58 protein-coding genes (2 of these 58 only partly in view) are annotated in these 55,620 nt (G+C 58.7%); 35 read left to right on the forward strand and 23 right to left on the reverse strand.

The window, feature by feature from the left end:
* On the reverse strand, positions 1–403 hold the 5' end (the start) of the coding sequence (locus tag ACYVI2_RS19380; RefSeq protein WP_415818475.1) for an acyl-CoA synthetase. The gene continues 1,166 nt to the left of window position 1, outside the view; only the first 403 of its 1,569 coding nucleotides appear in the window; the start codon lies at positions 401–403; its stop codon lies off the left edge, out of view.
* A 163-nt stretch (positions 404–566) separates the two neighbouring features.
* Here ACYVI2_RS19380 and ACYVI2_RS19385 point away from each other — a divergent pair, with 163 nt between their 5' ends.
* Positions 567–1,361, forward strand: a complete 795-nt coding sequence (locus tag ACYVI2_RS19385) for an IclR family transcriptional regulator (protein WP_415818473.1) — start codon at positions 567–569, stop codon at positions 1,359–1,361.
* Between the two features lie 130 nt (positions 1,362–1,491).
* Here ACYVI2_RS19385 and ACYVI2_RS19390 read toward each other — a convergent pair whose 3' ends face one another.
* The 3 genes from ACYVI2_RS19390 to ACYVI2_RS19400 are packed head-to-tail and all read right to left on the reverse strand — an operon-like array spanning position 1,492 to position 4,147.
* A complete protein-coding gene (locus ACYVI2_RS19390; protein WP_415818471.1) occupies positions 1,492–2,196 on the reverse strand; it encodes an SDR family NAD(P)-dependent oxidoreductase in 705 nt (234 codons plus the stop codon).
* A gap of 7 nt (positions 2,197–2,203) precedes the next feature.
* Complete coding sequence (locus tag ACYVI2_RS19395; protein ID WP_415818469.1) at positions 2,204–3,169, reverse strand: Bug family tripartite tricarboxylate transporter substrate binding protein; 966 nt, start codon at positions 3,167–3,169, stop codon at positions 2,204–2,206.
* Between the two features lie 39 nt (positions 3,170–3,208).
* Positions 3,209–4,147, reverse strand: coding sequence for a dihydrodipicolinate synthase family protein (locus ACYVI2_RS19400; RefSeq protein ID WP_415818467.1), 939 nt, complete (start codon positions 4,145–4,147; stop codon positions 3,209–3,211).
* Between the two features lie 115 nt (positions 4,148–4,262).
* Between ACYVI2_RS19400 and ACYVI2_RS19405 the strand changes: the two genes are divergently transcribed.
* Positions 4,263–5,201 (forward strand): LysR family transcriptional regulator, encoded by a 939-nt coding sequence (locus ACYVI2_RS19405; protein WP_415818598.1) that lies wholly within the window; start codon positions 4,263–4,265, stop codon positions 5,199–5,201.
* Between the two features lie 47 nt (positions 5,202–5,248).
* Here ACYVI2_RS19405 and ACYVI2_RS19410 read toward each other — a convergent pair whose 3' ends face one another.
* From ACYVI2_RS19410 to ACYVI2_RS19420, 3 genes are read right to left on the reverse strand one after another with little or no spacing between them, the layout of a single operon-like run.
* Positions 5,249–6,754 carry a fumarate hydratase gene (locus ACYVI2_RS19410; protein ID WP_415818465.1) on the reverse strand — a complete coding sequence of 502 codons (1,506 nt, stop codon included), beginning with the start codon at positions 6,752–6,754 and terminating at the stop codon, positions 5,249–5,251.
* Between the two features lie 12 nt (positions 6,755–6,766).
* On the reverse strand, positions 6,767–7,747 hold the full coding sequence (locus ACYVI2_RS19415; RefSeq protein ID WP_415818463.1) for a Bug family tripartite tricarboxylate transporter substrate binding protein: 981 nt from the start codon (positions 7,745–7,747) through the stop codon (positions 6,767–6,769).
* A 39-nt stretch (positions 7,748–7,786) separates the two neighbouring features.
* Entirely contained in the window at positions 7,787–9,142 is a 1,356-nt protein-coding gene (locus ACYVI2_RS19420; protein WP_415818461.1) for a class-II fumarase/aspartase family protein, read from the reverse strand.
* 106 nt (positions 9,143–9,248) lie between these two features.
* Here ACYVI2_RS19420 and ACYVI2_RS19425 point away from each other — a divergent pair, with 106 nt between their 5' ends.
* Positions 9,249–10,001, forward strand: a complete 753-nt coding sequence (locus ACYVI2_RS19425) for a GntR family transcriptional regulator (RefSeq protein ID WP_415818459.1) — start codon at positions 9,249–9,251, stop codon at positions 9,999–10,001.
* A 22-nt stretch (positions 10,002–10,023) separates the two neighbouring features.
* Here the strand turns inward: ACYVI2_RS19425 and ACYVI2_RS19430 are convergent, their stop codons facing one another.
* On the reverse strand, positions 10,024–10,743 hold the full coding sequence (locus tag ACYVI2_RS19430) for a GntR family transcriptional regulator (protein WP_415818457.1): 720 nt from the start codon (positions 10,741–10,743) through the stop codon (positions 10,024–10,026).
* Between the two features lie 150 nt (positions 10,744–10,893).
* Here ACYVI2_RS19430 and ACYVI2_RS19435 point away from each other — a divergent pair, with 150 nt between their 5' ends.
* From ACYVI2_RS19435 to ACYVI2_RS19480, 10 genes are read left to right on the forward strand one after another with little or no spacing between them, the layout of a single operon-like run.
* A complete protein-coding gene (locus tag ACYVI2_RS19435; RefSeq protein ID WP_415818455.1) occupies positions 10,894–12,627 on the forward strand; it encodes an acetolactate synthase catalytic subunit in 1,734 nt (577 codons plus the stop codon).
* Between the two features lie 40 nt (positions 12,628–12,667).
* Positions 12,668–13,552 carry a branched-chain amino acid ABC transporter permease gene (locus ACYVI2_RS19440; RefSeq protein ID WP_415804095.1) on the forward strand — a complete coding sequence of 295 codons (885 nt, stop codon included), beginning with the start codon at positions 12,668–12,670 and terminating at the stop codon, positions 13,550–13,552.
* The gene (locus tag ACYVI2_RS19445) at positions 13,549–14,550 is read left to right on the forward strand and encodes a branched-chain amino acid ABC transporter permease (RefSeq protein WP_415818453.1); all 1,002 of its coding nucleotides are present in this window, start codon (positions 13,549–13,551) and stop codon (positions 14,548–14,550) included. The genes ACYVI2_RS19440 and ACYVI2_RS19445 overlap by 4 nt, the downstream gene beginning before the upstream one ends.
* On the forward strand, positions 14,537–15,256 hold the full coding sequence (locus ACYVI2_RS19450) for an ABC transporter ATP-binding protein (RefSeq protein WP_415818451.1): 720 nt from the start codon (positions 14,537–14,539) through the stop codon (positions 15,254–15,256). The genes ACYVI2_RS19445 and ACYVI2_RS19450 overlap by 14 nt, the downstream gene beginning before the upstream one ends.
* Complete coding sequence (locus ACYVI2_RS19455) at positions 15,243–15,953, forward strand: ABC transporter ATP-binding protein (protein ID WP_415818449.1); 711 nt, start codon at positions 15,243–15,245, stop codon at positions 15,951–15,953. The genes ACYVI2_RS19450 and ACYVI2_RS19455 overlap by 14 nt, the downstream gene beginning before the upstream one ends.
* A 41-nt stretch (positions 15,954–15,994) precedes the next feature.
* On the forward strand, positions 15,995–17,251 hold the full coding sequence (locus tag ACYVI2_RS19460; RefSeq protein ID WP_415818447.1) for an ABC transporter substrate-binding protein: 1,257 nt from the start codon (positions 15,995–15,997) through the stop codon (positions 17,249–17,251).
* A 59-nt stretch (positions 17,252–17,310) separates the two neighbouring features.
* Positions 17,311–18,348, forward strand: coding sequence for a zinc-dependent alcohol dehydrogenase (locus ACYVI2_RS19465; protein ID WP_415818445.1), 1,038 nt, complete (start codon positions 17,311–17,313; stop codon positions 18,346–18,348).
* Between the two features lie 41 nt (positions 18,349–18,389).
* The gene (locus ACYVI2_RS19470; RefSeq protein WP_415818443.1) at positions 18,390–19,409 is read left to right on the forward strand and encodes a cyclase family protein; all 1,020 of its coding nucleotides are present in this window, start codon (positions 18,390–18,392) and stop codon (positions 19,407–19,409) included.
* 17 nt (positions 19,410–19,426) lie between these two features.
* Positions 19,427–20,194, forward strand: coding sequence for an SDR family oxidoreductase (locus ACYVI2_RS19475; protein ID WP_415818441.1), 768 nt, complete (start codon positions 19,427–19,429; stop codon positions 20,192–20,194).
* 51 nt (positions 20,195–20,245) lie between these two features.
* Entirely contained in the window at positions 20,246–21,208 is a 963-nt protein-coding gene (locus tag ACYVI2_RS19480) for a tripartite tricarboxylate transporter substrate binding protein (RefSeq protein WP_415818439.1), read from the forward strand.
* Here the strand turns inward: ACYVI2_RS19480 and ACYVI2_RS19485 are convergent.
* On the reverse strand, positions 21,159–22,142 hold the full coding sequence (locus ACYVI2_RS19485) for a LysR family transcriptional regulator (RefSeq protein WP_415818437.1): 984 nt from the start codon (positions 22,140–22,142) through the stop codon (positions 21,159–21,161). The genes ACYVI2_RS19480 and ACYVI2_RS19485 overlap by 50 nt on opposite strands.
* 252 nt (positions 22,143–22,394) lie before the next feature.
* On the opposite strand from ACYVI2_RS19485, the gene hydA reads away from it, so the two are divergent.
* The 10 genes from hydA (at position 22,395) to ACYVI2_RS19535 (ending at position 32,558) form a co-directional block, all read left to right on the forward strand.
* Positions 22,395–23,894, forward strand: a complete 1,500-nt coding sequence (hydA, locus tag ACYVI2_RS19490) for a dihydropyrimidinase (protein ID WP_415818435.1) — start codon at positions 22,395–22,397, stop codon at positions 23,892–23,894.
* Between the two features lie 52 nt (positions 23,895–23,946).
* Positions 23,947–24,801: a transporter substrate-binding domain-containing protein gene (locus ACYVI2_RS19495; protein ID WP_415818433.1), complete on the forward strand. Its 855-nt coding sequence runs from the start codon at positions 23,947–23,949 to the stop codon at positions 24,799–24,801.
* A gap of 28 nt (positions 24,802–24,829) precedes the next feature.
* Positions 24,830–25,582 carry an amino acid ABC transporter ATP-binding protein gene (locus ACYVI2_RS19500; RefSeq protein ID WP_415818431.1) on the forward strand — a complete coding sequence of 251 codons (753 nt, stop codon included), beginning with the start codon at positions 24,830–24,832 and terminating at the stop codon, positions 25,580–25,582.
* A complete protein-coding gene (locus ACYVI2_RS19505; protein WP_415818429.1) occupies positions 25,582–26,259 on the forward strand; it encodes an amino acid ABC transporter permease in 678 nt (225 codons plus the stop codon). The genes ACYVI2_RS19500 and ACYVI2_RS19505 overlap by 1 nt, the downstream gene beginning before the upstream one ends.
* A 15-nt stretch (positions 26,260–26,274) precedes the next feature.
* Positions 26,275–26,943: an amino acid ABC transporter permease gene (locus tag ACYVI2_RS19510; RefSeq protein ID WP_415818427.1), complete on the forward strand. Its 669-nt coding sequence runs from the start codon at positions 26,275–26,277 to the stop codon at positions 26,941–26,943.
* A gap of 105 nt (positions 26,944–27,048) precedes the next feature.
* Entirely contained in the window at positions 27,049–27,984 is a 936-nt protein-coding gene (locus ACYVI2_RS19515; RefSeq protein ID WP_415818425.1) for a dihydrodipicolinate synthase family protein, read from the forward strand.
* A 32-nt stretch (positions 27,985–28,016) separates the two neighbouring features.
* Complete coding sequence (locus ACYVI2_RS19520) at positions 28,017–28,676, forward strand: aspartate/glutamate racemase family protein (RefSeq protein ID WP_415818423.1); 660 nt, start codon at positions 28,017–28,019, stop codon at positions 28,674–28,676.
* Positions 28,677–28,680: 4 nt separating this feature from the next.
* The gene (locus ACYVI2_RS19525) at positions 28,681–30,108 is read left to right on the forward strand and encodes an FAD-binding oxidoreductase (protein WP_415818421.1); all 1,428 of its coding nucleotides are present in this window, start codon (positions 28,681–28,683) and stop codon (positions 30,106–30,108) included.
* Between the two features lie 90 nt (positions 30,109–30,198).
* The gene (locus tag ACYVI2_RS19530) at positions 30,199–31,146 is read left to right on the forward strand and encodes an N-carbamoyl-D-amino-acid hydrolase (RefSeq protein WP_415818419.1); all 948 of its coding nucleotides are present in this window, start codon (positions 30,199–30,201) and stop codon (positions 31,144–31,146) included.
* A gap of 140 nt (positions 31,147–31,286) precedes the next feature.
* Complete coding sequence (locus ACYVI2_RS19535; RefSeq protein WP_415818417.1) at positions 31,287–32,558, forward strand: MFS transporter; 1,272 nt, start codon at positions 31,287–31,289, stop codon at positions 32,556–32,558.
* Positions 32,559–32,601: 43 nt separating this feature from the next.
* Here the strand turns inward: ACYVI2_RS19535 and ACYVI2_RS19540 are convergent, their stop codons facing one another.
* Positions 32,602–33,345, reverse strand: coding sequence for an SDR family oxidoreductase (locus tag ACYVI2_RS19540; protein ID WP_415818415.1), 744 nt, complete (start codon positions 33,343–33,345; stop codon positions 32,602–32,604).
* 344 nt (positions 33,346–33,689) lie between these two features.
* Here ACYVI2_RS19540 and ACYVI2_RS19545 point away from each other — a divergent pair, with 344 nt between their 5' ends.
* The 3 genes from ACYVI2_RS19545 to ACYVI2_RS19555 all read left to right on the forward strand — a co-directional run bounded on the left by ACYVI2_RS19545 (position 33,690) and on the right by ACYVI2_RS19555 (position 35,509).
* Positions 33,690–34,169, forward strand: a complete 480-nt coding sequence (locus ACYVI2_RS19545; RefSeq protein WP_415818413.1) for a carboxymuconolactone decarboxylase family protein — start codon at positions 33,690–33,692, stop codon at positions 34,167–34,169.
* A 10-nt stretch (positions 34,170–34,179) separates the two neighbouring features.
* The gene (locus ACYVI2_RS19550; RefSeq protein WP_415818411.1) at positions 34,180–34,935 is read left to right on the forward strand and encodes an SDR family oxidoreductase; all 756 of its coding nucleotides are present in this window, start codon (positions 34,180–34,182) and stop codon (positions 34,933–34,935) included.
* Positions 34,936–35,008: 73 nt separating this feature from the next.
* Complete coding sequence (locus ACYVI2_RS19555) at positions 35,009–35,509, forward strand: Ohr family peroxiredoxin (RefSeq protein ID WP_415818409.1); 501 nt, start codon at positions 35,009–35,011, stop codon at positions 35,507–35,509.
* Here the strand turns inward: ACYVI2_RS19555 and ACYVI2_RS19560 are convergent.
* The 5 genes from ACYVI2_RS19560 to ACYVI2_RS19580 all read right to left on the reverse strand — a co-directional run bounded on the left by ACYVI2_RS19560 (position 35,506) and on the right by ACYVI2_RS19580 (position 39,585).
* Positions 35,506–36,540, reverse strand: a complete 1,035-nt coding sequence (locus ACYVI2_RS19560) for a LysR family transcriptional regulator (protein WP_415818407.1) — start codon at positions 36,538–36,540, stop codon at positions 35,506–35,508. The genes ACYVI2_RS19555 and ACYVI2_RS19560 overlap by 4 nt on opposite strands.
* Positions 36,541–36,672: 132 nt before the next feature.
* Positions 36,673–37,107, reverse strand: coding sequence for a cupin domain-containing protein (locus tag ACYVI2_RS19565; RefSeq protein WP_415818405.1), 435 nt, complete (start codon positions 37,105–37,107; stop codon positions 36,673–36,675).
* A gap of 136 nt (positions 37,108–37,243) precedes the next feature.
* Positions 37,244–38,122 carry an RNA polymerase sigma-70 factor gene (locus ACYVI2_RS19570; RefSeq protein WP_415818403.1) on the reverse strand — a complete coding sequence of 293 codons (879 nt, stop codon included), beginning with the start codon at positions 38,120–38,122 and terminating at the stop codon, positions 37,244–37,246.
* A 173-nt stretch (positions 38,123–38,295) separates the two neighbouring features.
* Positions 38,296–38,970, reverse strand: coding sequence for a DedA family protein (locus tag ACYVI2_RS19575; RefSeq protein ID WP_415818401.1), 675 nt, complete (start codon positions 38,968–38,970; stop codon positions 38,296–38,298).
* A gap of 156 nt (positions 38,971–39,126) precedes the next feature.
* Positions 39,127–39,585 (reverse strand): hypothetical protein, encoded by a 459-nt coding sequence (locus ACYVI2_RS19580; protein ID WP_415818399.1) that lies wholly within the window; start codon positions 39,583–39,585, stop codon positions 39,127–39,129.
* A 142-nt stretch (positions 39,586–39,727) separates the two neighbouring features.
* Here ACYVI2_RS19580 and ACYVI2_RS19585 point away from each other — a divergent pair, with 142 nt between their 5' ends.
* Together ACYVI2_RS19585 and ACYVI2_RS19590 are read left to right on the forward strand one after the other, a co-directional pair.
* Positions 39,728–40,639: a dihydrodipicolinate synthase family protein gene (locus tag ACYVI2_RS19585; protein ID WP_415818397.1), complete on the forward strand. Its 912-nt coding sequence runs from the start codon at positions 39,728–39,730 to the stop codon at positions 40,637–40,639.
* Positions 40,640–40,780: 141 nt separating this feature from the next.
* Positions 40,781–41,776, forward strand: coding sequence for a Bug family tripartite tricarboxylate transporter substrate binding protein (locus ACYVI2_RS19590; protein WP_415818395.1), 996 nt, complete (start codon positions 40,781–40,783; stop codon positions 41,774–41,776).
* 9 nt (positions 41,777–41,785) lie between these two features.
* Here the strand turns inward: ACYVI2_RS19590 and ACYVI2_RS19595 are convergent, their stop codons facing one another.
* Positions 41,786–42,688 (reverse strand): LysR family transcriptional regulator, encoded by a 903-nt coding sequence (locus ACYVI2_RS19595; protein ID WP_415818393.1) that lies wholly within the window; start codon positions 42,686–42,688, stop codon positions 41,786–41,788.
* A gap of 112 nt (positions 42,689–42,800) precedes the next feature.
* Between ACYVI2_RS19595 and ACYVI2_RS19600 the strand changes: the two genes are divergently transcribed.
* The 4 genes from ACYVI2_RS19600 (at position 42,801) to ACYVI2_RS19615 (ending at position 45,485) form a co-directional block, all read left to right on the forward strand.
* Positions 42,801–43,475 (forward strand): ABC transporter ATP-binding protein, encoded by a 675-nt coding sequence (locus ACYVI2_RS19600; RefSeq protein ID WP_415818391.1) that lies wholly within the window; start codon positions 42,801–42,803, stop codon positions 43,473–43,475.
* Positions 43,466–44,266, forward strand: a complete 801-nt coding sequence (locus tag ACYVI2_RS19605; RefSeq protein WP_415818389.1) for an ABC transporter permease — start codon at positions 43,466–43,468, stop codon at positions 44,264–44,266. Before ACYVI2_RS19600 ends, ACYVI2_RS19605 begins: the two co-directional genes overlap by 10 nt.
* A 108-nt stretch (positions 44,267–44,374) precedes the next feature.
* Positions 44,375–44,947: a chromate transporter gene (locus ACYVI2_RS19610; RefSeq protein ID WP_415818387.1), complete on the forward strand. Its 573-nt coding sequence runs from the start codon at positions 44,375–44,377 to the stop codon at positions 44,945–44,947.
* Between the two features lies 1 nt (position 44,948).
* The gene (locus ACYVI2_RS19615; RefSeq protein ID WP_415818385.1) at positions 44,949–45,485 is read left to right on the forward strand and encodes a chromate transporter; all 537 of its coding nucleotides are present in this window, start codon (positions 44,949–44,951) and stop codon (positions 45,483–45,485) included.
* A 92-nt stretch (positions 45,486–45,577) separates the two neighbouring features.
* On the opposite strand, the gene ACYVI2_RS19620 is transcribed toward ACYVI2_RS19615, so the two are convergent.
* From ACYVI2_RS19620 to ACYVI2_RS19650, 7 genes are all read right to left on the reverse strand, one after another.
* Positions 45,578–46,936 carry an LLM class flavin-dependent oxidoreductase gene (locus tag ACYVI2_RS19620; RefSeq protein ID WP_415818383.1) on the reverse strand — a complete coding sequence of 453 codons (1,359 nt, stop codon included), beginning with the start codon at positions 46,934–46,936 and terminating at the stop codon, positions 45,578–45,580.
* A 44-nt stretch (positions 46,937–46,980) separates the two neighbouring features.
* Positions 46,981–47,853 carry an ABC transporter ATP-binding protein gene (locus ACYVI2_RS19625; protein ID WP_415818381.1) on the reverse strand — a complete coding sequence of 291 codons (873 nt, stop codon included), beginning with the start codon at positions 47,851–47,853 and terminating at the stop codon, positions 46,981–46,983.
* A 14-nt stretch (positions 47,854–47,867) separates the two neighbouring features.
* The gene (locus tag ACYVI2_RS19630; protein ID WP_415818379.1) at positions 47,868–48,683 is read right to left on the reverse strand and encodes an ABC transporter permease; all 816 of its coding nucleotides are present in this window, start codon (positions 48,681–48,683) and stop codon (positions 47,868–47,870) included.
* On the reverse strand, positions 48,680–49,525 hold the full coding sequence (locus ACYVI2_RS19635) for an ABC transporter permease (protein ID WP_415818377.1): 846 nt from the start codon (positions 49,523–49,525) through the stop codon (positions 48,680–48,682). The genes ACYVI2_RS19630 and ACYVI2_RS19635 overlap by 4 nt, the downstream gene beginning before the upstream one ends.
* Before the next feature lie 10 nt (positions 49,526–49,535).
* Positions 49,536–50,630 carry an ABC transporter substrate-binding protein gene (locus ACYVI2_RS19640; protein ID WP_415818375.1) on the reverse strand — a complete coding sequence of 365 codons (1,095 nt, stop codon included), beginning with the start codon at positions 50,628–50,630 and terminating at the stop codon, positions 49,536–49,538.
* A gap of 51 nt (positions 50,631–50,681) precedes the next feature.
* Entirely contained in the window at positions 50,682–52,205 is a 1,524-nt protein-coding gene (locus tag ACYVI2_RS19645) for an amidohydrolase family protein (RefSeq protein ID WP_415818373.1), read from the reverse strand.
* 225 nt (positions 52,206–52,430) lie between these two features.
* Positions 52,431–53,324, reverse strand: a complete 894-nt coding sequence (locus ACYVI2_RS19650; RefSeq protein WP_415818596.1) for a MurR/RpiR family transcriptional regulator — start codon at positions 53,322–53,324, stop codon at positions 52,431–52,433.
* 252 nt (positions 53,325–53,576) lie between these two features.
* On the opposite strand from ACYVI2_RS19650, the gene ACYVI2_RS19655 reads away from it, so the two are divergent.
* From ACYVI2_RS19655 to ACYVI2_RS19665, 3 genes are all read left to right on the forward strand, one after another.
* Positions 53,577–54,905: an aspartate aminotransferase family protein gene (locus tag ACYVI2_RS19655; protein ID WP_415818371.1), complete on the forward strand. Its 1,329-nt coding sequence runs from the start codon at positions 53,577–53,579 to the stop codon at positions 54,903–54,905.
* A 112-nt stretch (positions 54,906–55,017) separates the two neighbouring features.
* Positions 55,018–55,437 (forward strand): WG repeat-containing protein, encoded by a 420-nt coding sequence (locus ACYVI2_RS19660; RefSeq protein WP_415818369.1) that lies wholly within the window; start codon positions 55,018–55,020, stop codon positions 55,435–55,437.
* A gap of 156 nt (positions 55,438–55,593) precedes the next feature.
* A protein-coding gene (locus ACYVI2_RS19665; protein WP_094823318.1) for a (2Fe-2S)-binding protein crosses the window boundary here: on the forward strand, positions 55,594–55,620 show its beginning. Its footprint extends 453 nt past the window's final position; the window shows 27 of its 480 coding nt (coding positions 1–27); it begins with the start codon at positions 55,594–55,596; its stop codon lies beyond the right edge, outside the window.

A 55,620-nucleotide genomic window follows, 5' to 3' on the forward strand; every position in this document is an offset into this window, starting at 1 on the left:
GCAAGCAGTCTTCAATGCGTAGACGAATTCCGTCCGGGCCAAAAAGGGTGAACAAGGGGACGGCGATCGCCCCCATCTTGATCGTGCCAAATAGCGATACATAGAACTCGCGCGAGGGTTCCAGCATGACGGCAACCCGGTCACCAGGTTGAACGCCGCGCGCCACCAAGGCATGTGCAAAGCGCGATGCGTCGCGAGAGAGTTCGTCGAATCCCAGGATTTCGTCTTCGCCATTGGCCTTAACCAGGATCACCGCATGGCGGCCGCTCTTGGCATGGCGATCAACGCACTCGTGCGCAATGTTCATGTATTCGCTATCGCCGTCGAACAGTTCCCATAGCTTTTCCGGCGAGCAATGCGCTTGCGCATCTGCGTACGTGAGGTACTCCGTCAACTTTGTCATGACGTCCTTATCTCCTCGTTCTTGTTGGAGTTCACTTTACGCAGCGATAAATAAATTGTCAATTACGTTTATTGATTGTATTAGTACAATTATGATCGATGCGTTAAGGAAACCAAGGCGACGAAAGCGTCGTATCCTTAGCGCCATAGACGGAGACACACGTATGAACGATGCACCTGACGTTGCGGCCAAAGCGGGGCCGCGTATCCGGGAAGTACCCGCGGTGACGCGGGCTTTTGCGATTTTGCGGTTACTCGGGCGCGGAGGCGATCCGATGACGCTCAAGACCATTTCTGAAGAGCTCGGAATGGTCACCAGCACGTGTCTGCATATCTTGCGGGCGCTGGTAAGCGAGGGACTGGTCAAGGTCGATGTGGGCAGCAAGCGATATAGCCTGGACGTAGGCATGCTGACATTGGCCCGCAGCGTGATCGAGAGCAGCCCTTTTCCCGCATTGGCTCAGCCTGTGCTGGATCGCTTATCCAACGAGGCAAATGTCACCGCGATCGGTGTCGAGATCACAGGCCAGGACCATATGGTGGTATTGGCGCTTTCCCGTTCCCATGCACCGTTTCGCTTGCATGTCGATGTAGGCAGCAGATTTCCTGCGCTGATCAGCGCAACAGGAAGATTGGTCGCGGCCTACACCAGCATGGATGAGGCTGATGTTGAACGTCGTTTTAAGGCCTTGCGCTGGGATCAGCCGCCTGATATCGACGCCTGGCGTAAAGATGTTGAGAATGTGAGAAAGAAGGGCTACAGCATCGATCGTGGAAACTATATCGACGGGGTGACTGTCGTTGCTGTCCCGGTATTCAATGGACAGGGCAGGCTCTCGCATTCCCTCGTTGCTGCAGCGTTGTCGAATCAGTTGGTAGCGGCCAAGGCACAGGCGTTGGCGAAAGACCTGCAAAACGAGGCCGAAACCTTGTCGGCATTGCTGGCTGGGAGGGCCTGAATATGTCAACGGCGGTGGTGGGCTGTGTACGACAAACAGCCTCGTGTTTGTACGAGGGGAAGTATCTGTGGGATCAGATCTGATCGCTAGCGGTCAGGCCGTGTTGAAGAAGTCTCGGCCAATGTGCCATTTAACGCTGTAGCGATGCGCCTCCACAGATGCTTATATCCTGCCCGGTAATCGCGGCGGCCGCCGGAGACAGCAGATAGCCAACCAATTGTGCAATTTCAGCAGGTTCGATCAACCTGCCAATCGGCGGCAGTTGCGCTGAGCTGGCAGATCGCGCCGGATCATTCACCATACCTGTCGCGGTGGCAGCAGGCGAAACCACGTTGACCGTGACGTCCTGTGCGGCGACCTCTGCCGCCCAACTGCGCGATAGTGCAATCAACGCGGCCTTGGTTGCGGCGTACTGACCGCGGCCCGGCATGCCTTGCGCGATGCGGCTGCCGATGAATACGACCCTGCCGTCACGACGGTCCGCCATGGCTGGCAGGATGGTATTGCACAATATGCTGGCAGCGTCGACGTGAATACGCCACATCAGCTCGCCGGCGTGGCGATCCAACACACCGATGCGTCCCACACGCAGCACGCCTGCTGCATGCACCAAGGCATCGGCATCAACCAGTTGGGCGGCTATGCTTTCGACGTCAGCGCCGATGCCTAGGTCGGCCGTGACGGCGCGGAAGTGTTCGGACTCCAGTGTCGGTGCTGTGCGGTCCATCCCCGTCACACGCCAGCCGGCCCGCAACAGAAACTCGGCGATCGCTCGTCCGATTCCCGCGCTGGCGCCGGTCACGACGGCGTGTTTTTGCGGAGCATCATCGTTCACATGTTTATCATTGCGCACGGATATTGGCCTCGGTCACAATTTTTTGTGCTTGCGCCATCTCCTCGCGTTGAAAGTTGGCGAAATCGGCGACCAAGCCCGGTTGGAACATCAGGCCTTGTTCAGTGAGCTTGGCTCGCATATCGGAGGCCAACGCAATGTTGACTTCCTTATTCAAACGCTCGGTGACCTCCGCGGGTAGATTGGCCGGGCCCCATAGCCCATACCAACTGTAGAACGCGTAACCAGGGATTGTTTCTGCGACCGTCGGTACATCAGGCAAACTGCTTGCGCGTTCTGAGGATGTGACGGCGATGACCCGGAGCATGCCTGTCCTGTGATACTGCAGTGATCCTAGAATGGGATCAATGAAGCCATTGATCTGTCCGCCGATCAGGTCGTTGAATGCCGGGGCAGTCCCTTTGTAGGGCACCGTCAAATACTCCAGATGACCGGCCCGCTTGAGCGATTCGGTGGCCAGATGGCCGGCTGATCCTATGGATCCCACGGCAAAGGTCATTTTGCCGGGGTTGGCCTGCGCATAGCTGATGAGCGACTTGATGTCAGTAATGGGCAGGTCTTTATTGATGGCCACGGAAAGCGGGGCCTTTGCGACCAACGCAATGGGAGTGAAATCCTTTTCGACCCGATAGGGAACGGACTTCATTGTCATTTGCGTCGTGGTAAAGGTCGACGCGCTGAACAACAGGGTATAGCCGTCGGGTGTCGCGCGGGCAACTGCGTCGCCGCCAATGATGCCGTTGCCGCCGGGGCGATTTTCCACAACGATGGATTGACCCATCTGCGTGCCCAGTTTTTCCGCGAGCATACGGCCAACAATATCCAGCGTGCCGCCGGGTGGAAAGGGAATGATCATACGTATCGGGCGGGTGGGATAGTCTGCTGCGCTGGCTTGAGCAGACACCGCCAGAGTCACTGCCGTGACGCACGCGCTGAGCAAGGTCTTGATGTGCATGATTGTCTTCCTCCTTGTTATCTGTTGGCCGCTACGTTGTCAGCGTGCGAGTAGTCCCGCCTGTTTGACCGCGGCACGCAATGCGTCGAGTTCGCCTGCGGAAGGCGCCTCGGTGGGCGGGCGCACAGTGGCATCGTCGATGACGCCGGCGAGATACATGCCGCCCTTCATGCGCGCATGGGCTTCGCCTGTGGGCTCGCCGCCGCCATAGACGGCGTCTTTCAGGGGGGTGATGATGGCCTGGATCTCTACCGCCTTCTTGAGATCTCCTGCCTTGACGGCATTCCACAGATCGATGATCAGTTGCGGGATAAAGGTGGCAAAGCCGACCAGTGCACCATCCACGCCCTGGACCATCGACGCGAGCAGATATTCATCGTGGCAGGTCAGAATGGCCTTGCTGGCATTGGCCTCGCGGATGGCCTGAATGTCGCGGGCATACTTGTTCATGTCACGCTGGCCGACCTTGAATGCCTGCACATAGGGCAGACGAGCCAGATCCGCCAATAACTGAGACGAGTACGAGGCGCGCGTCCAGGCCGGATAGACATGGCAGACCAGGTCGAGATCCGGTGCAGCATTGTGAATCGCCTCGAAATACTGCAGCGCATGGCCCGAGGTGAATCCAAAGCGCAGCCAATGATGCGGCGGCATGACGTCCAGCGCGGCCGCGCCCGCTTCTTTGGCGGCACGGGCATGGTCTGCGGCATCGGCGAGACCTTCGCACACGATCGACGAAATGACGGGGATTTTGCCTTTCAGTTCGTCGGCGACGATACGGGTGACATCGGCTCGTTCGTGCGGCGTCAGCGCGAAGACTTCGCCGGTATGGCCGTTGGTCATGACGGCAACGACGCCCTCATGGCCGGCGAGCCAGGAAGCGAGCTTGCGCAGGGCAGGCTCGTCGATACGATGATCGGGTGTAAAAGGGCAGGAAATAGCAGGTATGATTCCCCGATAATTATTAATGGAAGGCATAGTCGTCTCCGGGTGTAGATAGCGAGTTCCGATCCGAACTCCAATGCCGCTATGGTTTCTCATCCGCCTGCCGTCCGTCCAATACTCGAATCGCATAGAACTATTCACCGCAAAGATGGGCCCCGGAAACCGACCTCTCGATCTCGAATGGCTAGAAGACTTTCTGGCCCTGGCAGAATGCGGCAATTTCTCGCGGGCGGCCGAGGCTCGCCGCATTGCACAACCCGCGTTCAGCCGGCATATTCGGGCGCTCGAGGAATGGGTGGGGGTGGATCTGTTCGATCGCAGTGCGCATCCTGCCGCACTGACGGCGGCGGGCAAGCGTTTTCATCCGCTGCTGGAGGATATCCTCGCCAGCCTGCAGGCCGCGCGCATCAAGGCACAGATTGCGCATGACGTGGCCGCCGCCAGCCTGCGGTTTGCGGCGACGCACGTGCTGTCATTGACGTTTTTCCCGTCCTGGTTGAGCCGCCTGGAGGGACAGCTGCACCTCGGGTCGATTCAGACCATGTCTGATAGCGCGCAGACTTGCGAAGACGCCATGCTGCAGCGCCGGGTGCAATTCATGCTCTGCCATGGCCATGCCCGGATGGTCAATCGATTGGATGAGGCAAATTACCCGAAATTGATCCTGACACAAGACGTCTTGATGCCGGTATCTGCACCCGATGAGCAAGGGCAGGCCCGATATAACCTGGACGCAACGTGTGTTCCCCCTTTGCTGGCCTATAGCGAAGGTGCTGGGTTGGGACGAATATTGCGCGCGGAGATGCGCCAATGGTTCGGGGGCAGCTCAGAGGCGATTGCACATCCTGGGGCGTCTGTCGTGTTCACGGCGCATCATGCCTTGTTGCTCAAGTCCATGGTTCAAGCCGGCCGTGGTGTGGCGTGGCTGCCCGAAAGCCTCATTCGCCGGGAACTGGAGCAAGGTGAATTGGTCGCTGCTGCGCCATCCTCGGCGTATGTTCCCGTGGATATTCGCCTGTATCGACAGCCCTTTGAAATGGCGCCAGCTGCGGAGAAAGTATGGCAGTTGGCGAGCGCTGAAAATTGAGCGGGCACTGTCTCCTTTGACTGCACCGCACAGCAGATTTCAACGTCTCAGCTAACGGCCTTCAGCGGGAAAACGGTGTGAACGCGTTCGCCCCTGGCGTCGATCGCCACCGTAACGGGCATATCGCGCACCTCGAATTCATAGATCGCCTCCATGCCAAGGTCTTTGAAGGCGACGACACGCGCCGCACGGATCGCGCGCGCCACGAGATAGGCGGCGCCACCCACCGCACTCAGGTAGGCGGCACCGTTTGTCTTGATGGCATCTATCGCAACAGGGCCGCGCTCCGCCTTGCCTATGGTCACGAGCAATCCGGTTTCGGCCAATAGCCGCGGCATGAATTTGTCCATGCGGGTGGCGGTGGTGGGACCTGCCGGACCGACGGCTTCTCCGTCGATGGGATCCACGGGGCCGACATAATAGAGCGCACGGTTGCGCAGTGGCACCGGCAAGGGCAGTCCTTTAGCGAGCAGGTCCACCATGCGCTTGTGTGCCGCATCGCGTCCGGTCAGGAGTTTGCCCGACAACAAGAGTGTCTCGCCTGCTGCCCACTGCGCGACATCGCTCGGCGTCAGGGTGTTGAGATCAACGCGTTTGCCTTCTTGGCCGGGTAGTGCATCGGGGATGCCATCCCAGACATGGGAATCCGTTTGCGGCACGCGCGCAGGACCATTGTCGGGCATTTCAAAGGAAACAAAACGCGTCGCCGCGCAGTTTGGTACGAGGGCGACGGGCAGGAGTGCCGCATGCGAGGCCGAAGTAGCGACCTTGACGTCCAGGACCGTAGTGTCGCCGCCCAGGCCTTGCGCGCCGATGCCCAGTGCGTTGACGCGCTGAAAGACCTCTATCCTGAGTTGCTCCTCGGCGTCACGTGCGCCCCGCTTGAGCAGGTCTTGCATGTCGATGGGAGTGAACAATGCGCGCTTTGCCATCGATACGGCTTGTTCGGGTGTACCGCCAATACCTAAGCCCAGTACGCCGGGCGGGCACCATCCTGCGCCCATGCCGGGTAGCTGGGACACTACCCAGTCCGCCACGGAATCGCTGGGATTGAGCATGGCGTAGCGCGTTTTGACGTCACCGCCACCACCTTTGGCGACGACGGTGAGCGTCAATGCATCGCCTTCGACGAGCTCCACTTGGACAATGGCGGGAGTGTTGTCCCGCGTGTTGCGGCGTGTTCCGAGCGGGTCCTGGATCATCGACGCCCGCAATGGATTTGCCGGACAGCCATAGGCGCGAGCGACGGCGCGATTGGCAATGCTTTGCAGACTGGGCGTGGGGCCCGATTCATCGTGGTAGATGCGGACATCCATGCCCATGGTCACGTAGACATGCGCAACCCCAGTATCCTGACAGACGGGCCGGCGAGCTTGCGCACTGAGCTTGCTGTTGATCAGCAATTGCAGCAGTGCGTGGCGTGCAGGGGCCTTGCTTTCCGTCGCATGCGCTGTCTTCAGGGCTTGCACGAAATCCGCGGGATGGGTGTAGCTGATCGCTTGCAAGGCGTCAGCAATGCTGGTTTCGATATCGGTTGCGGACACGCGGCGCATGCTGTTTTCCCCTTATTGCAGGGTGATGCCGGCTTGTTTGATGACAGCGGCCCAGCGTTTGCCTTCGTCGGCGGTGAACTGCTGGAATGCCGCGGGAGCATATTGTTCGGGTGGCAGCAATTTGATGCCTTGATCGCTCATCTTGCTGGTGAAGTCTTTGTCTTGCACGGCCTTCTGCCATGCTTGATACAAGGTCTGTACGACTTGATCCGGTGTGCCCTTCGGTGCATATAGACCAAACCAGGTCGCGACCTCGAATTTGGGAATTGCCTTTTCTCCTATCGTAGGCACATCGGGAAACTGCGCCATGCGGTCCGGCGAGGTCAGGCCCAGTGCCCGCACTTTGCCGCCCTTGGTTTGCGGCAAGGCGGTATTGGTCTGATCGAACATGGCATCGACTTGGTTGCCCATCAGATCGTTCAATGCGGGGCCGGCGCCTTTGTAGGCGATAGGGGTGATCTCTATTGCGGCCTGGCTGGCGAACATCGCTGCCACCAAGTGCGAGGTGGACCCTACGCCTGCATTGCTGAAGTTCAGTTTCCCGGGGTGTTGTTTGCCATAGGCGACCAGGTCGGACACGGATTGGTAGGGCGAGGACGCGCCTACCAACAACACCAACGGGGTGTCGGGGAATCGAAACACCGCCTTGAAATCTTTGACCGGATCGTAAGGCAAGCTTGAATAGAGGGCAGGGGCTGCCGCCATATAGCCGATGTGACCGACCAGGAATGTATAGCCGTCCGGCGCTGATTTGGCGGCTTTGGTGGCGCCTATCGTGCCTCCTGCGCCGCCGACGTTCTCGACCAGAATGGTCTGCCCCAGCTCCTGGGAAACGCGATTGGCGACGTTGCGCGCCATCGCGTCCGTGGGCCCGCCCGCGGCAAAGGGCACGATCCAGGTGATGGCCCGATTGGGATAGTTGTCTTGTGCTTGGGATGACATCGGCAGGGCGAATGCCCCGGCGATGGTGAGTGCAGCTATCAAGTTTTTCATGCGTGTCTCCGTCCTGTTATGTGTGGTGGAGGCGAATGCTTACGCTCGCCCTGAGAGTGAATAGGCGCGCATGCGATCCACCATGGCGGGCGCAGCGCCCAGATAGTTGGCGGGGTCGCACAGGCGTTCAATTGCCGTACCGTCCAGCCGCTCGGTGACGCGGGCATCCTCTTTCAGGACATCAGCCAAGCGGCGGCGTGAAGTCGCGGCAAAACGGCAGGCGTCATAGACCACGTCATGCGCCGTCTGGCGGCCGATATGCGGGGCCAGGCCCATCATGACGGCTTCAGCCACAATGAGACCGCCGGAAATATCCAGGTTGCTCGCCATGCGTGCAGTGTCGACCTCCAGACCGCCCAGCATGAATTTCGCCTGATGCAGCGCGCCAGCGGTCAAGACGAACGCTTCGGGTACGGCGGACCATTCGATATGCCACGGGCCTGTCGCGCGTTCGAAATCTTGCAACATCGCGTCCAAGGCGAGTCCGGCATGTTGACGCACGGTTTTGGAGGCGCTCCACATGAGTTCGCAAGAAATCGGATTGCGTTTTTGCGGCATCGTGCTGGATGCGCCACGGCCTTTCACAAACGGTTCAAAGGCTTCGCTGAATTCGTTGGTCATCATCAACATGATGTCGACAGCAATCTTGCCCAACGATCCGGCGACCAGCGCCAGAAACTGCACGGTTTCTGCCAGGCCGTCTCGGGCGACATGCCACGTGATGGGCGTTGCCCCGAGGCCCAGTTCTTGCATGAGCGCTGCATGTACGGCCAGGCCCAGGTCTCCGAGCGAAGCCAGTGTGCCGGCGGCACCGCCAAATTGGCCGATCAACACGCGTGGGCGCAATTGCGCGAGGCGTTCGCGATGACGGCGCACCATTAACAGCCACACGGCGGCCTTGTAGCCGAAGGTGATGGGCAGAGCGTGTTGCAGATGCGTGCGGCCCGCCATCGGCGTGTCGCGATATTGCAGCGCGAGCTTGTCCAGTATGTCGTCCAGCGCGGCCAGGTCGGCGTCGATGATCTCCAGCGCATCACGCACCTGCAGCACGGTGGCCGTATCCATGATGTCTTGGGTGGTGGCGCCCCAATGCAGGTATTCGCCTTCGGCGCCACATATCCGCGACAACTGGTGTACGAGCGGCAAGATGGGATAGCCGACGATTTCGGTCTCGATGCGCAGCTCTTCCATATCGATGGCCGCCGCGTCCGCGCGCGCAGCAATCGCGTCGGCGGCCTGCGCGGGAATGACGCCTAGCCGGCCTTGCACGCGGGCCAGCGCGACTTCGGTTTCCACGTAGCGCCGTACGGTGGCGGCATCGTCGAACACCGCGCGCATCGCGTTGGTGCCGAACATGTCTTTGAACAGGGCGGATTCGAGGACGGAGACTGGCATAAATGTACGCTCATAAAAAGTTGTACGTACATTTAAGCAGGTGGGATTTTTCGCGTCAATATCGGGAATTACCCGTAGCGGGGCGGCATCCAGGGCAACAGATAGAATGGAGGTTGTCGCCGATTTCCCCTACGCCATGTCAATTACGCTGTACACCCGCATCTCAGAAGAACTCGCACGGTTGATCGCAAATGGCGTGTATCCCGTGGGTACGGTGCTGCCTGCCGAGCACACCTTGACGGAGCAGTTTGACGCCAGCCGCCATACGGTGCGTGCCGCGTTGCGCCAGTTACAGGATCTGGGCTTGATCGCGCGCCGCCGCGGCAGTGGAACGGTGGTGATTGCGGCTAGACCGAAGGCCGGCTTCAGCCAGTCGCTGAGTTCGCTGGAGGATCTTGTCCAACTGGCGGTGCGCAGTCCACGCACGATCAAGCAGGTTCAGGAAGTCGTGGTGGACGTTGAACTAGCCGCATACTTGGGCGTGGGGCCCGGGACACGGTGGTTGAAGTTTTCGTCGACTCGCGGTGTCGACGGAGCTCCGCCGGTGGCGTGGACGGATTTGTATGTCGATACTCACTACAAGGGCGTGCGCAAGCTGGCCCGTGAACATCCAGATCGACTGGTGTCGGAGTTGATCGAAGAGCATTACGGCCGCCGCATTGCTTCAGTCGAGCAAACGATTTCGGCAGTCGCGATTCCAGCGCCGGTCGCAAAGGAACTTGAAGTGCCGGTAGATTCTCCTGGCCTGTTGATCCGCCGGCAGTACAAGGATCAGGCTGGTCAATTGGTCGAAGCGTCGTGTTCCTATCATCCTGCAGGACGGTATGAGTTTTCGACGACGCTGATTCGAGAGCAGTGAAGGCAATTGCCAAGCCCGTCTGTTAACCGTCGGCGTTGGTCGTTGTGACAAGATGGTCGAGAATAGGCCGCCCGCCTTCGATAATGTCGCGCACGATGCTGGCCTCGCACGCCTGCGGGTCGCGGGCCTTCAGCGCTGAAAACAAGGCCTCGTGTTCATGCGGTTCAATTGCGTTGGGATCAACGTCTTTGTAAATCAGATTCAGGTAGGGGCCGGTGCGCACCCACAGCGATTCGATCATCGCCACGAGTTCTTCGCGTTGGCTCAGTTCGTATACGCCGAAGTGAATTTCCCGATTTAACCGCAAGGTGGTCGAGTATTGACCCTCTCGCTTGGCCGCAATCATTTTCTTGTGCAGGGCTTTGAGTGCGGTGATGTGCTGCGCCTGGACGTGCTCTGCGGCGCAGCGAGCCGCCAAGCCCTCTAGCGCGACGCGCATGTCGCGCAGTTCCACGAACTTCTCGCGTGAAAGCGTCGGCACGGTGACGGAACGATTGATGTTCATCGTCAATGCCCGCTCCGCCACCAACTGCAACATGGCTTCGCGCACGGGTGTCTGGCTGACGCCCAGCCTTTCAGAGAGCATCCGGCCGGTCAGTTTCTGGCCCGGCATCAATTCCCCGATCGCCAACGACGATCGTAATGCTTGATAGACCTTTGATGACAGGTTCGAGTGGCTGATTCGGGCCGCGGACAGACTGTCTGGCTGGTCCGAGGGGGAGGTGGGATCGACTAGTCGCATAGGGTGGGTTGTCTTGTCAGTACTGCTTCATACCACATCCACACGGGGTACTCAGGCTGCTCGACGAAAATTTGAAAGAGGTGTTGACGTAAATTATATTTTATAAAATACTTAAAAAAACATCACAACACTGACTCGGAGACAACTCTCATGGCGGCATCGGCGGCAAGCAACGCATTGGTTTCACGCGGGCTTTTGTATCAAGGCACCGTGGCGCATCGACTGGCAGAGGGGCTGAAGCGGCACGGCGTGACGTGCCTGTTTGGCCAAAGCCTGCCGTCGCTGGTGCATCTGGCTGGGCGGGAGTTCGGGATCAAGCAGATCGCCTATCGCCAGGAAAATACGGGCGGCTATATGGCCGACGCCTATGCGCGTGCCACGGGCAAAGTGGGCATCGTGACGGCGCAAAACGGCCCGGCAGCTGCGTTGCTGGTGGCACCGCTGGCCGAGGCTCTCAAGGTTTCCGTGCCCGTCATTGCCTTGGTCCAGGAGGTCTCCAGAGACCAGACGGACAAGAACGCGTTCCAGGAGCTGGACCATGAATCGATGTTCCGTCCGGTCACAAAATGGGTCAGGCGAGTGACCGACCCCAATCGGATTGATGACTATCTGGACATGGCATTCACGGCAGCCTGCGGCGGCCGTCCTGGTCCGGCGGTTTTGTTATTGCCGGCCGATTTTTTGCTGGAGCCGGCTCCGGCGAGTGCTGAGCGCAAGGCGAATTTGGGGCAGTTCCCGCTAGACCGCTCTCTCCCCAATAGTGAGGCGCTGAAAGAGGCGGCCGAGCTGTTGGCTTCAGCGCAGAGTCCGGTAGTGATTGCGGGCGGTGGAGTACATTTATCAGGCGCAGCGCAGGCCTTGGCTCGCCTGCAGGAACAGTACAGCCTGCCTGTGGCGACCACCGTGATGGGCAAGGGCGGCGTGGATGAGACACACCCGTTGTCGATCGGCGTGGCTTCGTACTTTATGGGTGAGAACGGCTCTGCCCGATACATGCGCCACCTGATTTCGGATGCTGACGTCGTGCTGTTGGTCGGGAATCGCACCAACCAGAATGGCACCGACTCCTGGAAACTCTATCCGTCGGGCGCGCGGTTTATTCACATCGATGTGGACGCCCAGGAAATCGGCCGAAACTATGAGGCATTGCGGCTGATCGGGGACGCGCGCACCACCTTGGAGGCGCTATGCGATCAGCTTGCCACAATAGACACCTCAGCCAGAAAGCAAGCACGCGCCGAGGTCGAATCGGCGATCAAACGTGGCCGGGAACAGCACGAAGAACAAGTCGCCTCGCTCGTAGGCAGTGACTCCGCGCCCATGCGTCCGGAACGCATCATGCGCGAAATCGACAAGCGGTTGACAGCCGAATCGGTCGTGGTCGCCGATGCCAGCTACTCGTCCATCTGGATTGCCAACTATATGCGCGCGCGCAAAGCCGGCAGCCGGTTCATTACCCCTCGTGGGTTGGCAGGCCTGGGATGGGGATTCCCCATGGCGTTGGGCGTGCGCGTGGCGCGGCCGCAGGCGCCGATTTTCTGCGTCGTCGGTGACGGAGGTTTTGCCCATGCGTGGGCCGAGCTCGAAACCGCCGTACGGATGAAACTTCCCGTGGTGCTGGTCGTACTGAACAACCAGATTCTGGGCTATCAAAAGCATGCGGAAAACATCAAGTTCGGCGAATACACCAGCGCCTGCGAGTTCAGCCCCGTCGATCATGCTGCTATCGCCCGAGCGGTAGGCGCCGAGGGCATCCGTGTGGAAAAGGCAGAGGATCTCGGTGCCGCCTTGGACCGAGCCATGTCGTCAGATACGGTGACCCTCATCGACGTCATCACCGACCCCAATGCCTTTCCACCGGTGACGTGGTACGAGTCCAACTGATTTCATCCACTGCAAAAGCGTGCCCCACTGCGGAGGGTGAATGGAAACGGTTCTGCAACTATTGATCTCTGGCGTACTGCTAGGCGGCGTCTATGCCTTGGGTGCGATGGGGTTGAATCTGATCTTTGGCGTGGCCAAGGTGGTCAACTTCGCCCATGGCGAGTTCTTGATGATCGGCATGTACGCGGCATATTGGCTGTGGAAGCTGACCGGATTGAACCCATATGCGGGCGCGCCAGTGATCCTCGTGTTCGGGGCGGCGATAGGTTGGGTTTTCTATCGCTGCTTGATTCGCTACACCATCTACAAGACCGAGATGACGCAGGTGTTTGCCACATTGGGCTTGTCCATCGTGTTGCAGAACCTCGCGCTGATGTTGTTTTCGGCGGATTTCCTGACGGTAAAGGTCTTTACGGCTGATTGGGAATCCATCCCCTTTCTGGGGGGCTATGTCAGTACTACACGTCTGGTGTCGTTCCTCTTTGCCGTCGTGGCCATGGTTCTCACACTGCTCTTCATGAAGCGCACCTATACCGGCCGCGCCATTGAGGCGGTATCGCAGGATCTATCTGCTGCCCGGCTGGTGGGCATCGATGTCAATAAAGTCCTGACGATTGCGTTCGCGCTCGGTATTGGCCTGACGGTATTGGCGGGGGGGGTTCTGGTTCCCAGTTTCTATGCCTTTCCGACCGTGGGATCGAGCTTTGTGCTGATTTCGTTTGTCGCCGTCGTGCTGGGTGGTTTAGGCAACGTCGCCGGAACGGTCGCGGGCGGGTTGATATTGGGGGTGATCGAAACGCTGGTGGGATATCTGGAGCCCGACTTGAAAGAGGCGACGCATTTCGTCCTGTTGATTGTGTTGCTGGCCTTTTTACCAAACGGACTATTTGGCGTAGGCGGTGCTGAGAAAGAGGGCCTCAAATGACCTTACACCGCATTGACTACCGTCGTGGCGATGCGCTGGGCGCTGTCTTTCTTGTCGCCATTGCGATTGGCCTGCCTTTTATCGTGGCGGACAGGTTCTATCTGAATCTGCTGTTTCTCATTCTTCTATATGGAGGCTTGGCCTCGGCCTGGAATCTGCTTGGAGGCTATGCGGGGCAGTTTTCTCTGGGGCATACGGCGTTCTTTGGTATCGGGGCATACAGTTCGACGCTGCTCTACACGATGGCAGGTGTTTCTCCCTGGCTAGGAGCGCTGGGGGGTATGGCGATTTCGATGGCGCTGGCTTTCCTGATTTCGTATCCCGTGTTCCGGCTACGTGGTGTGTTTTTTGCGATGGCGACGATCGCCGTTGGTGAAACCGTACGCATTGTGTTGTTGTGGTACCGCCGCATTGCTGATATTCCGTACGGTATCAGCATTGACTACAAGCCCGGTTTCGCCCGCATGATTTTTTCCGAGCCACGCAGTTATGCGTTGATGGCAGGCATATTTTTGCTGGTCGTCGTCGCCGTCTGTTATGCCGTGTCTCGCAGCCGGGCTGGCTACTATCTGCAAGCGCTGCGCGATAACGAAGACGCCGCGCAGGCCGTGGGTATAGATCTGCGGCGATACAAGCTGATCGCATTTCTGATCAGCGCGGCCTTTACGTCGCTGGGCGGAACATTGATGGCGCAGTATGTGCTTTATATCGAACCCAGCACCGTATTCAACACGACCATCTCCATCGATCTGGCGTTGATGTCCATATTAGGCGGGATAGGCACGCTCTGGGGGCCGTTGCTCGGCGCGGCGGTCACCATGCCGTTGCAAGAGTTCCTGAGAGACTGGTTGGGCTCGGCGGGAGCGGGCGCTCATCTGGTGGTATACGGCGCGTTATTGGTGCTGATCGTCATGCTGTTGCCACAGGGCGTCGTGGGGGCCTGGAAAGACTGGAGCGCCAAGCGCCGCCGGCACGGAGGCGAGCATGCTCGAGGTTAAGAATCTATCGAAGCGGTTTGGCGGCTTGACTGCAGTGAACGAGGTCAGCCTGTCGGTCGCCAAGGCCGAGATCGTGGCGCTCATCGGGCCGAACGGCGCAGGAAAAACCACGCTATTCAATTTGATTGCGGGCGCGATGCCCAGGGATGGCGGCGAGGTCGTATTCGACGGTCGCGATTTACCTCATCAAGGCAGCGCCGCGACGTGTCTGGCCGGCCTGGCCAGGACCTACCAGATCCCGCAGCTCTTTACCTCGATGACTGTGCTCGACACCGTGTTGGTCGCGGGCTTGTGCCGTGGCTCATCAATCCATCGAGCTCGCGTAAAGGCCATGGATGTGCTGGCACGCGTCGGTTTGGCGGGGCGCGAAGCACACGCCTCCACGGCATTGACCATCAGTGGGAAAAAGCGCCTGGAAATCGCCAGGGCCTTGGCCACCGAGCCTCGCGTACTGTTGCTCGATGAAGTCATGGCGGGGCTGAATCTATCAGAGGTGAACGGACTGCTCGACATGATCCGAGAGCTGCGCGCAGGTGGTATGACCATTGTGCTGGTCGAGCACAATATCGACGCCGTGTTGAACATTGCCGACCGGGTGGTTGTCTTGGACCAGGGGCGCAAGATCGCAGATGGCTTGCCACGTGAGGTGCTGAGCCAGCCCGAGGTCATCCGCTCGTATCTGGGAGATGGCTATGCCGTTGCTTGAAGTACAGGGTGTGCACACCTCCTACGGCGATACGGAAGTTCTGTTCGGCGTCGATATGCATGTCGACGAAGGCGAAGTCGTGGCAATTGTCGGCTCCAACGGAGCAGGAAAGACAACGTTGATGCGCACGATCGCCAAGCTCATGCCGGCAAGCAGTGGAGACCTCAGCTTCGGGGGGAAAAGCTTGGCCCCCCTGGCGACGCACGAGGCGGTCGAGCAGGGGCTGGTGTATGTCCCTGAGGGACGGCGTCTATTTCCGAGATTATCTGTGCGAACAAATCTGGAACTCGGCGCTTACAGCCCGCGAGCGAGAGACCAGCGCGACGCCACACTGGAAACGATATTTCAGTTATTCCCCGTGCTCAAACAACGCGAGTCTCAGCTTGCCGGCACGCTGTCGGGTGGCGAGCAACAGATGTGTGCAATTGGCCGGGGCCTGATGTCAAAGCCCAGATTGCTGATGGTCGACGAAGTATCGCTTGGGCTGGCGCCTGTCATCGTCTCCAAGGTGTACGAGGCCATTGCGCAGGTCAGGCAGTTGGGTACGACCGTGCTGTTGGTCGAGCAGAACGTACGGCAGGCGATAAAGGCGGCCGATCGAGGCTACGTCATCAAGCATGGCCGGGTCGTTTTATCGGGCAGCAGCGATGAACTAATGGGAAATCCAGAAGTTAGAAAGGCCTATCTGGGCATGTAGTCCAACATAGAGGCGAGGGTCAATCGCCAGAAGGAGGAGATTTGAAGAACATACATAAAAGCATCCGTCTTGGTTTGGGCATGCTCATCGTGGCAGCGTCGGCCAGCTCCGTAGCGGACATAAAAATCGGCGTGCTGTTGCCACTGACCGGTCCGCTGTCGTCGCTGGGGAATGACGTCAATCGCGGCTTTGAGCTCGCCAGAGATATGGCGAACGAAAAAGGTGGCGTGAATGGCGAAAAAATCGTCTTTGCGACCAGCGATGTGCCCGGCTCGAACGAGGCCGCTTCGCAAGCCACACGGTTGATCACGCGGGACAGCGTGCAGGTGATTGTCGGGTCGTACGCGAGTTCGATCTCATTTGCCGCCAGCCAGGTCGCCGAGCGAAATGGTGTCATTTATGTCGAGCAAGGCGCCGTCGCGGATGACATTACCAAGCGCGGTTTCAAGAATCTTTTCCGCTTTATCTACCCGGCTACGGAGCTGGGCCGTGGGGGCGCGCAGTATGCGACTGACATCATTCTGCCCAAACTCAATATCCCGTTGAAAAATGCCCGCGTGGCGATCATGAACGAGGACAGCTCCTATGGCACGGCCGTCGCCGAGGGGGCAAAGAAGTGGCTGCAGGATAAGGGCGTGCAGGTGGTGGATACTGCCAGCTATAGCTACAAGACGACTGATCTTTCGTCGGTGGTGCAGCGCTTCAAGTCAGCCAAGCCGGACATTGTCATTGCGTGTTCCTATACCCCTGATGGCATTCTTTTCTGGCGCCAGGCGCGTGAAGCCAAACTGGAACTGAAGGCGCTGATCGGTAACGGCGGAGCGCACAATATTCCCGATTTTGCTGAGGCCCTGGGCGATGATGTCAACGGACTGTTCAATGCCGGCACGTCCGCCTATTTCAATCCAAAGGGCTTGAGCCCGGAGGCGGCGCAGTTGTTCAAGGAATTTCATTCCGCCTACGAAAAGAAATTCCAACGCAAACCGTCGGCGCATTCCGCGATGGGTTTTAACGCCATGTGGGTGCTGCTGTCTGAAATATTGCCGGCCGCCGGTGGTACTGATCCAGAAAAAGTGCGGGCAGCATTCCTCGCGCTGGATAAACCTGTGGGCTCGACGATTGTGGGTTGGGGCTTGAAATTCGATCCCCAGACGGGAAACAACACGCGTGCCTTTCCGATGATAGATCAGTGGCAAGAGCGGCAAATCCGCACGATTTACCCGCCGGAGTTTGGGGTGACCAGCAATATCACCATGCCTCTGCCAGAGTGGGGGAAACGCGCGGACGTGGGCAAATAAGGCGATCGCTGCCGAGAGGGCATTCGTTCGATCAATACTTTGAAAGATGAGGAGTCGCCATGCTCGCGTTGAGAAAAACGGCACCCGTACAAGGACTCGATCTGGAGCACGTAGAGGAGCCTGGCGACCTGCAGCCGGACGAGGTCTTGGTCGAGGTCGCCGCAGTGGGAATCTGCGGTTCGGATCTTCATGTGTACGACTGGGGCGAGAACTATGAGTTCATGCGCGAGCGTCTTCCCGTCACGCTCGGCCATGAGTTCTCCGGGCGCGTAGTCAATATAGGGGCCGGTGTGTCCAGTTCGAAGATCGGCGATCTGGTGGCGATCATCCCCAGTACCAGTTGTATGAAGTGCGAGCATTGCCTTGCCGGATATCCGCAGCGCTGCATGCACCGGAGCACGGTGGGGTTGACTCGCGATGGTGCATTTGCGCGCTATGTCCGTGTGCCGTCCGTCAGTTGCATTCGATTGCCTGAGCACATAGATATGGCGCTCGCCGCGCTCATGGAGCCGCTGAGTGTGGGAGATAACGCCGCGCAGATCGGCGCCGTGTCCATGGGTGACACCGTGGTCGTACTGGGACCGGGGACCATTGGCCAGGCTATTGCACGATGTGCTCGATGGCGGGGGGCATCCCAGGTCATCGTGGTGGGAAAAGGCGATGAGTCCCGCTTAAAGACGGCATTGCAGGTGGGGGCGACTCATGCCATTGATCTGGATGAGACGCCGGATCTTCGGTCCGCGGTGATGGCGCGCACCGGCAATCGACTGGCTGACGTGGTGTTAGAAGCGACGGGACGGGCCTCCAGTATCGGCGATGGGTTGGGTCTGCTGCGTAAAGAGGGCGTGCTGGTATGCGCGGGGATCCACGCAGAACAAGCCGTGTTCGATGTGACGTCTTTAGTCCGAAATCGTCAGCAAATACGGGGGGCGCACGCGTCGCGCCGTTCCTCTTGGCATGCCGTGGCGCACCGAATTGCGAACGAGCCGGATAGTGTGCGGGCCATGATCTCGCGCGAAATGCCTTTGTCCGACGGATTAGTGGGTTTTGACCTTTGTCGAAATCGAGAAGTGTCGAAAGTCATCCTGCGTCCTTGACGCGGCAGGCAAGCGCTACTTACAACAGGAGTGCAAGGAAAATGTCGAAGCGTTGGAAAGTGCGTCCACCTGGTTCGAACTGGGGGGATTATGGCGAGGACGATGAACTGGGGCGGCTGAATCTCCTCACGCCCGAGAAGCGCCTGGCAGCTGCCCGGGAGATCCGCAAGGGGATTGCGTTCTGCCTGAGCCTGCCCTTGGATCTGCCCGGCGGGACGGCGCTCAATCCGAACCGGCATCCGCCGCAACGTCATGTGGCCACTCGCAAAGAAGGCAAGCCCAGCGTCAATTACCCGTTGAAGCTGGAAGACAACCGTTATGTGGATTGTTCCAGCGATGACTCGGTAACGTTGTTTACCCAGTATTCGACGCAATGGGACGCACTGTCCCACGTGGGCCAATATTTCGACGCACAGGGTGACGGTACCGCGCAGCCGATGTATTACAACGGCTTTCGTGCGGACGAACACATCAAACCGCCGCAGTCAGGCCAGCCGGCGTATGCACACCGATTGGGCATCGAGAAGATGGCCGAGACTTGTGTTCAGGGCAGGGGCGTATTGATAGATCTGCATGCGCACTATGGCGATGCACGGACGCTTGTCGATTATGAAATGTTAAAGCGGGTGATCGATGCGGATAAGATCGATGTCGCTCCTGGCGATATGTTGTGCCTGCACACGGGATTCGCTCAGAAACTCGTCGATATGAAGGGCGATCCGGATCCGCATGTATTGCACCATTCGTGCGCGGTGCTGGATGGCCGCGACAAGCGGCTTGCGCGATGGATAGAGGACAGCGGCATCTCTGTCCTGATTGCGGATAATTTTGCTGTCGAGGCCTATCCCTATGATCACCAGGGTTGTGATCATTGCGAGGGATTGCCGCTGCACCAGGTCTGTTTGTTCCGTTTGGGTATCCATCTGGGCGAACTCTGGTATCTCACGCCACTGGCGCGATGGCTGCGCGCGAATCACCGGCATCATTTCATGCTGACCAGCCCGCCGTTGCGACTGCCGGGCTCGTTCGGTTCCCCTCTTACTCCCGTGGCGACGGTCTAGCTATGGCAATAGACATCATGAAACCTCGTTTCGAGGGCCGGGTTGCGGTCGTGACTGGCGCCCGGCAGGGGATTGGATATGCCGTTGCAAAACGCTTTTATGCAGAGGGCGCTTCTGTCGTGCTGTGGGATGTGGACGACACCCAGACGCGTCGGGCGCAAGATGAGCTGGACGCGAGTGGGCAGCGGTCATTGGCGGTTTCGGGCAGCGTGGCCGACAGTGAGGCCGTCGCATTGGCTTTTCGGACCGTCGCCGAGCGATTTGGCAAAGTCGATATTCTCGTCAACAACGCAGGCATATCGCCGAAGCACGGCGGGAAACGGGCGTCGATGGAAACGGTCGATGCGACCGAGTGGCGCGAGGTTATCGACGTCAATCTAACGGGCGCTTTCCTGTGTGCACAGGCCTGCTTGCCGCTCATGAGACAGCAGGGTTACGGACGGATAGTGAATATCTCGTCTCAAGCCGCACGCACGTTGTCAACGGTAGCAGGAGGTCACTATGCGGCGTCCAAGGCCGGACTGGTGACCTTGGCACGCAATCTGGCAGGCGAGGCTGGACCATACGGCGTGACGGCAAACTGTGTGGCGCCCGGCCGCATCGTGACGCCGATGGCCAATGCGGCGGGCGCTGACGTCAATGCACAGTACTTGACTCGCATTCCGGTCGGACGGCTGGGAACGGTGGAGGACGTCGCGGCGGCAGTGGCGTTCCTGGCCTCGGAGGAGGCCGGTTTTGTGACCGGTGCCGTGCTTGATGTGAATGGCGGTTCGTTTATGGGCTAGCACGATGCACGTCGCTTTTTATCGACGCGCCACAATAACAGGAGACAAAAAATGAGCTGGATGAGATATCTGCTTGCTGGGTTGTGCATCAGTTTTTCGATGCCGATGGTCTGTGCGGCATCGTATCCCGATCGGGAAGTGCGCCTGATTGTGAATTATGGCGCAGGGGGCGTCACGGATGTTGCTGCCAGACTGTTGGCGAAAGCATTGGAACAGGAACTCAAAAAACCTGTCGTCGTGGAAAACAAGGCAGGCGCCCAGGCAACACTGGGGCCCGCCCATTTGATGCGGCAGGCCCCTGATGGCTATACCCTGGGCATTATCACGCTGTCCGCTGTGTCAATTACGCCTCATATGATCGATGTTCCCTATACGATCGACGATTTCGAGTTTGTCGGTGGTTCAGGTCGATATCGCTATGGATTGGCGGTTCAGGCAAACGCACCGTATAAGACGGTGCAGGAATTTGTGCAAGCCGCACGCGATGCAAAGGGCCATCCTCTGTTTTTCGGCACGCCGGGAGCACCCAATAATCTCGCGTTCTTCGACATCGCCAAGAAGACCGGTGCCAATCTGGAGCAGGTACTGTATAAGTCAGGCACTGAGGCTGTGACGGCGCTAGCCGCCGGGCAGATCGCTGCAGTGATCCAGACGCCTTCAGAGATAACGCCATTCGTAGAGTCGGGGAAAGTTCGCCTGTTGGCGTCAGTCAGCCCTGATAGATGGCAGACCTTGCCGGAAATGCCTACCTTGAAAGAAGCTGGCGTGGACGTCGAGATCGGTTCCTGGATGGGCGTCGCCGTACCGAAGGGAACGCCTGCAGCTGTGCGCTCGAGGCTGGAACAGGCGTTGGCAGCGGCGATGAAGAATCCCGATCTGGTGAGCGGTTTGAGCAAGATGGGCATAGACCCCGCCTACCTCAGCGGACAGGACTATGCCCAGCTTCTCAAGCAGGAATACAAGCTCATGTTGCCGCGCTTGGAGGCTGCAGGGGCTCCGGTGAAAGATCGATAGACGTATAGCCGAGCGCTGCTCCTGGTATCTCGATCCCCGAATGTCCTTCTTTCCGGATGACGTCCTTCAGCGTGTCAATAAAGGACTGCGATAGTTGCGAGACAGGTTCGTCGCGCAGGCGAACCAGGTGGGCTCTCAGGGTCGGACTCTCTGCAATGGGGCGAGTGACAAGTCGGCTGGCCGACCAACTGCGGGCCGAGAACTGGTCAACGAGGGCAATGCCTGCGCCAGCTTGTACAAGCGCACATGCATTTTGCGGCGACCCTACCTCGACGACGGGACGCAGCGGCAGCTCGCTTTCTTCGAACATGCCCTGCACCATGCGTCCAAACGGCGACGATTTCTCGTATGAGATGAACGGATAGGCCAGCAGGTCTTTGATTTCCAGGACGGCCCTGCGTGACAGCGGATGGTTGTAGGGGCAGATGCACACCAACTGGGCGCGTGCGATTTCTTCTTGTTCCAGGCTGGGGTGTTTGATGGGCAGGATCGTGACGGCGAGGTCTGCCTGCCGCTTCAGCAGCCGTTCGGTCAGCGGGTTGTGATTCAGATAATGGAACGTGAGCTTTACATGCGGGTGCGTGTGCCGATAGCTCGCAATGGCAACCGGTATGAGCATCTGGCCAAGGCTCGGGCTGGCGACAATGTTGAGAATCCCTTCCTGGTGCTCAAACAGTTCGCGCGCCATATCGTTTACGCGCTGCACGCCTTCGTACACGACCTCGACTTCATGGAATAGTTTCTTGGCTTCCAGCGTAGCCTGCAAGCGTCCGCGGATCCGGTTGAATAGCGGAAAACCGATGCGTTGTTCGGTATGCGAGAGCAGCCGGCTGACCGCGGGCTGCGAGACGAACAGCATTTCCGAAGCTCCCCGGATGGACCCGGTAATCATCACGGCTCGAAACACTTCGATCTGTCGGATATTGAGCTTCATAGGTGGGGTATCGGGGCTGGTACAGGCTATCCGGCAGGAATTCAGGGTTAACACTTATGCCAATGGCGGGCAGTCAAAATTGTACAAAAGGCGAATTTTTCTCTATTAATTAAGGGTTTTCCCTAGAAAAATATCCTCATCGGCCGAAATTCCTTAACCTCATGTTAATCAATGGGACTAAAGAAGCAATAGGCATAAGGGTAACGGAGGTCCAATAATTCTCTCAATTGGAACTTCCTGAGCCATTAGCTGATGCAGCCTTCAGATACGTCTCCCGTCGAATTCGATCTCACTATCCGCAACGGGCGGATAAGCAATGCGGATCGCATTTTTTTTGCCGATATCGGCGTGCGCAACGGTGTCATCGTTGAAGTCGCGCAGGGGCTGCCTGCCGGCAAACAGGATGTGGATGCGGGTGGTCTGTGGGTACTGCCCGGTGGCATCGACAGCCATACGCACATCGAGCAATTGTCCGGCATGGGCGTGATGTGCGCGGACGATTTTTACTCTGGTACGGTCTCCGCCGCTTTTGGCGGCACCACCACGATTCTGTCCTTTGCCGCGCAGCATCGAAACGACCGTATCCCCGATGTGTTGGAGGACTACTCGCGCCGGGCCAGAGAAAAAGCCGTGATCGACTATGGATTCCATTTGATCCTGGCCAACCCCGACGAACAGGCACTGATGCACGATCTGCCCGCCGTCATCGATGCGGGCATTACCTCGTTCAAGGTCTACATGACCTATGACAAGCTCAAGCTCGATGACTACCAACTGCTGGATGTGCTGGCAGTGGCGGGTGAGCGTGGGGCGATGGTCATGCTGCATGCCGAGAATCACGACATGATCCGTTGGGTCGCACGCCGCTTGCTGGAGCGCGGCCATACGGCGCCAAAGTTTCATGCGATATCGCATGATCCGCTGGCGGAATCCGAGGCGACCCATCGCGCCATTGCCTTGTCGCGATTGATCAATGTGCCGGTGCTTATCGTGCACGTCGCAGGCGCCGAGACCGTGGACATCATTCGAAAGGCGCAGCATTTGGGGGCCCAGGTGTATGCCGAGAGCTGCCCGCAGTACCTGTTCCTCGAGGCGAAGGACTCCGATCTGCCGGGATTCGAAGGCGCGAAATTCTGCTGCAGCCCACCTCCTGGAGACAAGGCGTCGCAAGAAGCCGTGTGGCAAGGTTTCAAGGATGGAACATTGAATGTCTATTCCTCTGACCATGCGCCTTATCGTTTTGACGAGTCGGGCAAGCTGCCTAAAGGAGACGCCACCACGTTCAAAGAAATGGCCAATGGCGTGCCGGGGATCGAGCTGCGCCTGCCTTTGCTGTTTTCCGAAGGGGTCATGAAAGGCCGTTTGACGCCCGAGGAGTTCGTGGCCCTGACGTCGACGAATCATGCGCAGATGTATGGTCTGGCGCCAAGAAAAGGGACGATTGCTGTGGGCGCGGATGCCGACGTGGTGCTTTGGGATCCGAATCGCAAGACTGTGGTGTCTGCCGAGATGCTGCACGACCGTGTCGGCTATACGCCCTATGAAGGCAGGGAAATCCAGGGTTGGCCGGTCGAGGTTTACAGCCGCGGGCGTTGTGTCATCAAAGACAACCAGCTCCAAGTCGAGCGCGGCAGCGGCCAATTCATCGCGAGGTCTCGCCCTGATCCGGTGCTGAATCGCCGTGCGCCTGCTGAGGGCCGCGGAATATTCAGTCAATTTATCGGGCTGAAATCCGCAACCGCAACTGAGTAGTTTCACACAAGCCGGTATTCCGGTGAATTCCTGACAGAACAAGGGGATGTTCATGCAAGGTCTGAAACTGTTTTTTGGTAGTTGCTTGATCGGAAGTTCGTTGTTAGTCGGGCTGGCAAGCCAGAGTGCCGCGCAAAACGCGCCGATACGGACGGCCGTGGACGCGACGTTCGCGCCGCACGCGATGGCCAGTCTAGGGGGCGGGCTGCAGGGGTTCAATGTAGATCTCGGCAAAGAGATCGCAAAACGCCTGAGCCGTGAAATCACCATCGAACCGGCGGAGTTTTCCGGGCTGGTGCCGGGGCTGAACAGCCGCCGATACGATTTTCTGATTGCACCGGTCACCGTGACACCAGAGCGCGCCAAGGCCTTGCTGTTCACAGAGGGATATCTGGACACGGACTACACGTTTCTCGGTCGCAAGAATGAGCCGCCCCTCGAGTCTCTGGAGCAATTGAAGGGCAAGGTGATCGCCGTGAACAAGGGCTCCAATTACGAGGCCTGGGCACACGACAATGCCGCGAAATATGGCTTTCGCTATGACGTTTATGGCGGCAATGCGGATGCGGTTCAAGCGGTGCAGGCATCGCGCGCGGATTTCAATCTGGCGGGCACAACCGTGGTCGCCTGGGTGGCGAAGCAGAACCCGCGCTTGGTGACCAGCTACACCATCAAGACTGGTCTGGTATGGGCATTGGCATTTCGCAAGGATGACCAGGAGGGAAGGCTCCAGGTATCGAATGTCCTGAAATGCATGAAGCAGGATGGAACGGTGTCGAAGCTGGCGGAGAAGTGGTTCGGATTCAAGCCCGCGGCAGAAGATGCCGCCGTTCGCATCGCGCCGGGAACGGGTGTGCCCGATATGGAGGGCTACGACCCCGCACCGGTACAGCCTAAGTGCGCCTGAGCAGCAGACGAGAACTAAGGGGTATGTCATGAGTACCAATGCCATTCTTGAGATCTCCGGCCTGCGCAAGCAGTATGGTCAGACCGAGGTGTTGCGCGGCATAGACCTGCAGGTGAATAAAGGACAACTCGTGTGCGTGATCGGCCCTTCGGGGTCCGGGAAAAGCACGATGTTGCGATGCTGCAATCTGCTGGAAGTCCCCAGCTCAGGCAGCATCGTAGCCAACGGCCATAATGTCCTGGACCCCAAGACGGATATCAACCGGATGCGTCAGGATGTGGGGATGGTGTTTCAACAGTTCAATCTGTATCCCCATCTGAATGCGCTGGATAACGTCAAGCTGGCGCTGTGCAAAGTGCAGAAACACAGCACGGACGAAGCACGCAGGATCGCCATGTCGGCATTGGAGCGCGTCGGATTGGGACATAAGGCAGATGCCATGCCGGGACAGCTGTCGGGTGGGCAGCAACAGCGTGTCGGCATAGCACGAGCCATTGCGCTCGCGCCCCAGATCATCCTGTTTGATGAGCCGACCAGTGCGCTGGACCCGGAGCTGGTCGAAGACGTTCTGGAGGTCATGCGAGAGCTGCGCGCAAGCGGAATGACTATGCTGGTGGTCACGCACGAAATGGCATTTGCGCATGCTGTCGCGGACAAAGTCGTCTTTATGGATGGCGGGATCGTTGTAGAGCAAGGCAGCGCGGCCGACATCTTCGAACATCCGAAAGAGACACGAACCCGCAGCTTTCTGGCTCGCTACGCGAATAGGCTCGTTCACTGATGGGAACGTCCAGCGGATTTTTCTTTACGTTTTTCAACGTCGATATCGCCGTCCAGTATCTGCCGGCGCTCGCTGTCGGTGCAGCGGTGACGTTGGGAACCGGGCTGGCAGTAGTGCTGACAGGCACTGTTCTGGGCGTGGCCCTGGCCATACTCAGAGCGCTGGAATGCCGAGTCCTGACGTTGGCGATCGTGGCGTTTGCCGATGTGTTGAGGTCGTTGCCGCCTTTGGTGATCCTGATCGTGATGTACTTCGGCCTGCCCGAGGTGGGCTTGCCCCTGTCGGCGTTGTTCGTGACGTGGTTTGCGCTCTCTCTGGTGCTGGCTGCTTATGCCGAAGAGAGTGTCTGGGCGGGAATCTCGTCATTGCCTGACGGCCAGATGGAGGCGGCGCGATCAACGGGCTTGTCATGGTGGTCCGCGATGCGATGGGTCGTGCTGCCGCAGGCGCTGCGGCGTGCCGTACCCACTCTGACCAATCGCATCATTTCCATCACGAAGAACACGGCATTGGGATCGGTGGTGTCACTGAACGAGTTGCTCAATGCGGCGCAAGGCGCAAGCAGCTTGTCCGGAAATCCCACCCCTTTGATGATGGCAGCGTTGTCGTACGTAGTCATCTTTCTGCCACTGGTGATTCTATCCAGATGGTTGGAAAGAAATTGGGTTCGATGCTGAGCGCCGGGTGACACTATGGAAAGCCTGATCCAGAATTTCTTTAACCTGCCTCTTTATGCGGATGTTTTTCCGTATTTGATGAAGGGCCTCTGGACCACCGTCTGGTTGTCGGCCATCGTGATTCCGCTTGGCGCGATATCGGGTCTGGTGCTGGCGGTGATCGTCACGCAATCCAGCCGCCGATGGCTGCGATGGGGAGTGATTGCCTATATCGATTTCTTTCGCGCGTTTCCTCCGTTGGTGTTGCTCATACTGGTCTACTTTGGTTGGCCGTTTCTCGGGATTGAGTTGGACAAGCTGACTGCTGTCGTCATCGCTTTTGTATTGAATAACGCCAGCTATTACGCAGAGGTTTTTCGCGCCGGCCTCGAGGGCGTACCGAAAGGGCAGATGGAGGCGGCTCGCTCGACCGGCTTGGCGCGCTGGCAGGCGCTTTGCTATGTCCTGGTCCCGCAGGCCGCTCGTAATGTGCTCCCTGATCTGGTGGGCAACAGTATCGAGGTGTTGAAGTTGACGACCATCGCCAGTGTCGTGGCGCTGCCGGAGCTGCTGCGTTCTGCCAGAGATGCTCAGGCACTGCTCTACAACCCGTCGCCCATTGTGCTCGCGGCGCTGATGTATCTGGTGTTGTTGTGGCCCCTGACCCGCTGGCTGGGCAGGCTGGAGCATAGGCGGTCGCGCTAGACGATAAAGACACCAATTCACGAATTTCAGGACGCACTGATACGTCCTCGTGGGGAAACTACGCCCTGAGCGGGCTGATCAAGATTTTTTGGAGTGATTCAACCTATGGCTACCCAATCGCATCGCCTCACAGAGCAGGCCAGCGGCGTGTACATCATTGCCGCGACGCCGTTTGATGACCAGGGCGAGGTCGACCTGTATAGCATCGACAGCCTGACCGATTTTTATCTTGAGAAAGGCGTGACCGGCTTTACCATCCTGGGCATGATGGGCGAGGCGCCCAAGCTCAGCGAAGCGGAAACAACCCTGGTGATGGAACGCATCCTCAAACGCGTTGACGCTCGAGTGCCGGTTGTAGTGGGCGTGAGCCATTCGTCGAATCGCCATATCGAACGGCTCTCCAAGGAGGCCATGGATCTGGGTGCGGCGGGGGTCATGGTCGCCCCGGTTCCCAATCTGAAGACTGACGAACAGGTCTACGGATACTACGCCAATATTGCGAAATTGCTGGGGCGAGGCACACCGATCTGCCTGCAGGATTTCCCGCAGGCGACGGGTGTGCATACCTCGGTATCGGTCATCAATCGTCTGATCGACGAGTTCGAGCAGGTGGTCATGCTCAAGCACGAAGACTTTCCCGGCATGCGCAAGTTGAGCCAAGTCAGGCATGACAGTGAGACGAGCGGACGGCGGCGCATCAGCATTCTGGTCGGCAATGGCGGACTGTTCCTGCCGCAGGAAATACTGCGCGGCGCCGATGGGGCGATGACGGGGTTCGCGTTTCCCGAGATGTTGGTTCAGGTATGTCAGCTGTTTAGCGAGGGGAAATCCGAAGCCGCTGAAGATCTGTTCAACATTTATCTGCCGCTGCTGCGTCATGAATTCCAGTACGGCATCGGCCTGGCTTTGCGCAAGGAAACGTTGCGTCGCCGTGGCGCGATTCGTTCGGCATTTGTGCGCAAGCCCGGCCCCGTTCTGGACGCACGGGATCACGAGGAACTGACACGTCTGATCGCGCGCCAGGAAAAGGCGTTGGCTTGATAAGCGAAAGCGACGGCCCAAAAGGACAAACCATGAAGAAAACGCTTTATGTGATCAATCCAAATAGCAACACAGGCGTGACTGCCGGGATTGACGCTGCGCTGGATATCCTGCGCCAGGACGATGCGCCGATAATCGAGTGTGTGACCTTGAAAGAGGGGCCGCCCGGGATTCAGACACAGCGCGACGTTGATCTGGCCGCCGTGCTGGTGCGGGAGTTCGCCGAGCAGCACCGAGAGGATGCAGCGGGATTTGTGACGGCATGCTTTAGCGATCCCGGGCTGCATTCGCTGCGGGAGATCCCGGATGTCTTGTCGCTGGGTATCAGCGAAGGGGCGGCTTTGGCGGCGATGATCTTGGGTCGGACGTTCGGCGTCATTGCCATCCTGGATGTTTCAATCCCCCGGCATATGCGGGCCTGGGCCGCGATGGGGATCAGCGACCGTGTGGCAGGCGAAGTCGCGATCGGGCGTACGGTAGCGGAATTGTCCGATAGCGAGGCGACATTGACGTCCATGATAGAGGCCGGCAAGTCGTTGCGAGACAAGCATCGGGCCGATGTGCTGGTCATGGGATGCGCCGGGATGGCGCGCTATCGCGAATCGCTGCAACAAGCCGTCGGGTTGCCCGTCGTCGAACCCAGCCAGGCAACCGTCGCCATGGCGCTGGGACGCCTGCGCCTGGGATGGTGAGTGCATGAGCCGATCCATCCCCCACCTCAAGTCCCAGTTCTTGCAGCGCTTATCCGAAATCGTCGGAGAGTCGGGACTCGTCAGCGACGCGCAGCAAAAAGACGATCACGACACTGACTGGCTGAAGAAGTGGCACGGCCGTAGTTGCGCGGTGGTGCGTCCAGCGAGTACTCAGCAAGTCGCGCAGGTGATGCGTCTCTGTCACGAAACACGCATTCCGGTGGTGACCCAGGGAGGCAATACGGGAATGAGTGGCGGGGCCACGCCTGATGAGAGCGGTGCGCAATTGATTCTGAGCACGTCGCGGCTGCGGCGCATCAGAGAAGTCGATCCCTTGAATAATACGATCACCGCAGAGGCCGGAGTGTTGCTTGCGCATGTTCAAGAGGCGGCTCAGGAGGTGAATCGTTATTTTCCTCTCAGTCTCGGGTCCGAGGGCAGTTGCACCATAGGGGGCAATCTGGCGACCAATGCCGGGGGCGTTGCGGTGCTGCGTTATGGCAATACCCGGGACCTGGCGCTGGGTCTGGAGGTCGTACTGCCCGATGGCCGCATCTGGAATGGTCTGCGCGCGTTACGCAAAGACAATACTGGCTACGCGTTGCGGGATCTCTTCATCGGCTCGGAAGGGACGCTCGGCGTCGTGACCGCCGCCGTACTCAAGCTGTTTCCTCAGCCCGTGGCGCGTGTGGCGGCGTGGGTCGGTTGCGATAGCATGGAAAGCCTGCTGGCCTTGTTGGCATTGAGCCGGGATACCTGCGGAGATCGCCTTGTTGCATTCGAGATGCTGACGCAAGCCTCGGTGGATCTCATTATGCGTCACATCACGGATGCAAGGCGGCCGTTGGCGAATGCGCATAAATTCCATGCCCTGGTCGAACTGGCCGATACTTACGAGAATGGCCTGGCAGAGATGTTGGAAGGGACGCTCGAGCGAGCCATGGCCGCCGGATACGTCGAGGACGCCACCGTCGGGCTCAATATTGCGCAACGACAGGCGTTCTGGAAAATCCGTGAGGGAATCTCCCAGGCGCAGGTCCGGGCTGGCAAGGCGATCAAGCACGATATCGCTTTACCTATATCGAAGCTACCTCGCTTCGTGGCTGATGCGGACGCCGCCGTGAAAAAGGTCATGCCCGACGCCTGCATCATTAATTTTGGCCATATGGGCGATGGCAACTTGCATTTCAATGTGCTGATGCCGCTAGATACGCCCACACCTGAAATGTCGCAAGCCGTGAGGCAGCTCAATCGCCTTGTGCATGACCTTGTCGATGAGGCCAATGGGAGCATCAGCGCCGAACACGGCGTCGGGCAATTGCGGCGCGATGAGTTGCGCAACTACAAATCCTCTGTCGAGCTGGATCTGATGATGCAGCTCAAGCAGTCTATCGATCCAAACCAGATCATGAACCCTGGGAAGTTGCTTTGAGCATCGTGGCTCCGACATTCAAGGGCATGAAAATTTTTCGCAGTACCGCACGTTTCTTTCAATGTCGTGCATTTTTTAAATGAGATAAGTATGAGTGATAGCAGACACTTGGGAATCGCCGTTGCCCAGATGGGACCGGTGCATTTGAACGATAGCCGCGCCGCCGTGGTAAAGAGGCTCGTCGAGATGTTGAACGAGGCCGCCTCCAGAGGAGCGAAGCTCGTCGTGTTCCCAGAGCTGGCGCTGACCACGTTCTTTCCGCGTTACTGGATGACCGAGGAAGAGGCCGTCGAACGTTTTTTTGAACGATCCATGCCGAACAAGGATGTGCAGCCGCTGTTCGACGCCGCGAAGGCTCGGGGCGTTGGGTTCTATCTGGGATATGCAGAACTGACTCCCAGCGGCGAACGCTTTAACACCAGTATCCTGGTCGACGCGAATGCCAACATCATCGGAAAATACCGCAAGATTCACTTGCCGGGGCATTCCGATCACAAGGTGGATGCGCCATTCCAGCATCTGGAGAAGAAGTTCTTCGAGGTCGGCGACGTCGGCATTCCCGTGTTCGAGGCATTCGATACACGTGTTGGCATGTGCCTGTGCAATGACCGCCGTTGGCCCGAGACGTGGCGCGTGATGTCATTGCAGAGCGCAGAGGTTGGTGTATTGGGTTACAACACACCATCTGTCAACATTCATTGGAACGAGCCCGTGCACTTGCGCATGTCGACCCATCTGGTGTCGCTGCAGGCCAGTGCTTATCAGAACGCGATGTGGATCGCCGCCGCCGCCAAATGCGGATCGGAAGACGGGCATCACATGATTGGCGGTTCCGTCATCGTCGCCCCCACGGGTGAGATTGTTGCGCGCGCCATATCCGAAGACGACGAGGTCATTGCGACGTCGGCGGACTTGTCGTGGGTCGAGAATTTCCGTAATCACGTCTTCAATTTCGCCAAGCATCGCCGGCCTGAGCACTACAAAATCATCGTGGAGCGCACCGGTGCAGGCGAGCCTTTGCCGATTCCAAAGATCTGATCTATGTGTCTTTGAGGCCGGCGGACTAGTGTTTCGCCGGCCAGCGGCAAACGAAGCCCCCACGCCGCGCCTTCGGCTTGCTGCCCCCCAGGGGGGTGTTTTTGTCTTGGGGCGGCCCGGCAACAAAAAAAGGGAAATAAATGAGTCAATACAATACCTCGGGTACCGAGGCCTTGAGTGCTGCCCAGGCGCCTCATGATGCGGACACTCAAAACGACACTGGACGCAGCAGTCCGATGCGGGCACTGATCGCAGCGGTTTCTGGCTATGCCATGGACGGTTTTGATCTCCTGATCCTCGGATTCATGCTGAATGTCATTGGGCTCGAGCTCGGGCTGACGGAAGCGGAAAGTGGTTCGTTGGTCACGGCGACCTTGATCGGCGGAATTTTCGGGGGAATCGGTTTCGGTATCCTCAGTGATTACTACGGGCGGGTCAGGGTGCTGACGTACACCATCCTGATGTTTGCGATCTTCACGGGGCTTTGCGCACTGGCCGTCGGCTACTGGGACTTGATGGCGTATCGATTCCTGGCGGGCCTGGGTTTAGGAGGCGAGTTCGGTATCGGTATGGCGCTCGCCATCGAGGCCTGGCCTGCAGAGAAGCGTGGCCGCGTGTCGTCGTATGTCGGAATGGGATGGCAATTGGGGGTGTTGGGAGCAGCGGTACTGACGCCATTGCTCTTGCCTCACATCGGATGGCGTGGCATGTTTGTCGTGGGCCTCTTTCCTGCTGTGGGATCGTTCATCATTCGCAAGGTCATCGGCGAATCCGAAATCTTCCTGCGCTCTACAAAGAAGAAAAAGCGTGAGTTCCCGATCAAGACCCTGTTCCGTGATGCTGAGACGACGAAACGCAGCATCGGCGTGATCATTCTGTGTTCGGTGCAGAACTTCGGGTACTACGGACTCATTGTCTGGATGCCGGCCTATTTGTCGAAAATGTTTGGCTATAGCCTGGCAAAATCGGCCGTGTGGACGGGGGCTTCGATCATCGGGATGCTGGTGGGAATCTGGATTTTCGGCCAGTTGGCAGATCGAATAGGCCGGCGTCCCACATTTATCGGCTATCAGATCGGCGCGCTTGTCATGGTGTTTGTCTATTCGACCCTGACCTCACCTGAAGCATTGTTGATCGGCGGCGTGGTGATGGGCGTGTTTGTCAACGGCATGATGGGCGGGTATGGCGCGCTATTGGCCGAACTCTATCCGACTCATGCGCGGGGAACTGCCCAGAACGTGCTCTGGAGCATCGGACGGGGAGTGGGCGGCTTCAGCCCGTTGGTGATCGGCGCTTTGGCCTCGTCTTATTCCTTTGGTGTTGCCATTGGCGCATTGGCCTTGATTTATCTGATCGATATCTTTGCGACGATCTGGCTGATTCCCGAGTTAAAGGGCGCCGAACTGGAATAGGCTGCGCGAACATCGCTGTGGCGACACAGCGATGTTCAACGTATCAGTTCATTCCACCGTTAGCGCGCAGCGTCTGTCCATTGACCCAAGATCCCTGCGGGCTGGCAAGAAACGAGACGACGTTGGCAATGTCTGCTGGGGTGCCCAACCGCTCCAGCGGATTCAGTTTGGCCAGCCGGTCGATCAGTTCGGCGGATTTGCCGTCCAGAAACAAGTCGGTCGCGGTAGGGCCGGGGGCCACGGCATTGACCGTGATCGACTTTCCTCGCAGTTCTTTGGCTAGCACGCCAGTCAGGGTTTCGACTGCGGCCTTGGTGGCGGCGTAGACGCCGTAGCCCTCCTGTCTCAGACCGATGACACTGGTCGAGAAGTTGATGATTCGTCCGCCGTCACGCACGCGCCGTGCGGCCTGACGCATAGCGTTAAAGCTGCCTTTGAGATTGATGTTGATCAGGCGATCGAACGCAGCATCGTCAAACTGCGCAATGGCCGATAGATGCATCACTCCCGCATTGTTGACCAGCACATCGACGCCGCCATAGCGAGCCTCAGTGGCGTCGAACAGTTGCCCGACGGCGGCGTTGTCGCTGACGTCGGCTTGCAGGGCGTGGGCCTGGCCGCCTGATGCGCGGATACGTGCCACGACTTGTTCCGCATCGTCGCGTCGGCCCGCGTAGTTGACGGCCACCGCGTAGCCGTCGGCAGCCAAGCGCTCCGAGATGGCGGCGCCGATGCCGCGCGATCCTCCAGTGACCAGGGCGACGCGCGAGGGGGAAGGGGTGTTCATTGATGTCCTTGGTTAGCTGCCGGAATGGCGTAAAGACACTTTATTCGTTATTTGGTGTTGGATAATCTGGCTAGATTTGCAATGACTATTCAATGGTTTGAATAATGGCGTGCGCTGACCTCATCCGATAAAGCAGCCGACGCGACTGGCGGTGGGCTTCGCCCCATGGGTTTCTTGCGATGCAGCCAGCGATTGGTGCCATTCAATCAACATCATGATCCCCTTGCCGGATCTACCGGCAGATTCCCTCGCCTCCTACGATGTGGCTGTCCGTTGCCTGCATAGCAGCAACGACCGCTTTCAAGCCGCCGGGCGGGCGGCGCCAACCTATCGAGGGAATCATCATGAGTCAGCGTATCAACGCGTTTGCGCAATCCCCAGAGTTGTTCAAGAAATTCGTCGAATTCGGCATGCTCGTGAAATCGGGCTCCATCGAAGACGAGATTCTTAATCTAGTCGATGTCCGTGCGTCGCAGCTCAATGGTTGCGGGTTCTGCCTGGATATGCACGTCAAGCAGGCCAAGATCCAAGGCGAACGCGAGCTGCGTTTGCACCACGTCGCGATTTGGCGCGAATCCACGTTGTTTTCGCCGCGTGAACGCGCTGCGCTGGCATGGACCGAGGTATTGACCCACCTGCCGGCACAGGGCGTGCCTGACGATATCTATGAGCGGGTGCGTACGCAGTATTCGGAAAAAGAATTGACGGAATTGAGTTTCTCCGTCATGGCGATCAATGCCTGGAATCGTCTGAACGTAGGTTTCCGGACGGTGCCGGGGTCGGCCGATAAGGCTTATGGCTTGGATAAAGCCAATCTCAGCTAAGGACATCATCATGAAAATCCTGGTCATTGGCGGTACGGGCTTGATCGGTTCCAAGTTGGTCGCCATCCTGCTTCAGCACGGTCATAATGCCATCGCAGCATCGCCTGCTACGGGGGTGAACACGATTACCGGCGAGGGATTGGCCGAGGCGCTCGAGGGCGTGCAAGTCGTGGTGGATGTGGCGAATTCCCCATCCTTCGAAGACAAAGCCGTCTTGGAGTTTTTCGCCACGTCGGGTCGCAACCTGCTCGCCGCCGAGGCCGAGGCGGGCGTTCGCCATCATGTGGCGCTGTCGGTGGTGGGTACGCATCGGCTCGCGGAAAGCGGTTATTTCCGCGGCAAAATTGCCCAGGAAAAATTGATCAAGGCCAGTGGTATTCCGTACACGATCGTCCATAGCACGCAGTTTTTCGAGTTCTTGGGCGGCATCGTGCAGTCGGGCGCCGAAGGCGATCATATTCGTCTGCCCGCGGCTTACGTGCAGCCTATTGCGTCGGACGATGTGGCCAGGGCGATGGCAGACGCCACGCTGGCAGCGCCGGTGAACGGGACCATTGAAATCGCCGGTCCGGAAAAGGTGCGTATGGCTGCATTGGTTGAGCGTTATCTGGCCAATACGGGTGATGCTCGTCCGGTGATTGCGGATCTGCAGGCCCGTTATTTCGGCGCCCTGCTGGAGGACGATACGCTCGTACCCGTCCGCAATCCCCATTTGGGGGCTATCAATTTCGAGACCTGGTTTCGGCGATCGAGAGCGACACTCTAAGTCGATTGGAGAGAGTGACGGAGGTGTTAGCATGGCCCACCGCCTTCGTTCTCCGATCTGAAATGAGATAAGTATGACTAAATTGCAGCCCCCGCCGTTAAGCTTATTAGATAAGTATCGCGGGGATGATTTCCAAGCGGTCTATACGGCCAATGTCACCGTTCAAGGGGGCGAAATAGAGCACGGTCGAGCGTCAGGCGTTGCTCGTTCCGATGACGGTGCTTTACAAGTCGAGTTGCGTCTGCCGACTGAACTGGATGGTCCTGGAGGCGGGACAAATCCGGAACAGCTATTCGCCGCTGGTTATGCGGCTTGTTTCCATGGCGTATTGAGTCTGCTGGCGATGAAAGCAGGCGTGATGTTGCGTGATGTGGAGGTTAAAGCATCAGTGAGTTTCGGCCGCGATCCGGTTGACGGCTTGCACGCGCTGACTGCGCACGTCCATGTTCATTTACCAGGTCTGGACAAGGCCGCAGCACAAGAACTGGTGAGAAATGCCGAGCGTTTATGCCCCTATGCCAAGATGGCACGGCAGGGCATTCATAGTGTCGTTACCGTAAACGACCCGCTTTAGCCTTTAAGCAGGAAATTGTCTACGCTCAGCAAATCCAGGGCGCGGATTTGGACGGTCATGTAATCAATGAAGACGCGTATCCGGCCAGGCAGGTGTTGCCGGCTCAGGTAGCAGAGGTAATGCCCCCGATCGTCTGGAGCGTATTGTGGCAAGCAGGGTACGAGCGCTCCCTTTTTCAGGTATTCGCTCACTTGGTAGCCCGCCATTTGAGCGATTCCCTGTCCTTCGAGGACGGCTTGCAGTATGAGATCGGCGTCGTTGAACGAAAGCATGGCTTGGGGCGTGAATTTGCGCGCCAAACCATTCACTTTGAATTCCCAGTCGTAGAGCCGGCCCGATGGTAGCCGGAAATTGATGCAACAATGTTGGGCAAGGTCGTCAATCTCCGTGGGCATCGAATGCGTTGCGATATAGCTGGGTGCGGCGCATAACAGCATCTGCATTGGGACGATCTGTTTGGCGATGACCTGACTGTCCTCCATGCGGCCATCACGGAACGAGACGTCAATCCGGCTTCCCGTGAAATCAGTCGGGCCATCATCGAGCAACAGCTCTACAGAAATGTCGGGATAGGCCGTGCGAAACCCTTTCAATAATGGCGCCACGACTTTCCGTCCAAAACCAGTGGTGGCGCTGACGCGCAGATGTCCTGCTGGAGGGCCTTCTCGCAATTCCCGCATGTCGTCCAAGGCCTGCACGATATGTTTGACCCCTGTATGGCAGTTTTCGTAAAACCGTTCGCCTTCGCGAGTGAGGGACGTACTGCGCGTGGTGCGCAGGAACAACCTGGTTCCCAGTTGATCTTCCAGCTTTTGTACGCTGCGGCTGACGGCGGAGCGGCCGATGCCGAGGCGGTCACCGGCTTTGGCAAAGTTGCCTTCCGATGCCACCGCGATAAAGGCGACGACGCCCGCGTAGCTGGTCGCGAAGCTGTAGGCCAGCGAGTCGGCACCGGTACCCGATGCAGCGATCGCAGAACTCTCGACGGATCTGGCCGATAGCCCGTCGTTAGGGGAGGCTGTGTTTTCCATATCCCTAAGACGTGCGGGCTATTGGATTTGTGACGTTACTTTTGAAAAAATTTTCAAAACGAGCATCATCCTCGGGTATACCCCGATATGGTGAGGTCGCTGAGCGCCACTCGGAGCGTGGCGTCTGAGGGGTTATTGCACAGGTATCAGTGCCGGCGCGCCTTGTGCCTTGATCAACACCACGACGAATTTGGCCGGCTTGGTCTTGCTGGCGTTGCGTCCGACAGTGTGCAGGTCATTGGGGCCTTCGTAATAAGTCTGGCCCGGGGTCAGGGTGACTTCCTTTTCGCCCTCCACTTGCATCACGATGCTGCCTTCCAGGACATAGACAAACGCGTGCGCGTCGTGACGGTGGATGGGGTCGGCAGCGCCGGGCGGGTAGTCGACCGTAATCATCAACGCCTCTTTACCCGGGAGGTCGGGCAAAGCCTTGGTCATCAACGGCGTAACGACGGGCTCGGGCACGCTGGCGCTATGGCCGCCGTGAGGCGGTGCGGCGACTGCGATAGTGGTGACCAGAGCGCTGGCGGCGCTTACGAGTATTCCGTGCTTGAGGATATTGCGCATGACCTGTCCTTGTGCTGGTTGAGAGAGCAGGTCCATCGTAGGGGCGCGAGCGTTACGCCGGTAGATGGGCGAAAGGGATCACGATGTTGCCCGGACGGCACCAATGTCCGGGCGCAGATCGCCATGGCGCTGCGGGTTAGTTTGGGGAATACGAGGCGGCGATGCGCGCGAGTTTGTCCGGATTGCGCTGGACGAGCACGCGGGTGATGCGTTGCCCATCGGTCTCATACGATTGCACGGATTCCAGCGCGCCCTGGATATAGCGCAGCAATGTCCATTGCCCGTTGACGAGTGTGACCTCGACCCGCAGCGTATCGCCATAGCGTCGCTGACCGGCATAAAACAGCTGGGCCAGGCGTTTGCCACCGACCAGGCTGGCAAAACTGGGCACTTTGCCGCCGCCGTCGCCTATCAGTTCCGCGTTGTCATTGAGCAGGGCATACAACCCATGGAAATCGCCTCGCTGCATGGCGTCGGCAAAACCTAACATCAGGCAATGATGCGTTTCGCGCGATACCTTATGGCGCGGGGGGGATTGTTGCAGTTGTTGTTTGGCTCGCCGAACCAATTGACGGCAAGTCGCCTCGGTCTTATCCAGAGTCCGGGCGATATCCTCGTAGTCAATGTCAAAGACCTCGCGCATCAGGAAAGCCGCGCGGGCTTCGGGGGACAAGCGTTCAAGCATGAACAGGAACGCAACCGAAACGTCGTCCGCGAACTCGTGGATTTCCTCCGGGGTGGATGGCGGCGCCATCAAGATCGGCTCCGGCAACCAGACGCCGGTATAGTTTTCTCTTTGGGCCTTGGCCGCGCGCAGGCTATCGATGGATAGCCGAGTGGTAACGGTGACCAGCCAGGCTTCGGGGTTGTCCAGTGTCGAATGATCGGCTTCGTGCCAGCGTAGCCAGGTGTCTTGGACGATGTCTTCTGCGTCGGCGACGCAGCCCAGCATGCGGTACGCGATCGCCTGCAAACGGGGGCGATGACGATTGAACAGACTGGTAGAGTCGGTCATGGGAATGGGGCCGCGGCCAGAGCTTAAGTGGACTGGAACGGCCGCTATTTTGCGGTTTCCCTACGGAAACGGCAAGTGTGTCCCCAATAACTCTCACGGAGCCATGGCTAGCCACATGACTCCGACTGCTCGCCCGGTTGTGTGCCCGTCGTCATGCGCTCAACGTACGCACGTTAATGCTCAAGAAACTCTTGCAGGCTTTCTACGCCGATTTGCGCTTTCCTGAGCGTTCTGGCCATCATGGCGCGGCGACAATAGCGATACAGGATGTAGAGCGCCAATGCGCTGCCAGCGATGAGCAGTGCGTGCCAGCCCAAATCGGACAGCATGGCAAAAATTTGCTCGATCTGGGACGCAAAAATTCCCCCGATGATCAGTCCGGCCGACGCCCACAGGGCGACACCCGCGCAATCGTGCCACAGGAAAGCTCGAAATCCGACCGCCATGGCTCCGCAGAGTGGCACAGAAACCAGCGATAGCCCCGGAACAAAGCGGGCAACGATGAGCAGTCGCACGCCCCACCTGCTGAAGAAGTTTTCAGTCCGGGCAATGCAGGTTTCCCGGGAAAGAGAAAGGCTGCACACGGTGTAAAGCGTTCGTTCACCGTAGCGTTTGCCTCCCTGAAACCAGATCAGATCGCCCAGTACGCCACCGGCGACGGCGGCAGCCAGGATGATGGCCAACTGGGGCAGCACTGCCGACGCGCTGGGTGTCGCGATCGCGCTGCTGGCGCCGATCGTGATCAGTGTCGGCATGACCGGTAAGGGTAAACCCAGGGATGCGCCCAGTACGTTGAGAAATACCACAAGTACGCCATAGTGGGCGATGAGTTCATGCGACACCATCATGCTCTCCTTTGACGCGAGTCGGGTTTTGAGACCAAATCGTATCGATGAGAGACGCAGGGCAGTAGCCCTGACTAGGGATGCGTCATGTTGCTCGGGCGGCAACAATCCGTATTGGCGATGATGGCCGGATAGCTATGATGTGCGTGGATCAGTTGGTCATCGGGCTTTTCGCAGCAATACCCATCCGCCGATTGTCAGCCCGATTCCAGAAATCAGCATGGGCAACCCGAAAATCAGTGACCAGAAGAAGAGCGCGACACGGCCGTCGTTGCCTCCCTCGCCCCTGAGTTCGCCGGTATCCATCATCAGCACGGCAGCGAGCAGACCGAGTAGTAGTGAGATGCCGAGAGGGATGCAGCCTCGGCCGAATAACTGATACAAGGTGGTGCTGCGCAAGAGGAACGCGGCGACGGCAATGGCGACCAATAACGCCAGGACCGAGGCCGCTATCAACACATGGTCAATGGCGTTGGGATCCGTCACGGCTCCGTTGGTGGTATCAGTGGCGGACCCAAATACGCTAAACAGAATCGGGTGGATGAAGCCGTAACTCGCGCGTCCGACAAACAGGCCAAACAATATGCTGGCAATCCATTTGAGTGGGGTAGGGATCATGCGGGTGCCTTTTCGGTAATTCAATTCTTGTATCACTGCATACCCTCTTCGCATTGGACGGCTTGAAGGTAAAGGTGTTCAATCTACCAGAGTCCAGCCGGGCGTACGCCCGGCTGGATCCGTCAACGAGATGAGAGACAACATGAGTCAGGCCCCTACCAAGCTGCGCGCCGCCCTGAACGGGATTTCCGGCATTCTGGTGACCCCTTTTGATGACGCCGACAAATTGGCGCCCGCCCGCCTAGCGCCTATTGTGGACCGTGCGATCAACGCCGGGGTGCATGTGTTGGTGGCCAACGGAAACACCAGCGAGTTTTACGGGCTGACGACCAACGAAGCCGAACAAATGGTACATGCCGCCGCCGAGCATGTGGCGGGACGCGCACCGTTGCTGGCTGGGGTGGGGCGCAGCTTGCATGATGCGATTGCCTTGGCGCGGGCCTCTCGCGCGGCCGGAGCTAGTGCATTGATGGTGCATCAGCCGCCAGACCCTTTTGTGGCGCCGCGCGGTGTAGTGCAGTATGTCACGCGTATTGCCGAGGCGGGCGATGGCCTGCCTCTGGTGCTGTACCTGCGTGATGACGGGATTGGCCTGGATACGGTCGAGGCGCTGTGTGCGATCCCTGGCGTAGTGGGCGTGAAATGGGCTTCGCCCACGCCGTTGCGCTTGGCGGAAATCATCGAACGTACGCGTGAGCGTGATATCGCGTGGGTGGGTGGCTTGGCCGAGCATTGGGCACCGCCGTTTTACGCAGTAGGCTCGCGTGGTTTTACCTCGGGTCTCATCAATGTCCTGCCCGAGCGCTCGGTCGCGATTCATGCCGCTCTCGAGGCGGGTGATTATCCGCGTGCCATGGAGCTGATTCGCAGCATGGCCGAATTCGAGGCCTTGCGCGCGATGGAACGCAACGGTACTAACGTGACCGTGGTCAAGCGTGCATTGCAGTTGATGGGTAACGACTGCGGCGCCGTACGCGCGCCGGGCGCCTGGCCCCTTTCCACGGAAGCTGACGACACGTTGCGCCGCCTGCTCGGCCAGTGGGGCTTGATCTGACTTTCTTGTCTTTGGTGTTCACGCCGGCCTGAGATCCTGCAGGCCGGACGTGATGGTACGCCTGTCTTTTGATACGGCGTGGCGTGCTGCTGCGCGTCGCTGCCGTGCGCCCAAAATCCAATCATAGGAGTAGGAGACTTCATGTCTGTTTTATCGCATACCTCCCGGGTAGTGCGCCTGGCGGCGGCTTTCGTTGCTGCCGCGTTCGGCGCCAACGTTGTTCCCGCTGTTGCGGCTGATTATTCCAGTCAACCTCTCACGATCATCGTGCCTTATGCGCCTGGCGGCTCGTCGGACGCGATTGCTCGCCATTTATCGCAGCCGCTGAGCGAAGCGTTGGGCACCACGGTGATCGTGGACAATAAGGCCGGTGGGAACGGCGCTATCGGCGCTACGCAGCTGGCGCGTGCCAAGCCCGATGGGCATACGATTCTGATCGGGGCATTGGGCGTATTGGCCATCAATGAGGGCTTGTATCCGAAACTGAGCTATTTGCCGCGCAAAGATTTCGATATGCTCACCATCGCGGTACGTACCCCGAACGCTTTTGCGGTGACACCGTCGTCTTCTGTTCAGACCTTGCCCGAATTGATCGAGCATCTCAAGGCGGAAAAGGGCAATGTGCCGGTTGCAACGTCAGGCTCTGGTTCCAGCGAACATCTGACTTTGGCGCTTTTCTTGCAGAATAGCGGTACGCAGGCCATTCATGTGCCCTACAAGGGCGGCGGACCCGCGATTACCGATACGATGGCGGGCCATGCGGAAGTCCTGGTATCGAATCTGGGTGCGGTAGCGCCGCACATCCAAGCCAATCGTTTGCGTTTGATCACGGTGACAGGAGCGGAACGATCCGCATTGTTCCCGGATGTGCCGGTACCGGGTGAAGCGGGCGTGCCGGGGATGGATGTGTATTCCTGGCAAGGTATTGCCGCACCCAAGGGCTTGGCGCCCGAGGTCAAGGAGAAACTGGTGGCTGCCTTGCATAAGGTGCTGACATCGGCGGAGTTTCGCCAGAAGATGTCGGGTTTAGGCTTTGACGTGGTGGCCGATGGTCCTGATAGTGCGACGCAGTTTCAGATAGCGGAAGCCGAGCGTTGGAAAAAAGTGATCCGTGACGGCAACATCACTGTTGATTGATTCGGTAGTTCAGTTGAGCGGGCCCTGCTCGATGAGCAGGGCCCGCATGCGTTCCATCGCCGGGTTGGCGATGGCTCCGCCGCGCCGCCAGACGAGATGCATCTCGGCACGAATGTGGTCCGGCAGATCGATGTCGCGCACGGTCATGTTGTCCAGACGCATGAGCGCCGTGGACGCGGGGACGAGCGCCAAGCCTATCCCTGCGTTGACCAGTGCGATCATGGAGTGGGTGTGCCGCACATGCTGCATGAAACGCGGCGCGACGCCAGTTTCGTGAAATAGCGCCTGCAGCATTTCATGAAAATAGCGGCCATCTCCTGGCTGGTACATGATGAACGGCTCACCGTGCAGATCATCCAGCTGCAGACCGCGTCGACGGCGAGTCAGTGGATGAGCGCGAGGCAGCACCAATGACATGGGTTCGCGCACGACACAGGTCATTTCCAGGCCCTGCAAATCGGCCGGCAGGCGGATAAGCCCCAAGTCGATGCGTTCCGTGCGCAAAGCCTCCAACTGATCATCGGATACCATTTCGCGCAGTTCGAGATCAATGTTTGGTAATTGCTGCTGCGCGGCCGCCACCACGCGTGGCAGCAGGTCATAGTTCGCACCAGCCGAATAACCCAGCACAACCCGCCCAGCCTCGCCTTGCAGTGCATACCGGGCCTTGCTGGTTGCTGTGACGCAGCGCTGCAGAATATCGCGCGCCTCGGGTAAAAACGCCCGCCCGGCCGCGGTCAGGCGCACGCTGCGCCGCGTGCGTTCGAGCAACGCGGTGCCTAGTTCGTGCTCCAGCTGGCGGATTTGCCGGCTGAGCGGAGGTTGCGTCATGTTCAGGCGTTCGGCCGCTCGGCCGAAATGCAATTCGGTGGCGACTTCGACAAAGCAACGCAGTTGGCTGAGCTGGAACATGGCATAGGCGAAGCAAAAGCGTTATCTTAGCTAACTTTGACGAATCGCCTCGCCTGTCAGCCGCCGCAAGTTCCGATAGGCTTCCGGTAGCCATCAGCCTCTGTTTCCCTCTATGCCGCAATCTGTTCATCATTCGCCGTCCGCCGCGCCAGATCGCGTCCTTTTCCACAATACCAGCGACACGGTCCCTGTACTGCGGTTACGTGGGTTGCATAACTCACGGCTGGCGCCGGTCACGCTTGATATCCCTGCCGGGGAGTGTGTCGCCATCGTCGGCCCTTCCGGCTCTGGCAAATCGTTGCTGCTGCGCCAAATCGCCGACCTGGACCCAGGGCAGGGGTCTGCCGAACTCGATGGCCGCGATCGCATGCAGATGAGAGGTTATGAGTGGCGGCGTCAGGTGGTGTATTGCCAGGCCGAGGCGGGTTGGTGGGATGATGCCGTCACAGCGCATTTTGCGGATCTGGACGCCGCACGGGTCATCGCGCAGCGATTGGGCTTGCCTGCTGCCAAGCTCGATGCGCAGGTGCTGGAATTGTCGACGGGCGAGCGGCAACGGTTGGGGTTGGTACGGGCTCTGTTATTGAAGCCACGCGTGTTGTTGCTGGATGAGCCCACGGCAGCCCTGGATGAGCAGGCGACCGCGTTGGTTGAGCAAGAGTGGCAACGCGGTATGCAGCAGGGTTCGAGTATTGTGCTGGTGACGCATAACCAGGAACAGGCCCATCGTATGGGGCATCGGGGGTTCCGCATGGAAGCAGGCAGGCTGGAGGCTCTATGGACGTGATTCCTTTGCACGCATCGGACTTGATAATCGCGTCCTGTCTGGTCGTCTTGTGCGCGGGCGTATCGTTCGTACTACGACTGAATTTGCAGCGGCAGATTCTCTGGGCGGCGATTCGTACCGTATTGCAGTTGCTGCTGGTGGGGCATTTGTTGCGTGTAGTCTTCACGCATGCCAATCCCTGGCTGACGCTATTGATTATTGCCGTGATGATGGCCCTGGCGATCCGTGAGGTAGCGGCGCGTCCCAAGGCTCGTTTGATACAGCATGGCAACCTCGTCATCAGCGCCGTCGCGGTAACCGCAGCGACGTTGATCTGCGTGTTTTTCATCACGAATACGGCGGTGCAGCCGACGCCGTGGTATGACCCGCGTTATGTGGTGGCGCTGGTGGGGATTGTGCTGGGCAGTGCGTTGAACGCGGCCAGCCTGGCGCTGGATGCCGTCTTGTCCGGCGTGAGACGGGAGCGCTTGGCGATCGAGGCCCGACTGTCGTTGGGGGCGACGGTGCGCCAGGCATTTTCCACCTTGCTGCGCGAGTCCGTACGCCGCGGCATCGTGCCCAGCATCAACCAGATGGCCGCCGCGGGGATTATCACGCTGCCCGGCATCATGACCGGCCAGATCCTGGCGGGCATGGATCCGACGGACGCGGCCAAATACCAGATTTTGTTGATGTTTCTCCTTTGCGGCGCAAGCAGCATGGCCGCCATGGGGGCGGCCTATGGAGCAGTGCATCGGTTGACGGACGAACGCGGGCGCTTGCGTCTGGACCGGTTTCGAGAAGAGAGCTGACCCGGCGTTTAGGTATTTGTTATCAACCTCGCGTCATAATGCGCGCATCCATTGTGCAGGCGCCGTTCTCTGTGAAATCCGAGGGCGTGCCAATTTTGCGTCCCTATCATGCAAATTGAGAATGTCGATGTGGAGCCCAGGCCGAGCGCATGGAGCTTGTTCCTGATCTTTTCCCGTATCGGACTGTCGAGTTTTGGCGGCGGGTTGAGTGGTTGGTTTTACCGCGAGTTCGTCCAGGACCGGAAATGGATGAGCGAAGAGGATTTCCTCAACGGTCTGGCGTTGTCTCAGGCGCTGCCGGGCGTCAATGTCAAGAATATGGCGATCTGGATCGGCTACCGGCTGGCCGGCGCGCGGGGGGCAGTCGCGGGGTTTATGGGGATTATTGTTCCTCCGGCGATCTTCATCATCCTGCTGGCGACGGTGTTTGCCGCGCTGACTGAGTACTCTATTACCAACATTGCCTTGGCGGGCGCTGCGGCCGCCGCGATTGGCTTGTCCGCAAGTATGGCGATCACGACAGCGATCCGGGTGCCGAGGCGAGTGTTGCCTTGGATTTTCGTGGTGACCACATTTGTCGCAGTGGGCGTACTGCAATGGCCGCTGCTGTGGGTGGTGCTGGGCGAAGGTGTCCTGAGTGTCGGTATCGAATATGTCCGCCTGCTGAAAAAGGAGGCCTGATATGGGCAATATCCTGTGGACACTCTGGGGAGTCTTCGCGCCGCTTTCGCTGGTGACGATTGGAGGCGGACAGGCGACTGTAGCCGAGATTCATCGGCAAGTGGTGGATGTACAGCAGTGGATGACGGCGCAGGAGTTTTTGAATACCTTTGCGATCGCACGGCTCGCGCCTGGGCCAGGATCGTTGCTGGTGACCTTGATCGGTTGGGACGTTGGTGGTCTTTGGGGCGCGGTAGTCGCTACCATCGCGATTTTCGGGCCCACGGCGTTTCTGATTTATGCCGTGGCGTATGTCTGGCGGCGCCACCAGGGCGCGCGCTGGCAGTTGGCGCTGGAGGCGGGGCTGCGGCCCATCGCGGCCGGAATGATTTTGGCGGCAGTGTATGTGCTGTTCATGTCGCTGGAAGGCGGATGGTGGGCACGTGCAATTGCCGTGATTGCGACAGTGTTGATGATGCGAACACGATTGAATCCGCTGTTATTGATCGCCTGCGGCGCTGGCGTGTTGAGCGTGGTGCATGTTGCCGGATGGGTATAGGTGTAGAAAGCAGGGCGGCGTGAGGCGACTAGCGCCCATGTTACTGGCGGCTAGTCGAACTTCGCATCATTCACGGTCGGCTGTGCCAACGCTCAAGCCGCCTGGCTCAGGCGACGGCCGACCACAGCGCGGTGCTCGGGCCGATGTAACCCAAGGTGATCGCGCAGGGTGTGTCCTTGATATTCCGTGCGCACCAGTCCCCGGCGGCGTAGTTCTGGCAAGGCGAGATCAATAAAGTCGTTCAGTCCGCCGGGCAACCATGGAGACATGATATTGAAACCGTCGGCGCCTTCTTCTTCGAACCATTGCTGTAATTGGTCGGCCACGCTTTGCGGAGTTCCGACAATCTGCTGGTGTCCGCGTGCGCCGGCAATGCGTAGATAAAGGTCGCGGATGCTGAGGTTTTCCCGGCGAGCGAGATCGATCAGTAACTGCTGGCGGCTTTTCCCGCCATTGGTTTCAGGCAGATCTGGCAAAGGGCCATCCACCGGATAGGCAGATAGATCGAAACCGCCGATCATATTCGAGAGCAGTTGCACACCTACGATGGGATGGATCAGGTCTTGCAGCCGGGCGAATTTTTCCTCGGCCTCGGCTTGTGTGCGGCCTATGACCGGGAAAATGCCCGGCATGATCTTGATCTGATCGGGGTCGCGGCCGTAGTCGCTTGCGCGTTGCTTGATGTCGCGATAGAACGACTGGGCCTCGTCGAAGGTCTGGTGCGCGACGAAGATCACCTCTGCGGTGCGAGCGGCCAGATCCCGGCCGGCAGGCGAGGCGCCTGCTTGCACGACGACGGGGCGGCCTTGCGGAGAGCGTGCCACGTTCAGCGGGCCGCGCACACGAAAGTGTTCGCCGCGGTGATTCAAAGGGTGCAGCTTCTCCGGCTCGAAATAGACGCCGCTTTCCGTGTCACGCACAAAGGCATCGTCTTCCCAACTGTCCCACAGGCCGAGTACGACATCGTGGAACTCGGCTGCGCGGGCATAGCGCTGGGCATGATCGACGTGAGCGTCGAGGTTGAAGTTCTGCGCTTCGCCTTCACCGCTGGAGGTGACGAGGTTCCAGCCTGATCGGCCGCCACTGATCTGATCCAGCGATGCAAATTTGCGTGCGACATGATAGGGCTCGTTATACGTCGTCGAGACGGTCGCGATCAGGCCGATATGTTCAGTCACGGCGGCCAGCGCCGATAGCAGCGTCAGTGGTTCGAAATGATCGCTGCGCGCGGTACGCGACAATGAGTCGATGTTGCGATTGCGTACGCCAACGGAATCTGCAAGGAACACCGCATCGAATTTCGCGGCCTCGGCACGGCGCGCGAGCTCGACGTAATGTTTGAAATTGACGCCCGCATCTGCTTGGGCATCCGGGTGGCGCCAGGCGGCGATATGGTGCCCGGTCTGCATGAGAAATGCGCCGAGCTTGATTTGCCGGGGAGAGGTGGTCACGGTCGTGGCTCCGTATGGGTGTATGTCGTGGGACTAAGGAGAGATCACCAAGCCATTTGCAGTGAGGCTAAAGAGGGAATGGGGCGCAAGTAGAGATCAGTCTGTTCAGCGGGGACGCTGTCGGCCTCTGCCGGCGCGCCGTCGGGGGCGAGAAAATCCGAAAGAACGTCATCGCGGATGCGGATGAATCGAGGATCACTGCGGTTGCGCGGATGGGCAAGCGGCACGGGAACGATGCGGTGGATGCGGCCCGGATGAGGTTGCATGATCACGACGCGATCGCCCAGAAAGACGGCTTCTTCGACATCGTGGGTGACGAGGATCATCGTGATGCGTTCTTTTTCCCAGATGCGTTGCAGCTCGGTTTGCAGACGCGCGCGTGTCAAGGCATCGAGCGCACCAAACGGCTCGTCCAGCAGCAGCACGCGCGGCCGATTGACGAGCCCGCGCGCAATGGCGACGCGTTGCGCCATGCCTCCCGAGATCTGGTGAGGATAGGATTGCTCGAAACCTTCCAGGCCCACCAGCGCGACGTGCTCGGCCACCAGATCGCGTTTCTGTGCCGCGGTATGTGGGGAATTACGCAGCCCCACGGCGATGTTCTGTTCGACGGTGAGCCAGGGAAAGAGGCGATGATCCTGAAAGACGATGCCGCGTTCGCGTCCGGTGCCTTGCACGGGTGTGCCGCCTAGCGTGATGTGGCCATCGTAGTGATCTTCCAGCCCGAGTATCAGGCGCAGGAGCGTGGATTTTCCGCAGCCGCTGGCGCCGACGACGGCGACGAATTCTCCTGAGCGGACGTTCAGGTCAATCCCATGCAGGACTTGCAGTACGCCGCCCGCGGCTTGTGCGCTGGCGTAGCGTTTTCCTACTCCATGCAGGTCCAGATCGAGTTCCAACGTTGCAGATTCGGTCATATACGTTCCTGTGGTTATTGCGCGGCACCGCGCAGGTGCGCGAGACGGCGCTCGACGTGGCGGGCCAGGGCGTTCATCAGCCAACCGACCAAGCCCACGACGAACATGCCGAAGATCACCAGATCCATCTGGAAATGCTCGCTGCCTTCGATCAGCAGGTTGCCGATGCCGACACCCGCGACCAGCAGATATTCCGCGCCGATGGTGGCTAACCACGAATAGATCAAGGCGAGATAAACACCGGTGAAGATCGCGGGTGTGGCGGCAGGCAGTACGACGTGAAAGAACGTTTGTACGGGTGTATAGCGATAGACTTTGGCGACTTCGAGCAAGGGTTTTGGCGTGCTGCGGATGCCGTCGCAAGTGTTCACGACGACCGGCACCAACGCCGCCAATGAGAGAAAGACGACTTTGGCGGTGTCACCCAATCCGAACCACACCGAGATCAAGGGGATCCAGGCAAAGAGCGATATCTGCTTAAAGGTATTGAAGCTCGGCCCAACTAATCTATTGAACCAACGAGAGACGCCAAGCAGTGCGCCGAGCAGCAGGCCCGCCGATGTGCCGATGACAAAGCCCGTGAGTTCTCGTGTCAGGCTGGCGCCGAGTGCACGCCAGAGCTTGCCTGTGGTGATCTGGTCAGCGGCCGTGGCCAGGACTTTTCCTGGAGACACAAGCAGGGCCGAGTTGACGAGATCGGCGCGGGACAACGCCCACCACAGCAAGATGGCAGCGACTGGCAATACCAGGCCTCGCCAGCGACGCGTATCGCCATTGTCGTCAAGCGGAACAGGAGTGGCGCCGTTGGTGTTTGTCGCAGCGTTGCTCATGGCGCTTCTCCTTGGGTGCCCAGCCGCGACGCGGCGCGGGCGCCGATGAAACGCGCTTCTGACCAGTCGAGCAGACGATCAATGAGGTAGCCAATGGCACCTACCACAATGACTGCGGCCATGACGAGGTCCAGCTGGAACAGCTGGCGGCCATAGACGATGAGATAGCCCAGGCCTTCACTGGAGGCGACCAGTTCGACGACGACCAACGACAGCCAGGCCTTGGTGAAACCGAGCCGCAGACCGGTGAAGATGGTGGGAGTGGCCAGCGGCAGGACGACCTCCAGCACCTCCTGCCGCCGTGTGTAGCGGTATACATGGGCGACCTCGCGCAGTGCGGGACTGGCAAGCCGGAATCCCTGCAAGGTATTGAGCGTGACGGGGACCAATGCCGCCTTGGCAATGAGGATGTATTTCAGCGGTTCACCGATGCCGACCAGCAATAGCACAAACGGCAGCCAGGCCAGCACTGGAATTTGCACCAGCGCATTGAATGTCGGTAGCAGATAGGCTTGCAGCGGACGCCACAGGCCCATGGCCGTTCCCAGTGTCAACCCAAGCAGGCTGCCGACGGCAAAGCCAACCAAGACACGCAGCAGGCTCGCCTTCACGTTCAGCCACAAGTCTCCGCTGGTGGTCAGATCGCTGAGGGTTTCCCACACATACGAAGGGGGAGGCAGGACTTGGGGCGAGATCCAGCCTTGCTCTGCACCCAAGTGCCATAGGGCATAGAGAGACAGTGGTAATAACCACGGGGCAATAAACCAGATCGCCGCACGTGTATTCCAGGCAGGCGCGTGCGCTGACGCGAGATGGCGTCTGGGCAAGGTCAGGATGCTCATGGCACGTCTCCTAGCGAGCGCTGACCTGATTCGGTGCGGCCGTCGCTATGGTTTTGCCGCTGGCATCGGAGTACGCCCAGTATTGGTCCAGGCCCTTGTTCTTGAGGGCCTGTTCCAGATAACGGGTGTCGAACCAGTCATCGACCGAGACCTCCCGGCGGATCAGCTTCAGCTTGAGTGCATCGGCGGCAACCGCCTTGTAACGCGCGATGATGAAGTCATCGACGATGGGCGAATTGCGAGAGGCCAGGCTTTGCTGGTCGAACTCGGCGGCCCAGGATGTATAGGGCACACCGCTTTTCTCCCAAATTTTGAAAAGCGCGTCGCGATTTTTTTCGTCCGATGCCCAATGAGCGGCGTCGACGAAGACATCGACAACTTTCTGTACCTGCGCGGGGTTGTCGGTTGCGAAGTCCTCGCGTACGAGTAACGAGGCTTGGCGTGTATAGGCTGGGTCTTGCCCGCGTGTGGAGTAGATGATTTTCGCCAGGCCCTGGTCGCGAATCTTGAACCACTCGTAACCGCCAAAGGCGGCATCAACGCCATTGGATACCAAGGCGGCCTGAGCACTGCCGGAATCAAGATTGACGCCCTTGAGATCGCGCTCGGTCAGGCCATGCGCGGCAAGCACGTTGTTGGCGACCAGATGCCCATTGGTGCCGCGAAAGATCGAGACGCGCTCGCCTTTCAGGTCTTCGATGCTATCCAGTTTGGAGTTTGGCGGCACGACGACATAGAGATTATTGCGTGCGCCTGAGACCAATAGGATTTTGGTCTTCAGTCCATTGGCACGGCCGACTGTGGAAGGCAGGTCGCCTTGATAGGCAAAGTCGATTTGCTTGTTCGAGAGTGCTTCGTTGACGGCGGGGCCGGCGCCTTTGAAGAACAACCATTCGACTTTGACGCCGTCGGCCTGGAATGCCTTTTCCAATGCTTGGTTGGCACGGACAACACCACCGGGCGAGCCGCCCCAGGTGATGGGATCGCCGCCGCCGGCGGTCGCGACGCCGATGCGGATAACGTCGGCGGCATGTGCGCTGGCGGCAGCGCTGGTCAGCGTCAGCGCCAGCGCTGCGCGCGCTACCAGGGTGGACAGAAAATTCATCAGATACTCCAGAAATCCCCGGTGGTCACACCGGGGAGAATAGACATGACATCAAGCCGCGCGGGCTTGCGAGGTCGAGGTCAGTTTGCGGTCGACTTCAGTCCCGGCAAAGAATGCCGGGTTGGCTTCGGTATAGAACCGGTAGGGATTGCCGAAAACGAAGGCTTTGAAATTGGCTTCGCTCAAGACACCTTGTTCGACCAGATCCCAGCTTTCTGCCAAGGGCTCGGTCAGGTCCGGAACATCCCAATGCCCCACGTCGGAGGACCAGATCGCATTGATCTTGGCGCCAAGCGGATGAACTTTTTCGTTGAAGGCGGAGGCCACCGTACGATCGTCTGCTTCTGAGCCGAAGTAGAAACTGTTGACCCAGCGATCGCGTATGTCTTCGATTTTCTCTATGCCTGCCAATGCGAAGTCATCGAGTTCGTCGGGCTGGGGCTCACGGCTATGGGGCAGGGCCGAAATGCCCAGGCTGTCACGCAATAGCTGCGACGGATCGATGTCCCGGCCGCGGATGAAGTCTGCGCCGTAGCGTTCGAACAAGTCTTTCAGCAGGTCGAGATCAGCATTAGCGGGGTTGTAGTTCTGAACCTCGTGCCGATTACGTTTTTCCCACCGGTCGACCAGGTGCGTGTAGACATGTGATCCCCAATCTGCGCCACCCTCCAGCAGCGCGACGCGCAAGCCTGGAAAACGTCGCGTCACGCCGCCGAAGAACAGGGCCTTTGCAAATGCCTGAGAGCCATCGGCAAAATGGCCGATGTGATTGAACATGTAGTTGCTGATCGAATGCCGTCCCGTCCAGCCCTGACTGCCATAGTGTGTCGTGACCGGGACGCCGAGCTCGACGACCTTGGCCCAGAACGGATCGTAGTCGTACTCGCTGTCGATGCCGTAGAAATCAATATAGTGGGCATGCTTGGCAATATCGGGAAACTGCTCGGCGGGGTATTTTTCGGCAATTGCCTTGATCGGACGTCGCACGCCACCGGCGATGTTGATGACCTTGAGTCCCAATGTCTTGACGGCGAACTCCAGTTCTTCAATGCCTTCTTGGGGGGTATTGAGCGGGATTCCGGCTACAGGGGTCAGCCGATCACTGTATTTGCGGTATTGATCGGCATGGAAGTGATTGATGGCACGATGCAGTGCCTGGCGAGTGTCATCGCGGGCCGCCAGCGGGGCCAGCACGTCGTTGGGGAACAACACGGAGTAGTCGGCACCCTGTTCCGCGAGACGTTCGTAGAGTAATTCCGGCAGCGTGTATGTGGCGAGGTCCAGTGTGTTGCGCGTGACGCGTGCCCACCATGGTGAGCGCAACGTGCGGTGGTATTGACGTTCCTCCGCGGTCTGGGCATACCAGTCGCGCCCATTGCTTTTGGTGGCAAAGCGCGACCCCAATGCACGCCGCAACGAGTCGACGAGTTTGGCGCCGCCGTAGTGTTGAACATAGTCTTCGAGAATCGGCGCATAGTCGTTGACATGCACATCGGTGTCTATCACCGGGTAATCCAGCGTGGCTTTGACGGCTGCCGAGCGGGACGCGTGAATACGGTTCAAGCGATCATTCATGGGGCATCTCCGAAACGAGGTGAACGCAGCTAATGCGGACACGTCTGGCCCTTGTGCCGGAGACAAAGGCGTCGACGCATGCGCGATGCATAGCTCAAAACTCTACGGGCAGGCGTCGGGATGCCAAACGAAGATTTCGTTCTAATCTACTGCTTATGAGCAAATGCCGTGCGAAGGGGATACGGCCAGAGTAGAAAACCTGCGAAGGCTGAACGATTGCGCAGGCTAAGGACGGCGTGTCGGAAGATAAGCGCCTGAATGATGCAATTGGCCTTCGGCGTGCTCGATGGCTTTGATCGCGCCTTTGCCTTTCTTGGCGAGCAGTTGTTCGAGCAGGGCTTCGGTCAAAGCGGTAGCCGCGGTTGTGGACGGAAAAAACGATGGACTGTCCGTAGAGAACACAAGCGTGCAATCCGCATCCAGCGCGATAGGAGAGACCTTGCTGTCGGTCAGCGCCACGATCTTGCAACCTGCTGCACGAGCGGTGCGCGCAATTTGGCTGATTTCTTGTGAATACGGGGCGAAGCTGATCAGGACCATGGCATCGTTGGCGGTAAGCAAACGGAGTTCTAGTTCAAGCGTGCCGGCGTCGCTGCGGATGAGAAATGTGCTGCCGCGAAACAGTCGATAGACATAGTGAAAGCCGAATGCGATGGGATAGCTCGCACGAAAACCTGCGATATACACGTTTGTGGCGCGAGTCAGCAGCTCGGTGGCAACGGGCAGGGTCTCTGTGTTCTGGGCGCTGGTGCGCTCGAGATTTCGGAATTGTGTTGCCAGTATCTCGGCCTGCAGCCGCGCTGCTTTGCCAGTGCCGATGATTTTGCGGGCGCGCTGGGCATAAGGCTGAGAGCTGCTGTGAAAGGCGTCGACAAAAACCTCGCGCAGGTCTTGCCAGCCCGAATAGCCCAGATGCTGAGCCAGCCGCACGAGCGTAGCAGGCTGCACCCGGGCATCAGCAGCGATCTTGCGCATTGACAAGACAGGGACGTTGGTCGGCTGATTGAGCAGATAACGTGCCGCATTTTGAAATTGCGGAGTGAGCGCGGAGAACACCTGCCGCAAATGATCAATCAGTTGATCCAGCGATTCGGGTGGGGATGGGCTGTCGGAGCGCATAGATGGGATGCCGTTGGGGTGAAACGATTGTTGCATAAATGCCGCACCGTTGCATCCAGGCATGTGTGATCTGACCGCGATACGCTGGGCTGGTAAAGATGATGATTCATTTGTTCCTTGTATCTGGGTTTATGAAACAAGTGTTGCTTTGAGGAAAAAGAATTCATATACTGGCTGAAGGATGCTGTCCCGGCCCATCGCGCGTAGCAATAAATATCATCCGCTACCGCTTTCATACAAAGAGATCCGACCATGACGCACGTTTTCCATCGTCAGCCCAAGCAGAAACTCCCTGTCGCTGTTGCCGGAAAAGGGATAGAACTGTTCGATCAGGACGGCAAAAGCTATATCGACGCATCGGGTGGAGCGGCGGTGTCTTGCCTCGGACATGGCCACCCTGTTGTGATCGATGCGATCAAGCAGCAGGTGGAGTCGCTGGCCTACGCGCATACGTCGTTCTTTACGACCGAGGTGGCGGAGACGCTGGCCGACAGATTAGCCCAATCGGCGCCGGGGGATTTGAATCATGTGTACTTTGTCTCGGGAGGCTCGGAGGCGGTCGAGGCAGCCCTGAAGCTCGCGCGGCAATACTTTGTGGAAATTGGCCAGCCATCGCGCCGTCATTTCATTGCGCGGCGTCAGAGCTATCACGGCAATACGCTGGGGGCGTTGGCGATTGGCGGTAATGCCTGGCGGCGCGAGCCGTTTTTGCCATTGCTGGTGCCGGCGCATCATGTGTCGCCTTGCTATCCCTACCGCGAACGCCGGGAGGGTGAAAGCGACGTGCAATACGCGCAGCGGCTGGCCGATGAGCTGGAGGCCAAGATCCTGGAGCTGGGGTCGGATACGGTGGCGGCCTTTGTGGCTGAGACAGTGGTGGGGGCTACCGCGGGTGCGTTGGCGCCGGTAGGGGACTATCTCAAACGTATTCGGGCGGTGTGCGATAAATACGGCGTATTGCTGATCCTGGATGAAGTGATGTCCGGGATGGGGCGTACGGGATATCTGTTTGCCTGCGAAGAAGATGGTGTCGTGCCGGATCTGATCACCATTGCCAAGGGGCTGGGCGCCGGGTATCAGCCAATTGGCGCGACCTTATGTACTGACCGTATTTATGATGCCATTGTGGGCGGCAGCGGTTTCTTTCAGCATGGACACACCTATATCGGTCACGCGACGGCATGTGCCGCATCGCTGGCAGTGCAGCGTGTGATTCAAGAAGACAATCTCCTGGCCAACGTCCTGGCTCGAGGCGAACAATTGCGTGCCGGGCTCAAGGCCACGCTGGCAGATCATCCGAATGTCGGAGACGTGCGGGGGCGGGGTTTGTTTGTGGGCGTCGAGTTTGTGGCTGACCGCAATAGCAAAGAGACGCTGGACCCTGCTCAAAAGACCCATGCCAGACTCAAGGCGACGGCCAAGCAGAATGGCCTGCTGGTGTATCCCATGGGCGGGACGGTGGATGGGGTTCGAGGTGACCATGCACTGTTGGCGCCGCCGTTTATCTGCACGCCGGCAGATATCGACAGGATCATTGACCGGTTTGCGCAGTCAGTGCGCGAAGTCTTGCCAGTGACGTGACACCTGGGCTGCGTATGGCGAGTGAGCTCGCGGATGCATTGAGAGGGTGCATCCGCAGGCGGCGTTGGAGGGATGCAGGCCAGGCTTTCGGGCGGTCGAGTATGCTGTCGCCATGATGAGAAATTTTCGATCTGCCGGTGTGTTTGTGCTGCTGATGGCAGCGACGCTGCCGGTCATGGCCCAAGAGCAAGAATTCGACCGCTATGGTCACGCGTTGATCCAGGACGAGCACGGCTGGGTCTATGTCGATCGGGATCAGCGTCCCGTGTTGCGGCCGTTTATCTTTGATAACGGCCCGGACTACTACGAAGAAGGGCTGGCCCGTTTTGTCGAGAACGGCAAAATGGGTTTTCATAACCGTGCTTTGCACGTGGTAGTTCCCGCGGTATACGACTTTGCCTTTCCATTTGAAAATGGAACGGCCCAGGCAGGGACCAACTGCACTTTTCAGCGCGAGGCTGAGCACTCGAGCGTATCTTGCCAGCAATGGAAAACAGTTCGCAATCCGATGCGCGGCGCGGGCGCCAGATAGCGGGCTCAACGTCCGTGCAGCCCTTGGCACGCGTGGGCGCGATGGACGCACAGCGCCGGATTGCTGCGTTGCACGAATCCTTGATTTGATAGCCAACCCGAGTACACTCGGCAGACATCTCTCGTAGTGCGTGTCTTTGCCGAACAAGGAGCTCGTATGGCTAGTCTGACGATCAATGGCAAA

It is taken from the genome of Bordetella tumbae, assembly GCF_054780995.1.

Coding starts and splice junctions, on each gene's coding strand:
- ACYVI2_RS19385 (WP_415818473.1), top strand. CDS start 567: ATGAACGATGCACCTGACGTTGCGGCCAAAGCGGGGCCGCGTATCCGG.
- ACYVI2_RS19395 (WP_415818469.1), bottom strand. CDS start 3,169: ATGCACATCAAGACCTTGCTCAGCGCGTGCGTCACGGCAGTGACTCTG.
- ACYVI2_RS19400 (WP_415818467.1), bottom strand. CDS start 4,147: ATGCCTTCCATTAATAATTATCGGGGAATCATACCTGCTATTTCCTGC.
- ACYVI2_RS19405 (WP_415818598.1), top strand. CDS start 4,263: ATGGGCCCCGGAAACCGACCTCTCGATCTCGAATGGCTAGAAGACTTT.
- ACYVI2_RS19410 (WP_415818465.1), bottom strand. CDS start 6,754: ATGCGCCGCGTGTCCGCAACCGATATCGAAACCAGCATTGCTGACGCC.
- ACYVI2_RS19415 (WP_415818463.1), bottom strand. CDS start 7,747: ATGAAAAACTTGATAGCTGCACTCACCATCGCCGGGGCATTCGCCCTG.
- ACYVI2_RS19420 (WP_415818461.1), bottom strand. CDS start 9,142: ATGCCAGTCTCCGTCCTCGAATCCGCCCTGTTCAAAGACATGTTCGGC.
- ACYVI2_RS19425 (WP_415818459.1), top strand. CDS start 9,249: ATGGAGGTTGTCGCCGATTTCCCCTACGCCATGTCAATTACGCTGTAC.
- ACYVI2_RS19430 (WP_415818457.1), bottom strand. CDS start 10,743: ATGCGACTAGTCGATCCCACCTCCCCCTCGGACCAGCCAGACAGTCTG.
- ACYVI2_RS19435 (WP_415818455.1), top strand. CDS start 10,894: ATGGCGGCATCGGCGGCAAGCAACGCATTGGTTTCACGCGGGCTTTTG.
- ACYVI2_RS19440 (WP_415804095.1), top strand. CDS start 12,668: ATGGAAACGGTTCTGCAACTATTGATCTCTGGCGTACTGCTAGGCGGC.
- ACYVI2_RS19445 (WP_415818453.1), top strand. CDS start 13,549: ATGACCTTACACCGCATTGACTACCGTCGTGGCGATGCGCTGGGCGCT.
- ACYVI2_RS19450 (WP_415818451.1), top strand. CDS start 14,537: ATGCTCGAGGTTAAGAATCTATCGAAGCGGTTTGGCGGCTTGACTGCA.
- ACYVI2_RS19455 (WP_415818449.1), top strand. CDS start 15,243: ATGCCGTTGCTTGAAGTACAGGGTGTGCACACCTCCTACGGCGATACG.
- ACYVI2_RS19465 (WP_415818445.1), top strand. CDS start 17,311: ATGCTCGCGTTGAGAAAAACGGCACCCGTACAAGGACTCGATCTGGAG.
- ACYVI2_RS19470 (WP_415818443.1), top strand. CDS start 18,390: ATGTCGAAGCGTTGGAAAGTGCGTCCACCTGGTTCGAACTGGGGGGAT.
- ACYVI2_RS19475 (WP_415818441.1), top strand. CDS start 19,427: ATGAAACCTCGTTTCGAGGGCCGGGTTGCGGTCGTGACTGGCGCCCGG.
- ACYVI2_RS19480 (WP_415818439.1), top strand. CDS start 20,246: ATGAGCTGGATGAGATATCTGCTTGCTGGGTTGTGCATCAGTTTTTCG.
- ACYVI2_RS19485 (WP_415818437.1), bottom strand. CDS start 22,142: ATGAAGCTCAATATCCGACAGATCGAAGTGTTTCGAGCCGTGATGATT.
- hydA (WP_415818435.1), top strand. CDS start 22,395: ATGCAGCCTTCAGATACGTCTCCCGTCGAATTCGATCTCACTATCCGC.
- ACYVI2_RS19495 (WP_415818433.1), top strand. CDS start 23,947: ATGCAAGGTCTGAAACTGTTTTTTGGTAGTTGCTTGATCGGAAGTTCG.
- ACYVI2_RS19500 (WP_415818431.1), top strand. CDS start 24,830: ATGAGTACCAATGCCATTCTTGAGATCTCCGGCCTGCGCAAGCAGTAT.
- ACYVI2_RS19505 (WP_415818429.1), top strand. CDS start 25,582: ATGGGAACGTCCAGCGGATTTTTCTTTACGTTTTTCAACGTCGATATC.
- ACYVI2_RS19510 (WP_415818427.1), top strand. CDS start 26,275: ATGGAAAGCCTGATCCAGAATTTCTTTAACCTGCCTCTTTATGCGGAT.
- ACYVI2_RS19515 (WP_415818425.1), top strand. CDS start 27,049: ATGGCTACCCAATCGCATCGCCTCACAGAGCAGGCCAGCGGCGTGTAC.
- ACYVI2_RS19520 (WP_415818423.1), top strand. CDS start 28,017: ATGAAGAAAACGCTTTATGTGATCAATCCAAATAGCAACACAGGCGTG.
- ACYVI2_RS19525 (WP_415818421.1), top strand. CDS start 28,681: ATGAGCCGATCCATCCCCCACCTCAAGTCCCAGTTCTTGCAGCGCTTA.
- ACYVI2_RS19530 (WP_415818419.1), top strand. CDS start 30,199: ATGAGTGATAGCAGACACTTGGGAATCGCCGTTGCCCAGATGGGACCG.
- ACYVI2_RS19535 (WP_415818417.1), top strand. CDS start 31,287: ATGAGTCAATACAATACCTCGGGTACCGAGGCCTTGAGTGCTGCCCAG.
- ACYVI2_RS19540 (WP_415818415.1), bottom strand. CDS start 33,345: ATGAACACCCCTTCCCCCTCGCGCGTCGCCCTGGTCACTGGAGGATCG.
- ACYVI2_RS19545 (WP_415818413.1), top strand. CDS start 33,690: ATGAGTCAGCGTATCAACGCGTTTGCGCAATCCCCAGAGTTGTTCAAG.
- ACYVI2_RS19550 (WP_415818411.1), top strand. CDS start 34,180: ATGAAAATCCTGGTCATTGGCGGTACGGGCTTGATCGGTTCCAAGTTG.
- ACYVI2_RS19555 (WP_415818409.1), top strand. CDS start 35,009: ATGACTAAATTGCAGCCCCCGCCGTTAAGCTTATTAGATAAGTATCGC.
- ACYVI2_RS19560 (WP_415818407.1), bottom strand. CDS start 36,540: ATGGAAAACACAGCCTCCCCTAACGACGGGCTATCGGCCAGATCCGTC.
- ACYVI2_RS19565 (WP_415818405.1), bottom strand. CDS start 37,107: ATGCGCAATATCCTCAAGCACGGAATACTCGTAAGCGCCGCCAGCGCT.
- ACYVI2_RS19570 (WP_415818403.1), bottom strand. CDS start 38,122: ATGACCGACTCTACCAGTCTGTTCAATCGTCATCGCCCCCGTTTGCAG.
- ACYVI2_RS19575 (WP_415818401.1), bottom strand. CDS start 38,970: ATGATGGTGTCGCATGAACTCATCGCCCACTATGGCGTACTTGTGGTA.
- ACYVI2_RS19580 (WP_415818399.1), bottom strand. CDS start 39,585: ATGATCCCTACCCCACTCAAATGGATTGCCAGCATATTGTTTGGCCTG.
- ACYVI2_RS19585 (WP_415818397.1), top strand. CDS start 39,728: ATGAGTCAGGCCCCTACCAAGCTGCGCGCCGCCCTGAACGGGATTTCC.
- ACYVI2_RS19590 (WP_415818395.1), top strand. CDS start 40,781: ATGTCTGTTTTATCGCATACCTCCCGGGTAGTGCGCCTGGCGGCGGCT.
- ACYVI2_RS19595 (WP_415818393.1), bottom strand. CDS start 42,688: ATGTTCCAGCTCAGCCAACTGCGTTGCTTTGTCGAAGTCGCCACCGAA.
- ACYVI2_RS19600 (WP_415818391.1), top strand. CDS start 42,801: ATGCCGCAATCTGTTCATCATTCGCCGTCCGCCGCGCCAGATCGCGTC.
- ACYVI2_RS19605 (WP_415818389.1), top strand. CDS start 43,466: ATGGACGTGATTCCTTTGCACGCATCGGACTTGATAATCGCGTCCTGT.
- ACYVI2_RS19610 (WP_415818387.1), top strand. CDS start 44,375: ATGCAAATTGAGAATGTCGATGTGGAGCCCAGGCCGAGCGCATGGAGC.
- ACYVI2_RS19615 (WP_415818385.1), top strand. CDS start 44,949: ATGGGCAATATCCTGTGGACACTCTGGGGAGTCTTCGCGCCGCTTTCG.
- ACYVI2_RS19625 (WP_415818381.1), bottom strand. CDS start 47,853: ATGACCGAATCTGCAACGTTGGAACTCGATCTGGACCTGCATGGAGTA.
- ACYVI2_RS19630 (WP_415818379.1), bottom strand. CDS start 48,683: ATGAGCAACGCTGCGACAAACACCAACGGCGCCACTCCTGTTCCGCTT.
- ACYVI2_RS19635 (WP_415818377.1), bottom strand. CDS start 49,525: ATGAGCATCCTGACCTTGCCCAGACGCCATCTCGCGTCAGCGCACGCG.
- ACYVI2_RS19640 (WP_415818375.1), bottom strand. CDS start 50,630: ATGAATTTTCTGTCCACCCTGGTAGCGCGCGCAGCGCTGGCGCTGACG.
- ACYVI2_RS19645 (WP_415818373.1), bottom strand. CDS start 52,205: ATGAATGATCGCTTGAACCGTATTCACGCGTCCCGCTCGGCAGCCGTC.
- ACYVI2_RS19650 (WP_415818596.1), bottom strand. CDS start 53,324: ATGCGCTCCGACAGCCCATCCCCACCCGAATCGCTGGATCAACTGATT.
- ACYVI2_RS19655 (WP_415818371.1), top strand. CDS start 53,577: ATGACGCACGTTTTCCATCGTCAGCCCAAGCAGAAACTCCCTGTCGCT.
- ACYVI2_RS19660 (WP_415818369.1), top strand. CDS start 55,018: ATGATGAGAAATTTTCGATCTGCCGGTGTGTTTGTGCTGCTGATGGCA.